59 protein-coding genes and 1 pseudogene (2 of these 60 cut by a window edge) are annotated in these 57,671 nt (G+C 39.0%); 48 read left to right on the forward strand and 12 right to left on the reverse strand.

Annotation, left to right across the window (positions count from 1 at the left end; translation table 11 throughout):
• The 16 genes from gyrA to lepA form a co-directional block, all read left to right on the forward strand.
• Positions 1 to 217 carry the 3' end of a DNA gyrase subunit A gene (gene gyrA, locus HT679_RS01800; protein WP_173212560.1) on the forward strand. It extends 2,252 nt beyond the left edge of the window, so only the last 217 of its 2,469 coding nucleotides appear in the window; its start codon lies beyond the left edge, outside the window; the stop codon is at positions 215 to 217.
• Positions 217 to 960, forward strand: a complete 744-nt coding sequence (srtA, locus tag HT679_RS01805; RefSeq protein ID WP_130886013.1) for a sortase SrtA — start codon at positions 217 to 219, stop codon at positions 958 to 960. Before gyrA ends, srtA begins: the two co-directional genes overlap by 1 nt.
• Before the next feature lie 139 nt (positions 961 to 1,099).
• Positions 1,100 to 1,897 (forward strand): formate/nitrite transporter family protein, encoded by a 798-nt coding sequence (locus HT679_RS01810; protein WP_050090939.1) that lies wholly within the window; start codon positions 1,100 to 1,102, stop codon positions 1,895 to 1,897.
• A gap of 147 nt (positions 1,898 to 2,044) precedes the next feature.
• The gene (locus HT679_RS01815) at positions 2,045 to 3,325 is read left to right on the forward strand and encodes an O-acetylhomoserine aminocarboxypropyltransferase/cysteine synthase family protein (protein WP_173212562.1); all 1,281 of its coding nucleotides are present in this window, start codon (positions 2,045 to 2,047) and stop codon (positions 3,323 to 3,325) included.
• A gap of 95 nt (positions 3,326 to 3,420) precedes the next feature.
• Positions 3,421 to 4,695 carry a DUF2130 domain-containing protein gene (locus HT679_RS01820; RefSeq protein ID WP_112443735.1) on the forward strand — a complete coding sequence of 425 codons (1,275 nt, stop codon included), beginning with the start codon at positions 3,421 to 3,423 and terminating at the stop codon, positions 4,693 to 4,695.
• A gap of 10 nt (positions 4,696 to 4,705) precedes the next feature.
• Positions 4,706 to 5,584, forward strand: coding sequence for a tRNA pseudouridine(55) synthase TruB (truB, locus tag HT679_RS01825; protein WP_049524019.1), 879 nt, complete (start codon positions 4,706 to 4,708; stop codon positions 5,582 to 5,584).
• Between the two features lie 112 nt (positions 5,585 to 5,696).
• Entirely contained in the window at positions 5,697 to 6,335 is a 639-nt protein-coding gene (gene udk, locus HT679_RS01830; RefSeq protein ID WP_001181376.1) for a uridine kinase, read from the forward strand.
• 110 nt (positions 6,336 to 6,445) lie between these two features.
• A complete protein-coding gene (locus tag HT679_RS01835) occupies positions 6,446 to 8,830 on the forward strand; it encodes a GbpC/Spa domain-containing protein (protein WP_173212564.1) in 2,385 nt (794 codons plus the stop codon).
• 240 nt (positions 8,831 to 9,070) lie between these two features.
• The gene (gene xseA, locus HT679_RS01840; protein ID WP_173212566.1) at positions 9,071 to 10,411 is read left to right on the forward strand and encodes an exodeoxyribonuclease VII large subunit; all 1,341 of its coding nucleotides are present in this window, start codon (positions 9,071 to 9,073) and stop codon (positions 10,409 to 10,411) included.
• The gene (locus HT679_RS01845; RefSeq protein ID WP_000043226.1) at positions 10,389 to 10,601 is read left to right on the forward strand and encodes an exodeoxyribonuclease VII small subunit; all 213 of its coding nucleotides are present in this window, start codon (positions 10,389 to 10,391) and stop codon (positions 10,599 to 10,601) included. Before xseA ends, HT679_RS01845 begins: the two co-directional genes overlap by 23 nt.
• A complete protein-coding gene (locus tag HT679_RS01850; RefSeq protein ID WP_173212568.1) occupies positions 10,598 to 11,473 on the forward strand; it encodes a polyprenyl synthetase family protein in 876 nt (291 codons plus the stop codon). Before HT679_RS01845 ends, HT679_RS01850 begins: the two co-directional genes overlap by 4 nt.
• The gene (locus HT679_RS01855) at positions 11,466 to 12,281 is read left to right on the forward strand and encodes a TlyA family RNA methyltransferase (protein ID WP_173212570.1); all 816 of its coding nucleotides are present in this window, start codon (positions 11,466 to 11,468) and stop codon (positions 12,279 to 12,281) included. The genes HT679_RS01850 and HT679_RS01855 overlap by 8 nt, the downstream gene beginning before the upstream one ends.
• On the forward strand, positions 12,274 to 12,705 hold the full coding sequence (locus HT679_RS01860; RefSeq protein WP_020900686.1) for an arginine repressor: 432 nt from the start codon (positions 12,274 to 12,276) through the stop codon (positions 12,703 to 12,705). The genes HT679_RS01855 and HT679_RS01860 overlap by 8 nt, the downstream gene beginning before the upstream one ends.
• Positions 12,706 to 12,711: 6 nt before the next feature.
• Positions 12,712 to 14,379 carry a DNA repair protein RecN gene (recN, locus tag HT679_RS01865; protein ID WP_173212573.1) on the forward strand — a complete coding sequence of 556 codons (1,668 nt, stop codon included), beginning with the start codon at positions 12,712 to 12,714 and terminating at the stop codon, positions 14,377 to 14,379.
• 1 nt (position 14,380) lies between these two features.
• The gene (locus HT679_RS01870) at positions 14,381 to 15,109 is read left to right on the forward strand and encodes a metallophosphoesterase family protein (RefSeq protein ID WP_173212575.1); all 729 of its coding nucleotides are present in this window, start codon (positions 14,381 to 14,383) and stop codon (positions 15,107 to 15,109) included.
• A 78-nt stretch (positions 15,110 to 15,187) separates the two neighbouring features.
• Positions 15,188 to 17,011: a translation elongation factor 4 gene (gene lepA / locus HT679_RS01875; protein WP_138707776.1), complete on the forward strand. Its 1,824-nt coding sequence runs from the start codon at positions 15,188 to 15,190 to the stop codon at positions 17,009 to 17,011.
• Positions 17,012 to 17,091: 80 nt separating this feature from the next.
• Here the strand turns inward: lepA and HT679_RS11235 are convergent, their stop codons facing one another.
• Complete coding sequence (locus tag HT679_RS11235; RefSeq protein ID WP_240149565.1) at positions 17,092 to 17,334, reverse strand: hypothetical protein; 243 nt, start codon at positions 17,332 to 17,334, stop codon at positions 17,092 to 17,094.
• Positions 17,335 to 17,514: 180 nt separating this feature from the next.
• Between HT679_RS11235 and HT679_RS01885 the strand changes: the two genes are divergently transcribed.
• The 14 genes from HT679_RS01885 (at position 17,515) to HT679_RS01950 (ending at position 29,213) form a co-directional block, all read left to right on the forward strand.
• The gene (locus tag HT679_RS01885) at positions 17,515 to 17,991 is read left to right on the forward strand and encodes a PTS sugar transporter subunit IIA (RefSeq protein WP_061771372.1); all 477 of its coding nucleotides are present in this window, start codon (positions 17,515 to 17,517) and stop codon (positions 17,989 to 17,991) included.
• Positions 17,992 to 18,029: 38 nt separating this feature from the next.
• Positions 18,030 to 18,335, forward strand: a complete 306-nt coding sequence (locus tag HT679_RS01890; protein WP_000590550.1) for a PTS sugar transporter subunit IIB — start codon at positions 18,030 to 18,032, stop codon at positions 18,333 to 18,335.
• Between the two features lie 47 nt (positions 18,336 to 18,382).
• Positions 18,383 to 19,858: a PTS galactitol transporter subunit IIC gene (locus tag HT679_RS01895; protein ID WP_173212577.1), complete on the forward strand. Its 1,476-nt coding sequence runs from the start codon at positions 18,383 to 18,385 to the stop codon at positions 19,856 to 19,858.
• 25 nt (positions 19,859 to 19,883) lie between these two features.
• Complete coding sequence (locus HT679_RS01900; RefSeq protein WP_082242418.1) at positions 19,884 to 20,030, forward strand: chlorohydrolase; 147 nt, start codon at positions 19,884 to 19,886, stop codon at positions 20,028 to 20,030.
• A gap of 78 nt (positions 20,031 to 20,108) precedes the next feature.
• Entirely contained in the window at positions 20,109 to 21,005 is an 897-nt protein-coding gene (locus tag HT679_RS01905; protein ID WP_173212579.1) for an aldose 1-epimerase family protein, read from the forward strand.
• 156 nt (positions 21,006 to 21,161) lie between these two features.
• Positions 21,162 to 21,587, forward strand: a complete 426-nt coding sequence (gene lacA, locus HT679_RS01910) for a galactose-6-phosphate isomerase subunit LacA (RefSeq protein WP_000029277.1) — start codon at positions 21,162 to 21,164, stop codon at positions 21,585 to 21,587.
• Between the two features lie 148 nt (positions 21,588 to 21,735).
• Positions 21,736 to 22,251 (forward strand): galactose-6-phosphate isomerase subunit LacB, encoded by a 516-nt coding sequence (lacB, locus tag HT679_RS01915; protein WP_001216913.1) that lies wholly within the window; start codon positions 21,736 to 21,738, stop codon positions 22,249 to 22,251.
• A gap of 10 nt (positions 22,252 to 22,261) precedes the next feature.
• Complete coding sequence (locus HT679_RS01920) at positions 22,262 to 23,191, forward strand: tagatose-6-phosphate kinase (protein ID WP_173212581.1); 930 nt, start codon at positions 22,262 to 22,264, stop codon at positions 23,189 to 23,191.
• A gap of 1 nt (position 23,192) precedes the next feature.
• Positions 23,193 to 24,173 carry a tagatose-bisphosphate aldolase gene (gene lacD, locus HT679_RS01925; protein WP_001229114.1) on the forward strand — a complete coding sequence of 327 codons (981 nt, stop codon included), beginning with the start codon at positions 23,193 to 23,195 and terminating at the stop codon, positions 24,171 to 24,173.
• A 234-nt stretch (positions 24,174 to 24,407) separates the two neighbouring features.
• Positions 24,408 to 25,244 (forward strand): transcription antiterminator, encoded by an 837-nt coding sequence (locus HT679_RS01930; protein WP_138700044.1) that lies wholly within the window; start codon positions 24,408 to 24,410, stop codon positions 25,242 to 25,244.
• Between the two features lie 39 nt (positions 25,245 to 25,283).
• Entirely contained in the window at positions 25,284 to 25,601 is a 318-nt protein-coding gene (locus HT679_RS01935) for a PTS lactose/cellobiose transporter subunit IIA (protein WP_049510514.1), read from the forward strand.
• The gene (locus HT679_RS01940) at positions 25,601 to 27,292 is read left to right on the forward strand and encodes a lactose-specific PTS transporter subunit EIIC (protein ID WP_173212583.1); all 1,692 of its coding nucleotides are present in this window, start codon (positions 25,601 to 25,603) and stop codon (positions 27,290 to 27,292) included. Before HT679_RS01935 ends, HT679_RS01940 begins: the two co-directional genes overlap by 1 nt.
• A gap of 214 nt (positions 27,293 to 27,506) precedes the next feature.
• Positions 27,507 to 28,913 carry a 6-phospho-beta-galactosidase gene (gene lacG / locus HT679_RS01945; RefSeq protein WP_173212585.1) on the forward strand — a complete coding sequence of 469 codons (1,407 nt, stop codon included), beginning with the start codon at positions 27,507 to 27,509 and terminating at the stop codon, positions 28,911 to 28,913.
• Positions 28,914 to 28,955: 42 nt separating this feature from the next.
• Entirely contained in the window at positions 28,956 to 29,213 is a 258-nt protein-coding gene (locus HT679_RS01950) for a DUF3884 family protein (protein ID WP_173212587.1), read from the forward strand.
• A 290-nt stretch (positions 29,214 to 29,503) separates the two neighbouring features.
• Here HT679_RS01950 and HT679_RS01955 read toward each other — a convergent pair whose 3' ends face one another.
• The gene (locus tag HT679_RS01955) at positions 29,504 to 30,265 is read right to left on the reverse strand and encodes a DeoR/GlpR family DNA-binding transcription regulator (protein ID WP_173212589.1); all 762 of its coding nucleotides are present in this window, start codon (positions 30,263 to 30,265) and stop codon (positions 29,504 to 29,506) included.
• Between the two features lie 196 nt (positions 30,266 to 30,461).
• Between HT679_RS01955 and HT679_RS01960 the strand changes: the two genes are divergently transcribed.
• Positions 30,462 to 30,608, forward strand: coding sequence for a hypothetical protein (locus HT679_RS01960; RefSeq protein WP_023933379.1), 147 nt, complete (start codon positions 30,462 to 30,464; stop codon positions 30,606 to 30,608).
• Here the strand turns inward: HT679_RS01960 and nrdF are convergent.
• The 3 genes from nrdF to nrdH form a co-directional block, all read right to left on the reverse strand.
• The gene (gene nrdF, locus HT679_RS01965; RefSeq protein WP_173212591.1) at positions 30,605 to 31,567 is read right to left on the reverse strand and encodes a class 1b ribonucleoside-diphosphate reductase subunit beta; all 963 of its coding nucleotides are present in this window, start codon (positions 31,565 to 31,567) and stop codon (positions 30,605 to 30,607) included. The two genes, HT679_RS01960 and nrdF, sit on opposite strands and share 4 nt — an antisense overlap.
• A gap of 187 nt (positions 31,568 to 31,754) precedes the next feature.
• Positions 31,755 to 33,914 (reverse strand): class 1b ribonucleoside-diphosphate reductase subunit alpha, encoded by a 2,160-nt coding sequence (gene nrdE, locus HT679_RS01970; RefSeq protein ID WP_173212593.1) that lies wholly within the window; start codon positions 33,912 to 33,914, stop codon positions 31,755 to 31,757.
• Between the two features lie 80 nt (positions 33,915 to 33,994).
• Entirely contained in the window at positions 33,995 to 34,213 is a 219-nt protein-coding gene (gene nrdH / locus HT679_RS01975; RefSeq protein WP_000259247.1) for a glutaredoxin-like protein NrdH, read from the reverse strand.
• 350 nt (positions 34,214 to 34,563) lie between these two features.
• Between nrdH and HT679_RS01980 the strand changes: the two genes are divergently transcribed.
• From HT679_RS01980 to HT679_RS01995, 4 genes are all read left to right on the forward strand, one after another.
• Positions 34,564 to 34,827 (forward strand): phosphocarrier protein HPr, encoded by a 264-nt coding sequence (locus tag HT679_RS01980; RefSeq protein WP_000146947.1) that lies wholly within the window; start codon positions 34,564 to 34,566, stop codon positions 34,825 to 34,827.
• 5 nt (positions 34,828 to 34,832) lie between these two features.
• Positions 34,833 to 36,566 (forward strand): phosphoenolpyruvate--protein phosphotransferase, encoded by a 1,734-nt coding sequence (gene ptsP / locus HT679_RS01985; RefSeq protein WP_138704059.1) that lies wholly within the window; start codon positions 34,833 to 34,835, stop codon positions 36,564 to 36,566.
• A 133-nt stretch (positions 36,567 to 36,699) separates the two neighbouring features.
• Positions 36,700 to 37,194 (forward strand): YkgJ family cysteine cluster protein, encoded by a 495-nt coding sequence (locus HT679_RS01990; protein ID WP_000031471.1) that lies wholly within the window; start codon positions 36,700 to 36,702, stop codon positions 37,192 to 37,194.
• Positions 37,195 to 37,250: 56 nt separating this feature from the next.
• Positions 37,251 to 37,790, forward strand: coding sequence for a ClbS/DfsB family four-helix bundle protein (locus HT679_RS01995; protein ID WP_173212595.1), 540 nt, complete (start codon positions 37,251 to 37,253; stop codon positions 37,788 to 37,790).
• Between the two features lie 203 nt (positions 37,791 to 37,993).
• Here the strand turns inward: HT679_RS01995 and dhaQ are convergent, their stop codons facing one another.
• Complete coding sequence (gene dhaQ / locus HT679_RS02000) at positions 37,994 to 38,983, reverse strand: DhaKLM operon coactivator DhaQ (protein WP_166731700.1); 990 nt, start codon at positions 38,981 to 38,983, stop codon at positions 37,994 to 37,996.
• The gene (gene dhaS, locus HT679_RS02005; RefSeq protein WP_112443715.1) at positions 38,980 to 39,510 is read right to left on the reverse strand and encodes a dihydroxyacetone kinase transcriptional activator DhaS; all 531 of its coding nucleotides are present in this window, start codon (positions 39,508 to 39,510) and stop codon (positions 38,980 to 38,982) included. Before dhaS ends, dhaQ begins: the two co-directional genes overlap by 4 nt.
• Positions 39,511 to 39,663: 153 nt before the next feature.
• Between dhaS and dhaK the strand changes: the two genes are divergently transcribed.
• The 13 genes and pseudogenes from dhaK (at position 39,664) to pdrM (ending at position 48,982) form a co-directional block, all read left to right on the forward strand.
• Positions 39,664 to 40,653, forward strand: coding sequence for a dihydroxyacetone kinase subunit DhaK (dhaK, locus tag HT679_RS02010; RefSeq protein ID WP_173212597.1), 990 nt, complete (start codon positions 39,664 to 39,666; stop codon positions 40,651 to 40,653).
• Positions 40,654 to 40,674: 21 nt separating this feature from the next.
• A complete protein-coding gene (gene dhaL, locus HT679_RS02015) occupies positions 40,675 to 41,250 on the forward strand; it encodes a dihydroxyacetone kinase subunit DhaL (RefSeq protein WP_173212600.1) in 576 nt (191 codons plus the stop codon).
• Positions 41,250 to 41,624: a dihydroxyacetone kinase phosphoryl donor subunit DhaM gene (dhaM, locus tag HT679_RS02020; RefSeq protein ID WP_173212602.1), complete on the forward strand. Its 375-nt coding sequence runs from the start codon at positions 41,250 to 41,252 to the stop codon at positions 41,622 to 41,624. The genes dhaL and dhaM overlap by 1 nt, the downstream gene beginning before the upstream one ends.
• 701 nt (positions 41,625 to 42,325) lie before the next feature.
• Positions 42,326 to 43,057, forward strand: a complete 732-nt coding sequence (locus HT679_RS02025; RefSeq protein ID WP_173212605.1) for a hypothetical protein — start codon at positions 42,326 to 42,328, stop codon at positions 43,055 to 43,057.
• A 299-nt stretch (positions 43,058 to 43,356) separates the two neighbouring features.
• On the forward strand, positions 43,357 to 43,548 hold the full coding sequence (locus tag HT679_RS11640; RefSeq protein WP_345890088.1) for a hypothetical protein: 192 nt from the start codon (positions 43,357 to 43,359) through the stop codon (positions 43,546 to 43,548).
• A 30-nt stretch (positions 43,549 to 43,578) separates the two neighbouring features.
• Complete coding sequence (locus HT679_RS11240; protein ID WP_240149566.1) at positions 43,579 to 43,791, forward strand: hypothetical protein; 213 nt, start codon at positions 43,579 to 43,581, stop codon at positions 43,789 to 43,791.
• 48 nt (positions 43,792 to 43,839) lie between these two features.
• Positions 43,840 to 44,058, forward strand: a complete 219-nt coding sequence (locus HT679_RS02030) for a hypothetical protein (protein ID WP_173212672.1) — start codon at positions 43,840 to 43,842, stop codon at positions 44,056 to 44,058.
• A gap of 124 nt (positions 44,059 to 44,182) precedes the next feature.
• Positions 44,183 to 44,875 (forward strand): annotated as a pseudogene (locus tag HT679_RS02035) (YjjG family noncanonical pyrimidine nucleotidase).
• Between the two features lie 61 nt (positions 44,876 to 44,936).
• Positions 44,937 to 45,590: a uracil-DNA glycosylase gene (locus tag HT679_RS02040; protein ID WP_173212607.1), complete on the forward strand. Its 654-nt coding sequence runs from the start codon at positions 44,937 to 44,939 to the stop codon at positions 45,588 to 45,590.
• 9 nt (positions 45,591 to 45,599) lie between these two features.
• The gene (locus HT679_RS02045) at positions 45,600 to 46,064 is read left to right on the forward strand and encodes an 8-oxo-dGTP diphosphatase (protein ID WP_173212609.1); all 465 of its coding nucleotides are present in this window, start codon (positions 45,600 to 45,602) and stop codon (positions 46,062 to 46,064) included.
• A 12-nt stretch (positions 46,065 to 46,076) separates the two neighbouring features.
• Positions 46,077 to 47,345, forward strand: a complete 1,269-nt coding sequence (locus HT679_RS02050; RefSeq protein WP_173212611.1) for a dihydroorotase — start codon at positions 46,077 to 46,079, stop codon at positions 47,343 to 47,345.
• Positions 47,346 to 47,358: 13 nt separating this feature from the next.
• Positions 47,359 to 47,619: a hypothetical protein gene (locus tag HT679_RS02055; protein WP_001863992.1), complete on the forward strand. Its 261-nt coding sequence runs from the start codon at positions 47,359 to 47,361 to the stop codon at positions 47,617 to 47,619.
• Between the two features lie 10 nt (positions 47,620 to 47,629).
• Positions 47,630 to 48,982, forward strand: a complete 1,353-nt coding sequence (pdrM, locus tag HT679_RS02060) for a sodium-coupled multidrug efflux MATE transporter PdrM (protein WP_173212613.1) — start codon at positions 47,630 to 47,632, stop codon at positions 48,980 to 48,982.
• Between the two features lie 202 nt (positions 48,983 to 49,184).
• On the opposite strand, the gene xerS is transcribed toward pdrM, so the two are convergent.
• The 5 genes from xerS to HT679_RS02085 form a co-directional block, all read right to left on the reverse strand.
• Complete coding sequence (xerS, locus tag HT679_RS02065) at positions 49,185 to 50,255, reverse strand: tyrosine recombinase XerS (protein ID WP_173212615.1); 1,071 nt, start codon at positions 50,253 to 50,255, stop codon at positions 49,185 to 49,187.
• 935 nt (positions 50,256 to 51,190) lie between these two features.
• Positions 51,191 to 52,741 carry a ClC family H(+)/Cl(-) exchange transporter gene (locus HT679_RS02070; protein ID WP_173212618.1) on the reverse strand — a complete coding sequence of 517 codons (1,551 nt, stop codon included), beginning with the start codon at positions 52,739 to 52,741 and terminating at the stop codon, positions 51,191 to 51,193.
• Positions 52,742 to 52,756: 15 nt separating this feature from the next.
• Positions 52,757 to 53,536, reverse strand: a complete 780-nt coding sequence (locus HT679_RS02075; protein WP_173212620.1) for a ribonuclease HII — start codon at positions 53,534 to 53,536, stop codon at positions 52,757 to 52,759.
• Positions 53,523 to 54,374, reverse strand: coding sequence for a ribosome biogenesis GTPase YlqF (gene ylqF / locus HT679_RS02080; protein WP_173212622.1), 852 nt, complete (start codon positions 54,372 to 54,374; stop codon positions 53,523 to 53,525). Before ylqF ends, HT679_RS02075 begins: the two co-directional genes overlap by 14 nt.
• A gap of 253 nt (positions 54,375 to 54,627) precedes the next feature.
• Positions 54,628 to 57,671, reverse strand: the 3' portion of a protein-coding gene (locus tag HT679_RS02085) for an SIALI-17 repeat-containing surface protein (RefSeq protein WP_173212624.1). Its footprint extends 2,548 nt past the window's final position; only the last 3,044 of its 5,592 coding nucleotides appear in the window; its start codon lies beyond the right edge, outside the window — the gene reads right to left on this strand; the stop codon is at positions 54,628 to 54,630.

Here is a 57,671-nt window from a genome sequence, read left to right on the forward strand (position 1 = left end):
TATGACTGTTCAAGGGGATGAGGATTTGATGATTATCACTGATACAGGTGTCATGATTCGAACCAATCTTGCCAATATTTCACAAACAGGACGCGCAACTATGGGAGTTAAAGTAATGCGCCTGGATCAAGATGCTCAGATAGTGACCTTCACAACGGTTGCAGCGGCAGAAAAAGAAGAAGTTGGGACAGAAAATGAAACAGAAGGTGAAGCATAATGTCTCAAAAAAATAATAAAAAGAAAAATAAACGAAAAAATCTGCTGACAAATATCCTAGCAGGATTTCTGATAGTACTGTCACTGGCTTTGATTTTTAATGCGCAAATTCGAAATATTTTCATGGTCTGGAATACCAATAAGTATCAAGTTAGCCAGGTATCAAAAGAAAAAATAGAAGAAAATCAGGATACAGAAGGAAATTTTGATTTTGATTCGGTCAAAGCGATCTCTTCGGAAGCTGTTCTAGCTTCTCAATGGGATGCTCAAAAATTACCAGTTATTGGGGGAATTGCAATTCCTGAATTGGAAATGAATTTGCCGATTTTTAAAGGACTTGATAATGTTAATCTCTTCTACGGCGCTGGTACAATGAAACGCGAGCAAGTAATGGGAGAAGGAAATTATAGTCTAGCTAGTCACCATATCTTTGGTGTTGATAATGCTAATAAAATGTTATTTTCTCCTTTAGATAATGCTAAAAATGGTATGAAAATTTATCTAACTGATAAAAATAAAGTTTATACCTATGAAATCCGTGAAGTCAAACGTGTGACACCGGATCGTGTTGATGAGGTTGATGATAGAGATGGGGTCAATGAAATCACATTAGTAACCTGTGAAGACCTTGCTGCTACAGAACGTATTATTGTAAAAGGCGATTTGAAAGAAACAAAAGATTATTCACAAACATCTGATGAAATCCTAACAGCTTTCAATCAACCATATAAACAATTTTATTAATACAAATCAGTGAAATCCAGAATTTCACTGATTTTTTTAAGATTTTCATAAAAATAAACTTTTATGAAACACAGAAAACGCTTCCTTAATTCTAAAGTTTGTGATATAATTATCAAGAAAAAAGATTTAGGAGTTTATTATGGTTTCTTCAGAATTTATCTCAAAGATTGAATTTGCTTGCAAGAAGAAAGAGAGTCTTTATAGTCAAAGCAAATTTAAGTATGCTATTCGTTCTATGTTCGCAGGTGCATTTTTAACCTTCAGTACTGCTGCTGGTGCAGTTGGGGCTGACTTGATTAATAAAATTGCACCAGGTAGTGGACGTTTCCTCTTCCCATTTGTCTTTGCTTGGGGATTGGCTTACATTGTTTTCTTGAATGCTGAGCTGGTAACTTCAAATATGATGTTTTTGACAGCTGGTAGTTTCTTGAAAAAAATCTCTTGGAGAAAAACAGCTGAGATTTTACTTTACTGTACCTTGTTCAACCTTATCGGAGCCTTGATAGCAGGGTGGGGCTTTGCCCACTCGGCAGCCTATGCGAATCTGACACACGATAGTTTCATCTCAGGTGTTGTTGAGATGAAGTTAGGCCGCTCAAATGAATTGGTCTTGCTTGAGGCGATTTTGGCAAATATTTTCGTAAATATTGCGATTCTTTCATTTGTTTTGGTCAAAGATGGTGGTGCCAAACTTTGGCTTGTTTTGTCAGCTATTTACATGTTTGTATTCTTAACAAACGAGCACATTGCGGCGAACTTTGCTTCTTTCGCGATTGTAAAATTCAGTGTTGCTGCGGATTCAATTGCTAACTTCGGTGTTGGAAATATGCTTCGTCACTGGGGTGTAACCTTCATCGGAAACTTTATCGGAGGAGGCCTCTTGATGGGTCTTCCATATGCCTTCCTCAATAAAAACGAAGATACTTATGTAGATTAAGAAAATGAGCACGATTTAGTCGTGCTTTTTTCATTTTCAAAATAAGGTAATAGCTATTTCTTATATCAAAATATAGAAAACTGATATTTGTAAACTATAACTTAAGGTGCTACAATGTCCTTAATAAAACTATTTGGAGGTCGTTTTATGACTCGTGATTTTAAATTTGAAACCTTACAATTGCATGCTGGGCAAGTAGTTGATCCAGCAACTAAGTCTCGTGCAGTGCCGATTTATCAAACAACATCTTTTGTTTTTGATGACACGCAGGAAGGTGCCGATTTGTTTGCCTTGAGAAAACCAGGGAACATCTATACTCGTATTACCAATCCTACAACGGCTGCTTTTGAAGAAAGAATTGCAGCTCTCGAAGGTGGTGTCGGAGCTCTTGCAACAGCATCAGGTATGGCAGCAGTGACTTATACGATTTTGGCACTTGCTCATGCTGGTGACCATGTTGTAGCAGCATCAACTATTTACGGTGGAACCCTCAATCTCTTGAAAGAAACCCTTCCTCGTTATGGGATCACAACAACCTTTGTCGATGTGGATAATTTGGAGGAAGTGGAAGCAGCTATCAAAGACAATACCAAGCTTGTTCTGATTGAAACCTTGGGCAACCCCTTGATTAACATTCCAGACCTGGAAAAATTGGCTGAGATTGCGCATAAACATCAGATTCCACTTGTTTCTGACAATACCTTTGCTACACCTTATTTGATTAACGTCTTCTCTCACGGCGTAGATATTGCCATTCATTCTGCGACTAAGTTTATCGGTGGGCATGGTACGACTATTGGAGGAGTGATTGTCGATAGTGGTCGTTTTGACTGGGCGGCTTCAGGAAAATTCCCTCAATTTGTTGAGGAAGACCCAAGCTACCACAATTTGAGCTATACTCGTGATGTGGGTGCAGCAGCCTTTATTATCGCTGTCCGTGTTCAATTGCTTCGTGATACAGGTGCAGCCTTGTCACCATTCAATGCTTTCCTCTTGCTACAAGGACTTGAAACCCTTTCACTTCGTGTGGAACGCCATGTTCAAAATGCTGAGAAAATTGTTGATTTTCTTGTCAACCATCCTAAGGTAGAAAAAGTAAATTATCCAAAACTTGCAGATAGTCCTTATCATGCCTTGGCTGAGAAATACTTGCCAAAAGGTGTGGGCTCAATCTTTACCTTCCATGTCAAAGGTGGGGAGGCAGAAGCACGCAAGGTAATTGATCATTTAGAAATCTTTTCTGACCTTGCAAATGTGGCAGATGCTAAATCGCTTGTTGTCCATCCAGCAACAACCACTCACGGTCAATTGTCAGAAAAAGACCTAGAAGCAGCCGGTGTCACACCAAACCAAATTCGCTTGTCTATCGGACTTGAAAATGTAGAGGATTTGATTGAGGACTTGCGCTTGGCCTTGGAAAAAATTTAAAGTAAAAGAAGATAAACAGTGGGTTTCGACTCGCTGTTTTTGATTTTTCCTCAGGCATGATATAATGGTTACAGAAGTCTAGAAAGAGGAACGTTATGAACGAAATCAAATGTCCCAACTGTGGGGAAGTCTTTACAGTAAATGAAAGTCAGTATGCCGAACTTCTGTCTCAAGTGAGAACAGCAGAGTTTGATAAGGAATTGCACGACCGGATGAAGCAGGAACTGGCTTTGGCTGAGCAAAAGGCCATGAATGAGCAACAGTCTAAACTAGCTCAAAAAGACCAAGAAATTGCGCAATTACAGAGTCAAATCCAAAACTTTGATACAGAGAAAGAACTGGCCAAGAAAGAAGTTGAACAGACAAGCCATGAGGCCTTATTGGCTAAGGACAAGGAAGTACAAGCTTTGGAAAACCAATTGGCTACCTTGCGTTTGGAGCATGAAAATCAACTACAAAAGACCCTTTCTGACCTAGAAAAAGAACGAGATCAGGTCAAAAACCAGCTTCTCTTACAAGAAAAAGAAAATGAGCTTTCTCTTGCTTCTGTTAAACAAAACTATGAAGCACAGCTCAAAGCAGCAAGTGAACAAGTCGAGTTTTATAAGAATTTTAAGGCTCAACAATCTACAAAAGCGATTGGGGAAAGCCTAGAACAGTATGCAGAGAGTGAGTTTAACAAGGTCCGTAGTTTTGCCTTTCCAAATGCTTACTTTGAGAAGGATAACAAGGTTTCTGCGCGTGGTTCTAAAGGAGACTTTATCTTCCGTGAATGTGATGAAAATGGAGTAGAGATTATCTCCATCATGTTTGAGATGAAAAATGAAGCGGACGGAACAGAGAAGAAGCATAAGAATGCAGATTTTTATAAGGAATTGGACAAGGACCGTCGGGAGAAGAACTGTGAGTATGCGGTTTTGGTGACCATGCTTGAGGCTGATAATGATTACTTTAACACAGGGATTGTTGATGTCAGCCACGAGTATGAAAAGATGTATGTGGTTCGTCCTCAATTCTTTATCCAGTTGATTGGGCTCTTGCGAAATGCGGCGCTTAATTCCCTAAAATACAAGCAGGAGTTGGCCTTGGTTCGGGAGCAAAATATTGACATAACTCATTTTGAGGAGGACTTGGATGCCTTTAAGTTAGCTTTTGCTAAAAACTATAATTCAGCTTCGACCAACTTTGGTAAAGCTATTGATGAAATCGACAAGGCCATCAAACGCATGGAAGAGGTTAAGAAGTTCCTAACCACATCCGAAAACCAACTCCGTCTAGCTAACAACAAATTGGAAGATGTCTCTGTTAAAAAATTGACCCGAAAAAATCCAACAATGAAAGCGAAGTTTGAAGCGCTGAAGGGGGAGTGAGAAAGCAAAAATGAACGGTATTATCAACTTAAAAAAAGAAGCGGGGATGACCTCGCATGATGCGGTTTTTAAACTGCGTAAGATTTTGGGAACCAAGAAAATTGGTCATGGTGGGACCTTGGATCCGGATGTGGTGGGTGTTTTGCCCATTGCAGTTGGCAAGGCGACCCGCATGGTCGAGTTTATGCAGGACGAGGGTAAGGTCTATGAGGGAGAAATCACTCTCGGCTATTCCACGACGACCGAGGATGCTAGTGGGGAAGTGGTCGCAGAGACACCTGTTTTGTCGCCCTTGGATGAAAAGTTTGTCGATGAAGCGATTACGAATCTGACTGGGCCTATTACCCAAATTCCTCCTATGTATTCGGCTGTCAAGGTCAATGGTCGCAAGCTCTATGAGTATGCGCGTGCTGATCAGGAAGTGGAGCGTCCAGAACGTCAGGTAACTATTTATCAATTTGAACGGACAAGTTCGATTTCTTATGATGGCCATCTTGCACGATTCACTTTTCGTGTGAAATGTAGCAAGGGAACCTATATTCGTACCTTATCGGTTGACTTGGGAGAGAAGCTTGGTTATGCGGCTCATATGTCACATCTGACTCGAACTAGTGCAGCTGGTTTGCAACTAGAAGATGCTCTTACCTTGGAAGAAATTGCTAGAAAAGTGGAGGTTGGGCAGCTGGACTTTCTACATCCTCTAGAGATTGGAACAGGCGACCTTGTTAAAGTTTTCTTAACTCCAGAAGAGGCTACAGAAGTGCGCTTTGGTCGTTTTATTGAGCTCGACCAAACGGACAAAGAACTAGCTGCCTTTGAAGGCGATACATTGCTAGCCATTCTAGAAAAACGAGACAATCTCTACAAGCCAAGGAAGGTTTTTAGCTAGTCTAACTGGGGTGTATGGATTGAAAATGTTTCCCTTAGACTATCCAAATCAGACTATAAATTTTGTAAAAAATGTGATAGAATAGACGACGGATAAAAAAACGGAGGATAGCATGCAAAATAGACCAATCATTATCGGAGTGACAGGTGGTTCTGGTGGGGGAAAAACCAGTGTTTCAAGAGCCATTTTATCGCATTTTCCAGATGAAAAGATTTCCATGATTGAGCATGATTCATACTACAAGGATCAGTCTCACTTGACCTTTGAAGAGCGTGTCAAAACCAACTATGACCATCCTTTTGCCTTTGATACAGACTTGATGATCGAGCAGATTAAGGAATTGTTGGCAGGGCGTCCGGTGGACATCCCGACTTATGACTATACAGAACATACACGGAGTAGCAAGACCTATCGTCAGGAGCCTCAAGATGTCTTTATCGTTGAGGGGATTTTGGTTTTGGAGGACAAGCGTCTGCGCGATTTGATGGATATCAAGATTTTTGTGGATACGGATGATGATGTGCGCATTATTCGTCGTATCAAGCGCGATATGGAAGAACGTGGCCGCAGCCTTGATAGCGTTATTGACCAGTACTTAGGTGTAGTTAAACCAATGTACCACCAGTTTATCGAACCAACCAAGCGTTATGCTGATATCGTCATTCCTGAAGGGGTCAGCAATACAGTTGCTATTGACCTGTTGACGACCAAAATTGCAAAGATTTTGGAAGAAGCTCGAAATAGTAAATAAACAGATGAATTAGATTTAAGTAAATTTATTGTATATGTATTAAGTTTGGAATATAAATAATCAAAAGAAACTAAGTTTTCTCTAAATCGTTCTAAGAAAGAGTGAGTAATATGAACAAAAACTCAGTAAAATTTGGATTAGCAAGCGCATGCTTAACTTCTGCTATCTTATTTGGGGTGCATACAGTTGAAGCTTCTGACCAATCTTCAAACATTCAACAAAACGAGTTTGATAGTTATGGCAAGGATTTAACTACGTATAAGGCAGAAACAACAAAATATGAATTAGATAAGAAAGCATATGAAGCAGAACTTAAAGCCTACAATGAAAGTGTGGCTAAATATGAAGCGGACAAGGCTGAGTACGATAAGGCGAAGGATGAATATGACAAAGCGTTAGTTGCAAACAAAGAGACACTTACAAAATACGAAAGTGACCTTTCGGAATACAATAAACAAAAAGCTGAGGCGGACAGGGTAAAAGCTGAATACGAAAAACTTAAAGCTGAGTGGGATGCTAAAAAAGCACAATATGAAAAAGATAAAGCGGCCTATGACAAAGCTCAAACTGACTATAATATGGCCAAAGCTGATTATGACGCTAAACTTGCAACATACAATACAAAACTTGCAGAATACAATAAACAAGTTAAATCTAATGAAGCTGCTGATAAAATTGAAAACGATAAACGTAGAGCAGAATATAACGAAAAATTGAAAAAATTCGAAGAAGAATCGAAGAAACCAGGTCGTTTTGCAAGCGAAGAAAAAAACTATTTGATTTTCGTTAAAGAACCAAATGCTAAAATCAGCATAGAAGTTAAAGATACTGGTGATACTGGTGCTTTAGCAATGTTGAAATATACTCAGAAAGACGGAAGTTTTTGGAAACTAAATCATAAAAAGTTGAGTAGCGACCAATTATCAGATGAAGCATTAGCCAAAAATAATTTGACAGATAAGATCATCAAACGATGGGATGAAACAGTAACAGGTTATCGAGAATACGGCAAAGACCCACATATCACCACATATCCTGTCATTGCCAAAAAAGATAGACCGTTTACCGTGACTTACACAAACTTAGAGAACACCACATACGATAAGAAAAAAGTCACACGTATTGATTATGAATACACTGTCTTAGAGACTGGTAGTTCTGTTGATACAATGCAAATTTCTCCTGCCTACGATCCAACTATTTCAGTATCAATCTATGGTGATTTCAGAAAACATGGATATAGTACAAGAGTTCGTATGAAACCAACTCTATATCTTGAAGATGGAACGAAAGTGATTCCAACAAAAGAAAAACCAGTTATGTTTGCAGTGAGTTCTATGAATACAGGATGGCATGGTTATAGTGACAATTCGTATTATTTCGCAGACAATAAGGATATGTTTAAGGAATTCTATGGGAAATCAGGAGTTTATGACGAATACTTAAATGACGAATTTAAGAAACTGTATAACGTAGACCTCGAAACAGCATCAAAACCCGGCGGATTATTGAGTGACCCTGCTAAACGTCAAGAGTGGAATACAAAAAAAGCAGAATTGAAAACAGCATACGTAAAAGATGAAGAAGAGTACAAAAAAGATGGTTTCAAAAAAGTCAAAGATTATATGACTAACAAATATGGATCCAATGTGAATACATGGCCTAGTACCTATCGTGAAATTGTGTATGCTATTCATAATGCTTCATTTATCAAATTGAATGAATCTTTTGTCTATAAACATGATGATGGATTTTATGCCGATAAAACATTAGATGAAATTAACAGTGGAAACCCGGTATGGGATAACCAAGAATCACCTTACAAATACAAAGGTGCAGGTGTTATAAAAGTGTCAGAAGATGGCTTCTATTTGGAATTTGGTGCAACCGTCCCATTCACTCAATTATTCGGAATCAACACGGCTATTGTTGACGAATATATTGATGTGAAACCGAAACTAGAATTGGTTGAAACACCAAAACCAACGCCACCAACGAAACCAGTTGAACCAAAACAACCAGAACTTAAAGAACCAACACCATTAGGAGTTGCTCCAAAAGAACCAAACAAGTTCGATAAAGAAAAACCAGTGAAACCTGACTTGAAAGAACCAAAAGCTCCAACCCCACCGGTTAAGCCTGACTTGAAAGAACCAACGCCACCAACGAGACCAGTGGAGCCACCAAAAGTGGAGAAACCAGTAAAACCTGTTGAACCACCAAAAGTGGAGAAACCAGTAAAACCAGTGGAACCGCCAAAAGAGGAGACACCAGCAAAACCAGTGGAACCGCCAAAAGTGGAGAAACCAACAGAACCGGTTGAGCCACCAAAAATGGTGAAACCAACAAAACAAGTTGAGCCACCAAAAGAGGAAAAACCAACATTGCCACGTACGGGGAGTGCGTCGGACATGAGTATGACTGTGGTTGGGTTATTAACAACTTTAGCATCATTCTTTGTGTTTACTAAACGTAAAGATGAAAGTAACAAATAGTTATCAAGGTTTTGTCGAAAAGATTTAAGCAGAAGGCAAAAAGTTCACTTTTAAAATATCAAAAAAACGAGTATATCCGTAATGGGAGATACTCGTTTTCTTATGCCATAAGCTGTCAGATATTTGTTGTAAACCTATTATTTATTTTTCCCTCATAATGGTACATAAATGGAGATTTTTAGGCATATTTTTGGTATAATAATACCCATGAAAGAGCAAGAAAATGAGTAGTAGGTGGAGATGGAAAAGTATTTATCGGTAACAACTTTGACCAAGTATCTGAAAATGAAATTCGATAAAGACCCTTACTTGGAACGGGTCTATTTAACTGGTCAAGTTTCCAACTTTCGTAAACGACCTACTCACCAATATTTCTCCCTAAAAGATGACCATGCAGTTATTCAAGCGACCATCTGGTCTGGGATTTATCAGAAATTAGGCTTCGATCTGGAAGAAGGAATGAAGATCAATGTGATTGGGCGTGTGCAGGTCTATGAACCGAGTGGTAGCTACTCCATCATCATTGAAAAGGCTGAGCCTGATGGAGTTGGGGCGCTTGCGATTCAGTTTGAACAACTCAAGAAAAAATTGACAGAAGAAGGCCTGTTTAAAGAACGCTTCAAGCAACCTCTGCCCCAATTTTCTAAGAGAATTGGGGTAGTAACCAGTCGCAGTGGAGCCGTTATTCGAGATATTATCACGACCGTCAGCAGGCGCTTTCCAGGTGTCGACATTCTTCTCTATCCGACCAAGGTGCAAGGAGATGGAGCAGCAGAGGAAATAGCACGGAATATTGTGCGTGCTAATGAACGGGACGATTTGGATTTGCTGATTATTGGTCGTGGCGGAGGTTCTATTGAGGATTTATGGGCCTTTAACGAAGAAATTGTGGTACGAGCTATTTTTGAGTCTCGTTTGCCAGTTATTTCTAGTGTGGGGCATGAGACGGATGTGACCTTGGCAGATTTTGTGGCAGATAGACGGGCTGCGACACCTACTGCTGCAGCTGAACTGGCAACACCTGTGACCAAGTTGGATCTATTAGCTCATTTGCAAAATCAGGAAAAACGGATGGCAACAGCAGTCCGAAATGTCCTATCTAAAAAACAAGAAGCTTTGAAAAAATGCAGTCAGTCTGTTATCTTTAGACAGCCAGAGCGCTTGTATGACGGTTATTTGCAACGATTTGATCAACTGCAACTGCGCTTAAAACAAAGTTTGCGAACACGGATTTCTGATAACAAACAGATAGTCCAAGCAAGGACGCATCAATTGGTACAATTATCACCTGTTACCAAAATCCAGCGTTATCAAGACCGTCTAGGTCAGTTGGACAAGCTCCTACGTAGCCAAATGGCGCTGATTTATGATGCTAAGGTTGCTGAAGTCAAGCGACTTTCAGAAGCCCTGCTGATGTTGGATACCAGTCGAATCGTGGCGCGTGGTTATGCTATTGTCAAAAAAGAAGAGTCCGTTGTAGATTCGGTTGAGAATTTAAAGAAAACAGACCAAGTGACGCTTTTGATGCGAGATGGTCAAGTAGAATTAGAGGTTAAAGATGTCAAAACAAAAGAAATTTGAGGAAAATCTAGCTGAACTGGAGACCATTGTCCAAAGTTTGGAAAATGGTGAAATTGCTCTGGAAGATGCGATTGCTGCCTTTCAAAAGGGGATGGTCTTGTCAAAAGAACTCCAAGCGACGCTGGACAAGGCTGAAAAGACCTTGGTCAAGGTCATGCAAGAAGACGGAACAGAAAGTGATTTTGAATGAAGAAGCAAGAAAAATTAGCTCTTGTCGAGTCGGCTTTGGAAGACTTTTATGGAGACCAGCAGTTTGCCTCTAGTTTGCGAGAGTCTGTTCTCTATTCCATTCATGCTGGTGGCAAGCGTATTCGACCCTTTCTCTTGTTAGAAGTTTTGGAAGCCTTGCATATTGCCATCAAAACTGCTCACGCACAGGTAGCTGCGGCCTTGGAAATGATTCATACAGGGAGCTTGATTCATGATGATCTTCCAGCTATGGACGATGATGATTACCGTCGGGGACACTTGACCAACCACAAGAAATTTGGCGAAGCAATGGCAATTTTGGCTGGAGATGCTTTATTCCTAGATCCTTACGCCTTGATAGCGCAGGCAGATTTGCCAAGTCAGATCAAGGTGGACTTGATTGCCAACTTATCGCTTGCTTCAGGAAGTCTGGGCATGGTAGCAGGCCAGGTTTTGGACATGGAGGGTGAACACCAGCACCTGTCTTTGGAAGAACTCCAGACTATCCATGCTAATAAGACTGGAAAACTACTAGCTTATCCCTTCCAAGCTGCAGCCATTATAGCTGAATTGGCACCTGAGATGCAGGCAAAACTGAAAACTGTTGGGGAATTGATTGGACTTGCTTTTCAAGTTCGAGATGATGTACTGGATGTGACTGCCAGTTTTGAGGAAATCGGTAAGACACCACAAAAGGACTTGCAGGCAGAAAAGTCAACCTATCCTGCCTTGTTGGGTTTGGAAGAGGCCATTGCCTTTTGTAACCAAACCTTGGATCAAGCCAATGCCAAATTAGACGACATTGCCCAGCAGGTTCCCTTTGAAACAGAATCAATTGTAAGTGTAGTAGAAAGTTTGAGAATCAATGGCTAAGGAAAGAGTAGATGTACTAGCTTATAAACAGGGCTTGTTTGAAACGAGAGAGCAGGCCAAACGTGGTGTAATGGCTGGCCTAGTCGTAGCAGTCCTGAATGGAGAACGGTTTGACAAGCCAGGAGAGAAAATTCCAGATGACACCGAGCTAAAACTCAAGGGTGTGAAACTCAAGTATGTCAGCCGTGGTGGCTTGAAATTAGAAAAGGCCTTGCAGGTCTTTGATTTGTCAGTGGATGGAGCTACAACAATTGATATCGGTGCCTCTACTGGAGGCTTTACCGATGTCATGTTACAAAATGGTGCTGAGTTAGTTTATGCAGTCGATGTTGGTACCAATCAGTTGGCTTGGAAATTACGCCAAGACCCACGGGTTGTCAGCATGGAGCAGTTCAATTTCCGCTATGCTGAAAAGACTGATTTCGAGCAGGAACCGAGCTTTGCCAGTATTGATGTGAGTTTTATTTCCCTCAGTCTGATTCTGCCAGCCTTGCACCGAGTGTTAGCCGATCAAGGTCAGGTTGTGGCTTTGGTTAAGCCTCAGTTTGAGGCAGGACGTAAGCAGATTGGGAAAAATGGAATTATTCGCGATGCCAAGGTTCATCAGAATGTCCTTGAATCTGTCACAGCTATGGCAGTAGAGGAAGGCTTTTCAGTCCTTGGATTGGACTTTTCTCCCATCCAAGGTGGGCATGGAAATATTGAGTTTTTAGCGTATTTGAAAAAAGAAGAGTCAGCAAGCAATCAGGTTCTTGCTGAGATTGAAGAAGTAGTAGAGAGGGCGCATAGTCAATTTAAAAATGAATAAAAAAGAGAGACTTGAAAAAATTAGACGATTTGTGACAGATTATCAAATCGGTACGCAAGAAGAAATCGTAGAACATTTGAAAGAAGCAGGCATCACTGCCACTCAGGCGACGGTATCCCGAGATATCAAAGAGCTAGGTATTGTCAAAATTCCTTTGAGAGACAACACCTATGTCTATGAATTGCCAAAATCAATCGTAAAAAGTTTGCAACTGGCTGAAGACAATATCGAATCGGCTGAATTGATGGATAAGATGATCAATCTCCAAGTTATTCCAGGAAATACAGCCTTTGTAAAAGCTCAGTTAATCGAGACATTTGCTGACAAGATTTTTAGCTGTTTAGCTGATGATAGCTCGATTTTAGTCATTGCCAGAAGTGAAAGTCTAGCTGAGGAAATCTTTGAACAAGTAAAAAATTGGTAGGTCTATATGTTACTTGAAATTTCGATAAAAAACTTTGCCATTATTGAGGCTATTTCCCTCCATTTTGAGAAGGGAATGACAGTCCTGACTGGTGAAACGGGTGCAGGGAAGTCGATTATCATTGATGCCATGAATATGATGTTGGGAGCTCGTGCGACGACAGATGTTATTCGTCATGGTGCACCAAAGGCAGAGATTGAGGGACTTTTCTCAGTTGAAAATAGTCGCCTTTTACAGGAAATTTTTGATGAGCAAGGTTTGGACATGAGTGATGAGATTATCATCCGTCGGGAAATCTTGCAAAATGGTCGGAGTATTAGTCGTGTCAATGGCCAGATGGTCAATCTGTCTGTTTTGCGTGCTATTGGGCAACATCTTGTGGATATACATGGTCAGCATGACCAAGAAGAGTTAATGCGTCCTCAACTGCACATCCAGATGTTGGATGAATTTGGCGACGTAGCTTTTTGGGACTTAAAAGAAACCTATCAAACGAGTTTTGATGCCTACCGTAAAATGCGTAAGCAGGTTCTGGAAGTCAAGAAAAACCAACAGGAACACAAGGCTCGTATTGAAATGTTGGAATTTCAAATGGCAGAGATTGAGGCAGCAAACTTGCAAGCTGGAGAAGATCTGGCTCTCAATCAAGAGCGTGATAAACTTCTCAATCATAAAAATATTGCGGATACGCTGACCAATGCCTACAGTATGTTGGACAATGAAGAGTTCTCGAGTCTGGCTAATGTTCGTTCGGCCATGAATGATATGGAAAGTGTCGAAGAGTACGACCCGGAATATCGTGAAATTTCAAGCTCACTATCTGAGACCTACTATGTCTTAGAAGACATTAGCAAACGTCTGGAAGCTATCATTGAGGACCTTGATTTTGACGGCAATCGTCTTATGCAGGTTGAGAATCGTTTGGACCTCCTTCATACCATTACCCGTAAGTATGGTGGGACTGTAGACGATGTTTTGCTTTATTTTGCCAAGATTACGGAAGAATACAATCTCTTGACAGGCAATAATCTTTCGTCTGAGGACATGGAAACCGAGCTCAAGAAATTGGAAGTTAATCTTGTCGATTTGGCAGGCCAGCTTGCATCTGCTCGTCATGATTTGGCCCAGCAGCTCGAAACTGAGATTAAACAAGAACTGCAAGACCTCTATATGGAAAAAGCCCAGTTTCAGGTTCGTTTTAGCAAGGGCAAATTCAGTCGTGAGGGAAATGAAATGGTCGAGTTTTACATTTCAACCAACCCTGGTGAAGATTTTAAACCCTTGGTCAAGGTTGCATCTGGTGGGGAATTATCCCGTCTTATGCTAGCTATTAAGTCTGCCTTTTCACGTAAAGAAGGCAAGACTAGCATTGTCTTTGATGAGGTGGATACGGGAGTTTCAGGTCGTGTAGCCCAAGCTATTGCGCAGAAGATTCACAAGATTGGTCAGCATGGTCAGGTACTGGCTATTTCTCATTTGCCACAAGTGATTGCGATTGCGGATTATCAATTCTTTATTGAGAAGATTAGCAATGAGCATTCAACCGTTTCAACTGTTCGTCTCTTGACGGTTGAAGAGCGAGTGGAGGAAGTTGCCAAGATGTTGGCAGGTGATGATGTGACGGAAGCAGCTCTGACGCAAGCCAGAGAATTGTTGAGAAACAGGGAGAAATAAGATGACAGATTATTATGTAATTGGAGATGTTCATGGAAAAGCTGGAATGCTAGAAGACCTTCTCAAAACATGGGATGGTCAGACCCAGTTGCTCTTTCTAGGGGATTTGATTGACCGCGGTGAAGATAGTCGCCGTGTCCTTGAAATGGTTAAGGACTTGGTTGATAATCAAGGTGCTATCTGTTTGTCAGGAAACCACGAGTATATGTTTTTGACTTGGCTCGATGACCCAGAAGAAAGCTATGACCATTATCGTCGCAATGGTGGAGATACAACCATTAACTCTATCCTAGGTCGTCCCTTGGATGCACCAGTTGATGGGGTCGAGGATGCCAAGCGTGTTGCTACTGAAGCAGCAGACTTGGTCGAATTTATTCGTCAAATGCCTTTTGTGGTAGAGACAGATAAGTATATCTTTGTTCACGCAGGTATTGATTTAACATTGGATGACTGGCATGAAACTACAGATTATAAAAAAGTCTGGCTTAGAAAACCATTCCACGAAGCAGAAAATCATACTGGAAAAATCATTGTCTTTGGTCACACACCAGTTTATGGTTTGTTAAAGCAAGAGCGTGGTACAGCTGAGCTTTGGACTACAGAAGATGGCAAGATTGGAATGGATGGAGGAGCTGTTTATGGTGGTGTCCTTCACGGGATTGTCTTTACAGAACAAGGAATGACAGAACATCACTTTATCGAAAATGACGGCTTTGTCGCTGAAGATTAGTACTCCTAGCAGGGTATGGTCTTGTCAAAATGTCAAAAACAATTTATAATAAATAGATACCCTGAAAGGAAGAGAATCATGAACTTAGAAGAATTGAAAAAACGACAGGAGAAGATCCGTAACTTCTCTATTATCGCCCATATTGACCACGGAAAATCAACTCTAGCAGACCGCATTTTGGAAAAGACAGAGACAGTTTCAAGCCGTGAAATGCAGGCCCAACTTTTGGATAGTATGGATTTAGAGCGGGAACGTGGGATTACCATTAAGTTAAATGCCATCGAGCTCAATTACACTGCAAAAAATGGGGAAACTTATATTTTTCACTTGATTGATACACCAGGACACGTTGACTTTACCTATGAAGTTTCACGTTCGCTAGCTGCCTGTGAGGGAGCGATTTTGGTAGTTGATGCTGCTCAAGGAATTGAGGCTCAAACCCTTGCCAACGTTTATCTAGCCTTGGACAATGATTTGGAAATCATGCCAGTCATTAACAAAATTGACCTGCCAGCTGCAGATCCAGAGCGCGTGCGTACAGAGATTGAAGATGTGATTGGTTTGGATGCCAGTGAAGCAGTTTTGGCTTCTGCCAAGGCTGGTATTGGTATCGAGGAAATCCTTGAGCAAATCGTGGAAAAAGTGCCAGCGCCAACAGGTGATGTGACGGCACCTCTTAAGGCTTTGATTTTCGACTCGGTTTACGATGCTTACCGTGGGGTTATCCTCCAAGTTCGTGTCATGGATGGAGTGGTCAAACCTGGTGATAAGATTCAGCTCATGAGCAATGGTAAGACTTTTGATGTTACGGAAGTCGGTATTTTCACACCCAAAGCAGTTGGTCGTGATTTTCTTGCTACTGGTGATGTTGGTTATATTGCGGCGTCTATTAAGACGGTTCAGGATACTCGTGTGGGTGATACCGTTACCTTGGCAACCAATCCTGCAGCTGAGCCATTACATGGTTACAAGCAGATGAATCCCATGGTCTTTGCGGGTCTATATCCTATCGAGTCAAACAAGTACAATGACCTACGTGAAGCCCTTGAAAAATTGCAACTGAATGATGCTAGTCTCCAATTTGAACCAGAAACATCTCAGGCACTTGGATTTGGTTTCCGTTGTGGTTTCCTTGGACTTCTTCATATGGATGTTATTCAAGAACGTTTAGAGCGTGAGTTCAACATCGACCTCATCATGACAGCTCCGTCTGTTATCTATAAAGTCAATCTGACAGACGGTGAGTCTATGGATGTGTCCAACCCGTCTGAATTCCCAGACCCAACTAAGATTGCGACCATTGAGGAACCTTATGTTAAGGCGCAAATCATGGTACCACAGGAGTTTGTCGGGGCAGTAATGGAATTAGCTCAGCGTAAGCGTGGGGACTTTGTGACTATGGATTATATCGATGATAACCGTGTCAATGTTATCTATCAAATTCCACTGGCTGAAATCGTCTTTGACTTCTTTGATAAGCTTAAGTCTTCGACACGTGGTTATGCAAGTTTTGACTACGAATTGTCAGAATATCGCCCATCTAAGCTGGTCAAAATGGATATCCTTCTCAACGGAGACAAGGTGGATGCCCTTAGCTTTATCGTTCACAAGGATTTTGCCTACGAACGTGGGAAACTTATCGTTGATAAGCTCAAGAAAATCATCCCTCGTCAACAATTTGAAGTTCCAATCCAAGCAGCTATTGGACACAAGATTGTGGCTCGTACTGATATTAAGGCCCTTCGTAAAAACGTACTTGCTAAATGTTACGGTGGTGACGTTTCTCGTAAACGTAAACTCCTTGAAAAACAAAAAGCTGGTAAGAAACGTATGAAAGCTATCGGATCAGTAGAAGTTCCGCAAGAAGCCTTCCTCAGCGTTTTGAGCATGGATGAAGAATAAGTTATCAGAAATGCATTTCCTTCTTCATAGAAAATTTATATAAGAATCAATCGTAAAGCAGGCTTAGATGGCCTGCTTTTTTAGTTTTTATACTCTTCGAAACTCTCTTCAAACCACGTCAGCGTCACCTTACTGTAGATATGATAACTGACTTCGTCAGTCTTATCTACAACCTCAAAAGCATGTTTTGAGCTGACTTCATCAGTTTCATCTACAACCTCAAAACCATGTTTTGAGCTGACTTCGTCAGTTTTATCTGCAACCTCAAAGCTGTGTTTTGAGCAACCTGCGGCTAGCTTCCTAGTTTGCTCTCTGATTTTCATTGAGTATTAGAACAGAAAAAATGCTTGGAGTATTTGTTTGTGTGTTTATTTTTATATAACAAACTATAAACACAACAAAAATATAAAAAAAGAGACAAAAATCAACAGAAAACTATTGACAACGATTTCATATAGTGTTATACTTATGGCATAAAGTTAATGGAAAGAAGGGAAAACCTTATGGGATTAGAGCATTTCTTTGACAAAAACCTTGTGTTTTGCTTAGAAGCGAATAATCAAGAACATCTCTTTGATCAGGTTGCAACTTTATTGGAAGAACGAGAAATCGTGACTCCAACCTATCGTGAAGCCTTGATTACGCGTGAAAAGTCATTTCCAACTGGCTTAGATATGGAATTTTTGGGTAAGGATTTGCCGAATGTGGCTATTCCTCACACAGATATTGTTCATAATCTGGCTGAAAAAGTTGTGGTCGTTCGATTAGAAAAACCAGTGACTTTCCACAATATGATTGCGCCGGATAAGGAAGTAGAAGTATCTTTACTCTTCTTTATCATTAATAACTCAAGTTCAAGTCAAACGAATATTCTTGCTCAGTTGATGGACTTCTTCACAGGAAATGGTCATCTTGAAGACCTATCAAAAATTTCTGAACCAGAAGCCCTCTATGCTTATATCGCTGAAGCAATCGCTTAATCTTGTCTATTAAAAATATTAAATCGGAGGAGATCCATATGATTAAAATTCTTGCTGCCTGCGGTGCAGGTGTTAACTCAAGCCACCAAATTAAAAGTGCTCTTGAAGAAGAACTTTCAAACCGTGGCTACGATGTTCACTGTGATGCAGTTATGGTCAAAGACGTTAACGAAGACCTTATCAAAGGTTATGACATCTTCACACCAATTGCTGCGACAGACCTTGGTTTTGACCCAGGTATTCCAGTTATCGAAGCTGGACCAATCTTATTCCGTATCCCAGCTATGAGTGCTCCAGTATATGATAATATTGAAGCAGCTATCAAAGAACACGGGTTAAGCTAATTTTAATTTGTTAACATTCATATAACATAAAAAAGGGAGGAACTGTTATGGATGCAATCTTTGGGCTAATCAAAGAATTTTTCACACCTATCTTAGATATGGGTGGACCTGTCATCATGTTAATCATTTTGACATTATTGGCTTTACTTTTTGGAGTGAAATTCTCCAAAGCGCTTGAAGGTGGTATCAAACTTGCCATCGCTCTTACTGGTATCGGAGCTATCATCGGTATGCTAAATGGTGCTTTCTCAGCGTCGCTTGCAAAATTCGTTGAAAATACTGGTATCCAATTGAGTATCACTGACGTTGGTTGGGCACCACTTGCTACAATCACTTGGGGTTCTGCTTGGACACTTTACTTCTTGCTCATCATGTTGATTGTCAACATAGTGATGCTAGCTATGAAGAAAACAGATACACTTGACGTTGATATCTTTGATATCTGGCACTTGTCTATCACAGGTCTTTTGATTAAATGGTATGCTGACAACAATGGTGTGAGCCAAGGGGTTTCACTCTTGATTGCTACAGCAGCTATTGTACTTGTTGGGGTTCTTAAAATCATCAACTCTGATTTGATGAAACCTACATTTGATGACCTTCTTAATGCACCAAGTTCATCTCCAATGACTTCAACTCACATGAACTACATGATGAACCCAGTTATCATGGTTTTGGATAAGATTTTTGAAAAATTCTTCCCAGGTCTTGATAAATACGACTTTGACGCCGCAAAATTGAACAAGAAAATCGGTTTCTGGGGTTCTAAATTCTTTATCGGTTTCATCCTTGGTATCGTTATCGGTATTATGGGAACTCCACATCCAATTGCAGGTGTTGAAGATGCAGATAAATGGCGTCTAGTTATTAAAGGATGGTTGTCTCTTGGTTTGACTGCCGGTGTATCTTTGGAACTCTTCTCACTTATCGGTTCTTGGTTCATCGCAGCAGTAGAACCACTTTCACAAGGTATTACAAACGTTGCTACTAAACGTCTTCAAGGACGTAAATTCAACATCGGTCTTGACTGGCCATTCATCGCTGGTCGTGCTGAAATTTGGGCTTGTGCTAACGTACTTGCACCAATCATGTTGGTTGAAGCAGTACTTCTTTCAAAAGTCGGAAATGGTATCTTGCCACTTGCAGGTATCATTGCTATGGGTGTTACTCCAGCTCTCTTGGTTGTAACTCGTGGTAAATTGCTCCGTATGATCATCTTCGGAACACTCTTGTTGCCACTCTTCCTTCTTTCAGGTACACTTATTGCACCATTTGCAACAGAACTTGCTAAAGGTGTAGGTGCTTTCCCAGCAGGTGTGAGTGAAACTCAATTGATTACTCACTCAACTCTTGAAGGACCAATCGAAAAACTTCTTGGTTGGACAATTGGTAACACTACAACTGGTGATATCAAAGCAATCCTTGGTGCTGTAGTCTTCCTTGTATTCTATATCGGTATCTTTGCTTGGTACAGAAAACAAATGATCAAACGTAACGAAGAGTACGCAGCAAAAGCAAAATAATGCGCTCCTATAAAATGTAAGCTCAATGAAAATCAAAGAGCAAACTAGAAAGCGAGTCGCAGGTTGCTCAAAATACAGTTTTGAGGTTGTAGATAAGACTGACGAAGTCAGTGACCATATCTACGGCAAGGCGACGCTGACGAAGTTTGAATTGGATTTTCGCAGAGTGTAAATTGTTGAAACTAGGTTGTCATACCATTAGGAGTGACAGCCTAGTTTTTTATAAACTATCAAGAAATTGGAGAAAATAATGGTAATTGAATTAAAATCAGAACAATTAAGAGTTCAATTTAACAGTTTTGGTGGGGCTCTTTCTTCTATAAAAGATGCTGAGGGACTTGAGTATTTGTGGCAAGGGGATGCTACTTATTGGAGTGGACAAGCTCCTGTTCTCTTTCCTATTTGTGGTTCATTGAGAGAGGATACAGCCGTCTATATAGATGAGAAGGGTCAGGAAAGCAAAGGAAAGATTCCTCGTCATGGTCTGGTCCGCAAGAAAGAATTTGAATTAGTTGAACAGACAGATAAGAGTGTAACTTTTGCAATTGAAGACGATGAGAATAGCTATCAAAACTATCCTTATCATTTCCGCCTAGAAATCACTTATAGCCTTACTGGCAAGACAGTACGAACTCAATACAAAATAATTAATAAAGAAACTAGCAAGGTCATGCCTTACTTTATTGGTGGACATCCAGGATTTAATTGTCCTCTGCTTGATGATGAGGTCTATGAAGATTACTATTTAGAGTTTGAGAAAGAAGAGACTTGCTCTGTTCCACGTCCTTTCCCAGAAACAGGGATGCTTGACTTTCAAGATAGAAGTCCATGGTTAGAGAATCAAAAAGAATTAGACCTAAGCCATGATCTTTTCAGCACAGATGCAGTGACTTTGGATGAATTGCAATCTCGAACAATTGCCCTTCGTTCTCGTAAACATGATAAGGGATTGAAAGTGCACTTTGCAGAGTTTCCAAACCTCATCATCTGGTCAACTTTGAACAAGGGACCTTTCATTGCCTTTGAACCATGGTCTGGCTTGTCAACATCCCTTGAAGAAGGAGATCATTTAGAAGATAAGAAGAATGTTCGTCTCTTAGAAGCCAATCAGGTTGAAGAATTAGGTTTTGAGATAGAAGTTTTATAAAAAAGTAAAAAATAAATAACAAAAACAAACACAAACTGTTGACTTTTTCAAACAATAGTAGTATATTATGTTTGTGAGGACTAATTGACTGTTTTTTAAAGACAGCCAATACACTGCTGGAATCCAGCATAGAAAAAATAAAAAGGAGTATACAATATGTCTATTGTTATCGGTGCAGATGCTGCAGGTTTGAGATTGAAAGAAGTTGTGAAAGACTTCTTAGAAAAAGAAAATTTCCACGTTGTGGATGTTACAGCTGAAGGTCAAGACTTTGTTGATGTGACTCTCGCTGTTGCTGCAGAAGTGAACAAAGAAGAACAAAACCTTGGTATCGTGATTGATGCTTACGGTGCTGGTCCATTTATGGTCGCAACAAAAATCAAAGGAATGGTTGCTGCAGAAGTTTCTGACGAACGTTCAGCTTATATGACTCGTGGCCACAACAACTCACGTATGATCACTATGGGTGCACAACTTGTTGGTGACGAATTGGCTAAAAACATCGCTAAAGGATTTGTTAACGGTAAATACGATGGTGGACGTCACCAAATTCGGGTCGACATGTTGAACAAAATGTGCTAATACTCTTCAAAAATCAAGATAATCTGTCGTCAGCTCACTTTAGCTAACCTCAGTTATGCTCGCAGCTCGCTTCCTAAGCTAATCTTGATTTTTCTTGAGTAAGGATAAATGATATTAGATTTATATAATTAATCGGAGGGAATAACTAATGAGAATTGCAATTGGATGTGACCACATCGTAACAGATGAAAAAATGGCGGTTTCAGAATTTTTGAAATCAAAAGGATATGAAGTCATCGACTTTGGTACCTATGACCACACACGTACTCACTACCCAATCTTTGGTAAAAAAGTTGGTGAAGCTGTAACTAGCGGTCAAGCTGATCTTGGAGTATGTATCTGTGGTACTGGTGTTGGTATCAACAACGCTGTAAATAAAGTTCCAGGTGTCCGTTCTGCCTTGGTTCGTGATATGACAACAGCCCTTTATGCTAAAGAACAATTGAACGCTAACGTTATCGGCTTTGGTGGTAAGATTACTGGTGAATTGCTCATGTGCGATATCATCGAAGCTTTCATCCATGCTGAATACAAACCATCTGAAGAAAACAAAAAATTGATTGCGAAAATTGAACACGTTGAAAGTCACAATGCTCAACAAACAGACGCAAACTTCTTCACTGAATTCCTTGAAAAATGGGATCGTGGAGAATACCACGACTAAGAGGTGACTTATGATTTTAACAGTCACAATGAACCCATCCATTGATATTTCCTATCCCTTGGATGAGTTGAAGATTGATACTGTCAATCGTGTGGTGGATGTAACCAAAACGGCTGGTGGTAAGGGACTCAATGTTACCCGAGTACTTTCAGAATTTGGAGATTCTGTTCTTGCTACTGGTTTAGTTGGTGGTAAACTTGGTGAGTTTTTGGTTGAACATATCGATGATCAAGTAAAGAAAGATTTCTTTTCTATTCAGGGAGAAACTCGTAACTGTATCGCTATTCTTCACGGAGACAACCAAACAGAAGTTCTTGAAAAAGGACCTGAAGTTCTTGAACAAGAAGGTCAAGACTTTTTGGAACATTTCAAAAATCTTCTGGAGTCAGTTGAAGTAGTAGCTATCTCAGGTAGTTTACCAGCTGGCCTTCCAGTTGACTACTATGCGAGCTTGGTAGAACTTGCTAATCAAGCTGGCAAGCCTGTAGTCTTGGACTGCTCTGGTGCAGCACTTCAGGCGGTTCTGGAATCATCACATAAACCAACAGTCATCAAACCAAATAATGAGGAATTATCTCAGCTTCTTGGAAGAGAAGTTTCTGAGGATTTGGATGAATTAAAAGAAGTACTTCAAGAACCTTTGTTTGCAGGGATTGAATGGATTATCGTTTCACTTGGTGCCAATGGTGCTTTTTCCAAACACGGCAACACTTTCTACAAGGTAGATATTCCTAGAATTCAGGTAGTCAACCCTGTTGGCTCTGGAGACTCTACTGTAGCAGGAATTTCTTCAGGACTACTTCATAAAGAATCGGATGCAGTATTACTCATCAAGGCAAATGTCCTTGGTATGCTCAATGCTCAAGAAAAAATGACTGGTCATGTCAACATGGCCAACTATCAAGCTCTATATGATCAATTAATAGTAAAAGAGGTATAAAATGGCTTTAACAGAACAAAAACGTGCACGCTTAGAAAAACTTTCTGATGAAAATGGTATCATCTCAGCTCTTGCATTTGACCAACGTGGTGCTTTGAAACGCCTCATGGCTCAACACCAAACAGAAGAACCAACTGTGGCTCAAATGGAAGAACTGAAAGTTTTGGTAGCAGATGAATTGACTAAATACGCTTCATCTATGCTTCTTGACCCTGAGTATGGACTTCCAGCAACTAAAGCTCTTGATGAAAAAGCTGGTCTCCTTCTTGCTTATGAAAAAACAGGTTATGATACAACAAGCACAAAACGCTTGCCTGACTGCTTGGATGTTTGGTCTGCAAAACGTATTAAAGAAGAAGGTGCAGATGCAGTTAAATTCTTGCTTTACTATGATGTAGATAGCTCAGACGAACTCAACCAAGAAAAACAGGCTTACATCGAACGTATCGGTTCTGAGTGTGTGGCTGAAGATATTCCATTCTTCCTTGAAATCCTTGCTTACGATGAAAAAATTGCGGACGCAGGTTCTGTAGAATACGCTAAAGTAAAACCACACAAAGTTATCGGTGCTATGAAAGTCTTCTCAGACCCACGCTTTAACATTGATGTCTTGAAAGTTGAAGTTCCTGTTAACATTAAATATGTTGAAGGATTCGCTGAAGGTGAAGTAGTTTATACACGTGAAGAAGCAGCAGCCTTCTTCAAAGCACAAGATGAAGCAACTAACTTGCCATATATCTACTTGAGTGCTGGTGTATCAGCTAAACTTTTCCAAGATACCCTTGTATTTGCCCATGAATCAGGTGCAAACTTTAATGGAGTTCTTTGTGGCCGTGCTACATGGGCTGGATCAGTTGAAGCTTACATCAAAGATGGTGAAGCAGCAGCTCGCGAATGGCTTCGCACAACTGGTTTTGAAAACATTGACGAACTCAACAAAGTTCTTCAAACAACAGCGACTTCATGGAAAGAACGCGTGTAAGAAAGTCCTTCGAGGTTAGGAACATGAAACTAAAAAATTTTTAAAAAAAGTTGTATGTAAAGGTTTACAAAATAACTTACTTGTGCTATACTTAAATCACAAGTTAATACAAGGTGAGTGTTACTGAGTAATATTAGGCATGATCACAGGTGAATTAGGAATCGGATGATTTTCTAGTTCATTTGTGGTCATTTTTTGTACTCATATACCTTTAAGATATAAAAGGAGGTTGACATGTATCGAATTCTAAATCCAATGAATCACAATGTCTCGCTTGTCAGAAATGATAAGGGAGAAGAGGTGATTGTAATTGGTAAGGGGATTGCATTTGGAAAGAAGAAGGGAGATTTGATTGCTGAAAATCAGGTTGAGAAAATCTTTCGGATGAAGACCGAAGAGTCCAGAGAAAACTTTATGGCTCTCCTCAAAGATGTTCCGCTTGATTTTATCACAGTGACTTATGAAATCATTGATAAGCTATCAAAGAAATATCATTATCCGATTCAAGAGTATCTCTACGTAACCTTGACAGATCATATTTACTGTTCTTACCAAGCTCTAGCACAAGGAAGGTACAAGGATAGTAATCTGCCAGATATTTCTGCTAAGTATCCTGTCGCTTTTCAAATCGCAAATGAAGCTTTTGAAATTTACCGTCAGAAGCTAGCAGATCATTTTCCTGAGGATGAAATTATTCGGATTGCTTATCATTTCATCAATGCCGAAGGCGAGAATGAAGTCCAAGTGGTTGAGTCGATTGATAAGAGGAAAGAAATTCTCAGGAATGTTGAAGAAGTTCTAAAGGAATATGCAATTCAGCGAACCAAAGAGAATAACCATTTCTATGATCGCTTTATGATTCATTTGAATTATTTCTTGGATTATTTAGACAGATCTAGAGATGATAACCAATCACTTCTGGATATGGAAGACCATATTAAACAATCCTATCCAAAAGCGTTCGAGATTGGTTCCAAGATCTATGATGTGATTACGCAACATACGGGTCTTGATTTGTATAAAAGTGAACGAGTTTATCTAGTTCTACATATCCAACGTTTATTGTCATAAAAATTATTTAACACTATATTATATAAGGAGAATTCTATCATGAATAGAGAAGAAGTAACATTGTTAGGTTTTGAAATCGTAGCCTATGCTGGCGATGCTCGTTCAAAACTATTGGAAGCCTTGAAGGCTGCTGAAGCTGGTGATTTTGCGAAAGCGGACAGATTAGTTGAGGAAGCTGGTAGCTGTATTGCTGAGGCTCACCACGCGCAAACAAGTCTATTGACTAAGGAAGCTTCTGGTGAGGACTTAGCGTATAGTGTGACCATGATGCATGGCCAAGACCACTTGATGACAACTATTTTGTTAAAAGATTTGATGCACCATTTAATTGAACTGTACAAGAGAGGAGTTAAATAATGAATAAACTAATTGCATTTATTGAGAAAGGAAAGCCTTTCTTTGAGAAACTATCTCGTAATATCTATCTTCGTGCTATTCGTGATGGTTTCATTGCAGGTATGCCTGTTATTCTCTTCTCAAGTATCTTTATCTTAATTGCCTTTGTACCAAACTCATGGGGCTTTAAATGGTCTGATGAAGTTGTAGCTTTTCTGATGAAACCTTATAGCTATTCTATGGGTATTCTGGCTCTCTTGGTAGCTGGTACAACAGCTAAATCTTTAACTGACTCAGTCAATCGAAGCATGGAGAAAACCAATCAAATCAACTATATGTCAACATTGTTGGCAGCAATTGTTGGTTTGTTGATGTTGGCAGCTGATCCTATCGAAAATGGTCTAGCTACTGGATTCTTGGGGACAAAAGGTTTGCTTTCAGCCTTCCTTGCTGCATTTATCACAGTAAACATCTATAAAGTTTGTGTGAAGAATAATGTGACAATTCGTATGCCTGACGAAGTTCCACCAAATATCTCACAAGTCTTTAAAGATGTGATTCCATTCACTCTCTCAGTTGTTTCACTTTATGCTCTTGATTTACTAGCTCGTCATTTTGTTGGTTCTAGTGTGGCAGAATCAATCGGTAAATTCTTTGCTCCATTATTCTCTGCAGCTGATGGCTATCTAGGTATTACCATTATCTTTGGTGCCTTTGCCTTCTTCTGGTTTGTTGGGATTCATGGTCCATCTATCGTTGAGCCTGCTATCGCAGCAATTACCTATGCTAATGCAGAAGTCAACTTGAACCTTCTCCAACAAGGTATGCACGCTGACAAGATTCTTACTTCTGGTACACAAATGTTTATTGTTACCATGGGTGGTACTGGTGCGACACTGGTTGTTCCATTCATGTTCATGTGGTTAACAAAATCTAAACGTAACCGTGCAATCGGACGTGCTTCAGTAGTTCCAACCTTCTTCGGTGTAAATGAACCAATCTTGTTTGGTGCACCACTTGTATTGAACCCAATCTTCTTCATTCCATTTATCTTTGCTCCAATCGCAAACGTATGGATTTTCAAATTCTTTATTGAAACTCTTGGAATGAACTCATTCACTGCTAATCTACCATGGACAACTCCAGCTCCACTAGGTCTAGTTCTTGGAACTAACTTCCAAGTGCTATCATTCATTCTTGCTGCCCTTCTAATCGTGGTTGACGTTGTCATTTACTATCCATTCCTTAAGGTCTATGATGAACAAATTCTTGAAGAAGAACGTTCAGGTAAGTCTAATGATGAATTGAAAGAAAAAGTTGCTGCAAACTTCAACACTGCAAAAGCGGATGCTATTCTTGAAAAAGCGGGTGTCGATGCAGCACAAAATACCATCACTGAAGAAACAAATGTCCTCGTTCTCTGTGCTGGTGGAGGTACAAGTGGACTCCTTGCAAATGCTTTGAATAAGGCAGCAGCAGAATACAATGTCCCTGTGAAAGCAGCAGCAGGTGGCTATGGTGCTCACCGTGAAATGTTACCAGAGTTTGATTTGGTTATCCTTGCCCCTCAGGTTGCTTCAAACTTTGAAGACATGAAAGCAGAAACAGATAAGCTCGGTATTAAACTTGCGAAAACAGAAGGCGCTCAATACATCAAATTAACTCGTGATGGAAAAGGTGCTCTAGCATTTGTACAAGCTCAATTCGATTAACGATAGGGACTGTGAAACAGTCTCCTATCGTTACGGAAATCGCTATGGCGAATTTCCTAATCGCCTTGTTAATTCGTCGGTAAAAAGATATCGTTTTTACCTCCTCATGTCACAATTCGGTGACTTGGTACAAGAAGTGAGATGGAGAAGGATGGCTCACTGACTCCTCTCCTCTCACTTTTACTTTATTTAAATCAAGAAAAAGGTGAAAAAAATGACAAAAACACTTCCAAAAGACTTTATTTTTGGTGGCGCAACAGCTGCTTATCAAGCAGAAGGTGCTACACATACTGATGGAAAAGGACCAGTTGCGTGGGATAAATATCTTGAAGATAACTACTGGTACACTGCAGAACCAGCTAGTGATTTTTACAATCGATACCCAGTTGACCTCAAGTTGGCAGAAGAGTATGGTGTCAATGGCATTCGAATTTCTATTGCCTGGTCACGTATTTTCCCGACTGGTTATGGTGAAGTAAATGCTAAAGGTGTTGAGTTTTATCATAATTTATTTGCAGAGTGTCACAAACGTCACGTTGAGCCCTTTGTAACTCTTCACCACTTTGACACACCAGAAGCTCTTCACTCAAATGGCGACTTCTTAAACCGTGAAAACATTGAACACTTTGTAGACTACGCAGCCTTCTGTTTTGAAGAATTTCCAGAAGTAAACTATTGGACAACCTTTAATGAAATTGGACCAATCGGTGATGGTCAATACTTGGTTGGGAAATTCCCTCCAGGTATCCAGTACGACCTTGCCAAAGTCTTCCAATCGCACCACAATATGATGGTGTCTCATGCGCGTGCAGTCAAGCTATATAAAGATAAAGGTTATAAAGGTGAAATTGGGGTTGTTCATGCTCTGCCTACTAAGTATCCTCTAGATCCTGAAAATCCTGCAGATGTTATTGCGGCAGAGTTGGAGGACATTATCCATAACAAATTTATCTTGGATGCAACTTATCTGGGTCACTACTCTGAAAAGAGCCTGGCAGGGGTAGAGGCTATCTTGGCTGCCAATGGTGGTAGCTTGGATCTTCGTGAAGAAGATTTCACAGCATTAGAAGCTGCAAAAGACTTGAACGACTTCCTTGGAATCAATTACTATATGAGTGACTGGATGGAAGCCTTTGATGGCGAAACTGAAATCATTCATAATGGTAAGGGTGAGAAAGGAAGCTCTAAATACCAAATCAAAGGTGTTGGTCGTCGTGTAGCTCCTGATTATGTGCCACGTACGGATTGGGATTGGATTATCTACCCTCAAGGTTTGTATGACCAAATCATGCGTGTGAAGAAAGATTATCCCAACTACAAGAAGATTTACATCACTGAAAATGGTCTTGGCTATAAAGATGAGTTCGTTGATAACACTGTTTACGATGATGGACGTATTGATTATGTGAAGCAACACTTGGAGGTTTTATCTGATGCGATTGCAGATGGAGCTAATGTAAAAGGTTACTTCATCTGGTCATTGATGGATGTCTTCTCATGGTCAAATGGGTATGAGAAACGTTACGGTCTCTTCTATGTAGACTTTGAAACTCAAGAACGTTATCCTAAGAAATCAGCTCACTGGTACAAGAAAGTAGCGGAAACTCAGATTATAGACTAGTAGATTTAGTCATTAGATATAGAATTTTAGTGAGGCAAAAAGATGTTCAAAGATTTTATTCAATCAATTTATGAAAAAGTTTATATTATCAATTTTGATAAATGTTCTCAAATACCGTGTTTGACGAATGAAGAACTGAAAAGCCTTGGGAAATGGTATGTCTCGACCGGTAAAGAATGGATTTGTCATTCAGATTATGAGCTGGAAGAATTTAAAAATATCTTTTTAAATTTTATCAATCCTGAAGAATGGGATACTATCTCCTTTGATTCAGATTTTATGCCGTTTCAACAATCATAACCAATTTCCAAAAAAGTTAAATCTTATATTTAGTACGCTGCAAAACTTTTATCTAATCACGTTGCTTATACTCAATGAAAATCAAAGAGCAACTTTAAACTAGAAATCAAGTCGCAGGTTTCTCAATGCATAGCTTTGAGGTTGCAGATAAAGCAATTGGGCAAAAAGTCTTTGATACAGAAAAACGCATAATATCAAGTGTTGAAACCTTGATACTATGCGTTTTATTGTGGGAAGATTTACTTCATTTACTTCTGAAATTGAGTTGTTACCCAGAATCTTTCAGTTTATTAAGGCTTGATGACTTTAGTAAGTTTAGATAGTTCAAAAAGGATTGAATCACTTAGTTTAGAATCTGAAACAATAGTATCAAGATTTGATACATTATAAAAAGTATAAAAATCAAACTTATTGAACTTACTATGATCTGCGAGTAAATATTTTTTATTAGAATTATTTAAAGCGATGCGTTGAGCCTCTCCCTCTTCCTCGCTAAAAGTAGCTAGAGCTCCGTTTTGAATACCATTACAGCTAACGAAAGCTTTAGAAAATTGGAGATTAGAGAGATTTTGTAGGGTCAATGTGCCAACAAAAGCACCTGTAATATCGCGATAATTTCCACCTATCAAAATCAAATCTGTTAATTTTCGTTCGCTTAAAATCAGAAAAACAGGTAGACTGTTGGTCACGACGCGGATATTGTCAATAGGCAACTCACGCGCAAAAAATTCTAATGTTGTTCCTGGTCCAATAAAAATAGTTTCTCTTTCTTCTACTAGACTGCCTGCAAAACGGGCTATTTCTTGTTTTTCTTCCGTTTGGAGGGCTTGTTTTTCAATATTTGATCGCTCATTAGTCAAAAGGGAGTTGGTTCGAAGTTTTTCAGCTCCACCATGCACACGAATCAGCAAATCTTTATCAGCTAATTCCTGTAAATAGCGCCTTGCAGTCATATCTGAAACGGCTATTTCGTCCATAATCTGTTTAACCGTTATGGTTCCTTTACTATTTACTATCTCTAAAATTTTGGTTAATTTTTCTTGTTTGAGCATATTATCACCTCGTTTCCTACTACTATCTTACCATAAACTAGCTCATCATTCAAATACAAAAACAACAAAATAAAACAAAAACAAAAACAAAAATATCGAGGTTTATTTTCAAAACTTTCGATATTTTTATTAAGTTATTATTTTGTTGTTTCTAGTTTACTTTTTGATAGTTAAGAGTGGTGGAGAATTATACTCAATGAAAATCAAAGAGCAAACTAGGAAGCTAGCCGTAGGTTGCTCAAAACACAGTTTTGAGGTTGTAGATAAGACTGACGAAGTCAGTGAGCATATCTACGGCAAGGCGAAGCTGACGTGGTTTGAAGAGATTTTCGAAGAGTATTAGTCTAAACCGTAGTTATAGTCATCGTCTTGCATGGCTTCAACTTCGCCAAGAAGGTAACCATTTCCGACTTGAGAGAAGAAGTCATGGTTGGAAGTTCCTGTTGAAATACCGTTCATAACGATTGGGTTCACATCTTCAGCTGAATCTGGGAAAAGTGGATCTTGTCCCATGTTCATGAGAGCTTTATTGGCATTGTAGCGAAGGAAGGTTTTAACCTCTTCAGTCCAACCAACACCGTCATAAAGACTCTCTGTGTAGCCTTCTTCATTTTCATAAAGAGTATAGAGTAGGTCGTACATCCACTCTTTGAGTTTTTCTTGCTCTTCTTCAGGCAATTCATTGAAACCAAGTTGGAATTTGTAACCAATGTAGGTTCCGTGAACAGACTCGTCACGAATAATCAATTTAATGATTTCTGCAACGTTGGCAAGTTTGTTGTTACCGAGATAGTAGAGGGGAGTGAAGAAACCAGAGTAGAAGAGGAAGGTTTCGAGGAAGACGCTGGCAACTTTCTTTTCAAGTGGGCTGCCGTTTAGGTAGATTTCGTTGACAATCTCAGCCTTCTTTTGTAGGTAAGGATTGGTATTGGTCCATTCGAAAATTTTTTCAATCTCAGCCTTAGTATTCAAGGTAGAAAAGATTGATGAGTAAGATTTAGCGTGGACAGATTCCATAAATTGGATGTTATTGAAAACAGCTTCCTCATGTGGTGTACGGATGTCTGCGCGAAGGGCTTGAACCCCAGTTTCAGATTGCATAGTGTCAAGAAGGGTTAAACCACCAAAAACTTTTCCGACCAAGTCTTTCTCTTTGTTAGATAGCTTTCTCCAGTCATCCAAGTCGTTTGATAAGGGAATACGTGTATCGAGCCAAAATTGCTCCGTCAGTTTTTCCCAAGTTGATTTGTCGATGACATCTTCGATAGCATTCCAGTTAATGGCTTTGTAGTAAGTTTCCATTTGAAATCTCTTTCTGTGTTTAGTATTGCGAACTCACAATTATTTCTATTTTACCATAATTCTATAGGAGTATCGCACAAAAAGTCGGAAGCCCGACTTTTAAAATGTTACATAAATTATGTTATGACCTAGTAGATTTGATTTTATCAGTGCTGCTTAGGGAAAAATAGTGTTTCTATGCTAGAAACTAAATCACACAGCTTTCACACTGGTTGGCACCGACTTCTCCACCATCATCTGTAAAGGTACGGACGTAGTAGATAGACTTGATACCCTTGTTAAAGGCATAGTTACGAAGGATAGACAAGTCACGTGTTGTTTGTTTGTTTTCTTTCTTCCATTCGTAAAGACCTTTTGGAATGTCACTACGCATGAAGAGGGTGAGCGAAAGTCCTTGATCCACGTGCTCTGTCGCAGCAGCGTAAACATCAATCACTTTACGCATATCCATGTCGTAGGCAGAAGTGTAGTAAGGAATGGTTTCTGTTGACAATCCAGCAGCAGGGTAGTAGATTTTCCCGATTTTCTTTTCTTGACGTTCTTCGATACGTTGCGTAATCGGATGGATAGAAGCAGAAACGTCATTGATGTAACTGATAGAACCATTTGGAGCAACAGCAAGGCGGTTTTGGTGGTAAAGACCATCTGCTTGAACCTTGTCGCGAAGTTCAGCCCAGTCAGCAACACTTGGGATAAAGACATCTTTGAAGAGTTCTTTAACATGTTCTGATTTTGGAACAAACTCGCCTGTAATATACTTGTCGAAGTAGCTTCCGTTAGCATAGTCTGATTTTTCAAAATTGTGGAAGGTGATACCACGTTCACGCGCGATATTGTTTGACTCAACCAAAGTCCAGTAGTTCATAAGCATAAAGTAGATGCTTGTAAATTCAACAGACTCAGGTGAACCATATTCAATCAGTTGTTGGGCAAGGTAGCTGTGAAGTCCCATAGCACCAAGACCAAAGGTGTGGGCTTGGCTATTTCCATGGTCAATCGTAGGTACAGCCACAATGTGTGAACTATCTGTAACGAAAGTTAAAGCACGAACCATAGCACGGATAGAACGACCAAAGTCAGGTGAAGTCATCATGTTAACCACGTTGGTTGAACCAAGGTTACATGAAACATCTGTTCCCATTTGAAGGAATTCTTGAGCATCGTTGATCAAGCTTGGTTCTTGAACCTGAAGAATCTCAGAACACAAGTTGCTCATGATAATCTTACCATCAACAGGATTTGCACGGTTAGCCGTATCAATGTTGACGACATAAGGGTAGCCAGACTCTTGTTGTAATTTAGAGATTTCAGTTTCCAAATCACGCGCCTTGATTTTTGTCTTGCGAATATTTGGATTTGCGACCAATTCATCGTATTTTTCAGTAATGTCGATGTAGTTGAATGGCACACCGTATTCTTTTTCTACAGAGTAAGGGCTGAAGAGGTACATTTCTTCATTTTTACGAGCCAATTCGTAGAATTTATCTGGTACTACAACACCAAGTGATAGGGTTTTGACACGAACTTTTTCATCAGCATTTTCTTTCTTAGTTGAAAGGAAGGCGATGATATCTGGGTGAAAGACATTGAGGTAAACAACACCGGCACCTTGACGTTGACCCAATTGGTTAGAGTAAGAGAAGCTGTCTTCGAAGAGTTTCATGACTGGTACGACACCAGAAGCTGCTCCTTCGTAGCCTTTGATAGGTGCACCAGCTTCACGAAGGTTGCTGAGGGTAATTCCCACACCACCACCAATACGTGAAAGTTGAAGAGCTGAGTTGATAGAACGTCCGATAGAGTTCATATCATCCGTCACTTGGATTAGGAAACAAGATACCAACTCCCCACGACGAGCACGTCCAGCATTGAGGAAAGAAGGAGTAGCAGGTTGGTAGCGTTGGTGGATGATTTCATTGGCAATATCGATTGCAACAGCTTCATTCCCATCAGCGAAATAAAGGGCGTTAAAGAAGACACGGTCTTCCATACTTTCAAGATAATATTCACCGTCATTAGTCTTTAAGGCATATTGATTGTAAAATTTATAAGCTGCCATGAATGACTTGAATTGGAAGTTTTGGTCTTTGATAAATTGAGCCAATTCTTCCAAGAACTCTGGACGGTATTTCTTGATAAAAGCTGTTTCGATGTAGTTGTGTTCAATGAGGTAGTTGATTTTATCAGTAATTGAATCAAAAACCATAGTGTTTGGAACGACATTTTCGTTAAAGAAGGCATCCAAGGCTTCCTTATCTTTATGAAGCATGATTTGTCCATTAACAGGACGGTTGATTTCGTTATTGAGACGGAAGTAAGTCACGTCCTCAAGATGTTTTAATCCCATAAAATTTCCCTTATCTAATTACAAAAGAAAGGCCTCTAAGTTCGCCCTAGAAGCAGTTTCTTCTGGATGATGTACTAAGATTATGCTAATTGTTTCAGTTTTCCTGGTTGGAAACCTGAAAAGACTTCAGTTGGTGTTTGGATAACAGGAGCTGCGCTAAAACCGAGCTCTTTAACTTGATCGATATACTCAGGTTGCTCATCAAGATTGATTTCACGATAAGAGACATTATTACTGTCCAAGAAACGCTTGGTCATTTTACATTGGACACAATTGTTTTTAGAATAAACGGTTACCATTGTGTAACTCCTCTTCAAAATTTAATACTATCTTAGTATATCAGAAAATAAAATTTTGTCAATGATTTGAACTAAATATAGTGGTCAATTTTTCTACTTAAGCTCACAAAACACAATATGTAGTGTTTGCTTTATAAAACAGCAATGATTATCGTATAAATCGTTTTTAAAGAAACTATATCCTGTGTTTTGTTATCTAGGATAGAAGATTTTCAGCAAGTTATCTGAAAAGAAATTGAAGGAAAATCCAGAAAATGCTTGAAAAAAATCCTAGAAGATGGTATAATACCAAATTGTAAGGGTTATCACATATAACTCAAAAAAAGAAAGAACAAAAGGAGAGTCAAACTATGGCTTCTAAAGATTTCCACGTAGTGGCAGAAACAGGTATTCACGCACGTCCAGCAACATTGTTGGTACAAACTGCTAGCAAATTTGCTTCAGATATCACTCTTGAGTACAAAGGTAAATCAGTTAACCTTAAATCAATTATGGGTGTTATGAGTCTTGGTGTTGGCCAAGGTGCTGATGTAACTATCTCAGCTGAAGGTGCAGATGCAGATGACGCTATCGCTGCAATCTCAGAAACAATGGAAAAAGAAGGATTGGCATAAGGGAAATGACAGAAATGCTTAAAGGAATCGCAGCATCTGACGGTGTTGCAGTTGCAAAAGCATATCTACTCGTTCAACCGGATTTGTCATTCGAGACTATTTCAGTCGAAGATACAAACGCAGAAGAGGCTCGTTTGGATGTTGCTCTTGAAGCTTCTCAAAACGAGCTTTCTCTTATCCGCGAGAAAGCTGTAGGTACGCTTGGTGAAGAAGCAGCTCAAGTTTTTGACGCTCATTTGATGGTTCTTTCTGACCCAGAATTGATTGGTCAGATTAAAGAAACAATTCGTGCTAAGAAAGTCAATGCAGAAGCAGGTCTTAAAGAAGTGACTGACATGTTCATCACTATCTTTGAAGGCATGGAAGACAACCCATACATGCAAGAACGTGCAGCGGATATCCGCGACGTGACAAAACGTGTATTGGCAAACCTTCTTGGTAAGAAATTGCCAAACCCAGCTTCTATCAATGAAGAAGTAATCGTGATTGCACATGACTTGACACCATCTGATACAGCTCAATTGGACAAAAACTTTGTAAAAGCTTTTGTAACAAACATCGGTGGACGTACAAGCCACTCAGCTATCATGGCACGTACACTTGAAATTGCAGCTGTATTGGGAACAAATAACATCACTGAAGTAGTGAAAGACAGTGATATCCTTGCCGTTAACGGAATTACTGGTGAAGTGATTATCAACCCAACAGATGAACAAGCGGCAGAATTTAAAGCAGCTGGTGAAGCTTATGCTAAACAAAAAGCTGAATGGGCACTTTTGAAAGATGCTCAAACAGTGACTGCTGACGGTAAACATTTCGAGTTGGCTGCTAACATCGGTACTCCAAAAGACGTTGAAGGTGTTAACAACAACGGTGCAGAAGCTGTTGGACTTTACCGTACAGAGTTCTTGTATATGGATTCTCAAGACTTCCCAACAGAAGATGAGCAGTATGAAGCATACAAGGCTGTTCTTGAGGGAATGAATGGTAAACCAGTGGTTGTTCGTACAATGGATATTGGTGGAGATAAGGAACTTCCTTACTTCGATATGCCACACGAAATGAACCCATTCCTTGGATTCCGTGCCCTTCGTATCTCTATTTCTGAAACTGGAGATGCAATGTTCCGTACACAAATCCGTGCCCTTCTTCGTGCTTCTGTTCATGGTCAATTGCGTATCATGTTCCCAATGGTTGCCCTTTTGAAAGAATTCCGTGCAGCTAAAGCAGTTTATGAAGAAGAAAAAGCAAACCTTCTTGCTGAAGGTGTTGCAGTTGCGGATGACATCCAAGTTGGTATCATGATTGAAATCCCTGCAGCAGCAATGCTTGCAGATCAATTTGCAAAAGAAGTAGACTTCATGTCGATTGGTACAAACGACTTGATTCAATACTCAATGGCAGCAGACCGTATGAACGAGCAAGTTTCATACCTTTACCAACCATATAACCCATCAATCCTTCGCTTGATCAACAACGTTATCAAGGCAGCTCACGCTGAAGGTAAATGGGCTGGTATGTGTGGTGAGATGGCTGGTGACCAAAAAGCTGTTCCACTTCTTGTCGGAATGGGCTTGGATGAGTTCTCTATGTCAGCAACATCTGTACTTCGTACACGTAGCTTGATGAAGAAATTGGATACTGCTAAGATGGAAGAGTACGCTAACCGTGCCCTTACAGAGTGTTCAACAATGGAAGAAGTTCTTGAACTTCAAAAAGAATACGTTAACTTTGATTAATGTCATTAACCTTGTAACCTAGTTGCAAGGTTTTTTGATACATTCGGGAATAGTATAGTCTTGTAAAGTCCACTTTTCAATGAGTCAGAGGCATGATATAATAGGGGGAAACAAATAGAATAAGAGAGAAACCATGTCTAAAGAAATTGATATTGAGTACTACCACCAGCTAGCCTTACAAAAGCAGAAGGAGCACCGTAAAGTTTTAGCCAATTTAAAGAAAAAGCCACCAAAAAATCTAGATAAGATAGCCCAGCAGATTCACGAGGAAGTCTTTGCGGAGATTGATTGTACGGCCTGTGCCAACTGTTGCAAGACATTGGGACCTGACTTCAAGGAAGCAGACATCACTCGTATTGCTAAGTACTTTAAGATGAAATTACCGGCCTTTGAAGCTGAATTTCTGCAGGTGGATGAAGATGGGGATAAGGTTTTCAAATCCATGCCCTGTCCCTTTTTAGGAGGAGATAATCTCTGTTCCATCTATGACGTTCGTCCAAAGGCCTGTCGAGAGTTCCCCCATACAGATCGCAAAAAGATCCATCAAATCAACCATTTGACGATTAAGAATACTTTGACCTGTCCAGCAGCCTATCTCTTTGTTGAGAAATTAAAGGATAAGTTATAGAGATTTAAAGGATAAAAAATTTCTAATAATAACTAGTAATATGAAGGGAGAACTCTGTGCCTAGACCGAAAACAAAAGAGGAGCTAATGCTGGCCTCTAAGGAAAATTATGAAAAGCTTAACCTCTTCATCTCTCAATTAAGTGAAGATGAGCTACAGACTCCATTTGATTTTTCAAGAGACCTAAAGAAAAAAGAAGCTCACTGGAAAAGGGATAAAAATCTGCGGGATGTCTTGATCCATCTTTATGAATGGCATCAGTTACTTTTGACTTGGGTACATTCTAATCAAAAAGGTCACGAAAGACCTTTTCTCCCTGAACCTTATAATTGGAAAACTTATGGAGAAATGAATGTCGCTTTTTGGAAGAAGCACCAGAAAACGTCCTTAGAAGAAGCGACTAGACTCTTGGAACAATCACATAAAGAAGTTTTAGAGTTGATAGAAGTTTTTAGCAATGACGAACTCTTTGCCAAAGGTATCTATCAGTGGACGGGAGGGACAAGTCTAGGTTCCTACTTTGTCAGTAGCACTTCCAGTCACTATGATTGGGCTCTGAAAAAACTCAAAGCTCATCGGAAGAATTGTAAGGGATAGATGGACTGTTTGAAATAGAAAGAATGAATTTTTTTAAACGTAATACTCTTCGAAAATCAAATTCAAACTGCGTCAACGTCGCCTTGCCGTACTCAAGTACAGCCTGCGGCTAGTTTCCTAGTTTGCTTTTTGATTTTCATTGAGTATAAGATAAAAGCAAAGGGCTATCAAGTGATGTAGCCCTTTTGAGTTATACAAGCAAATTACCATGCAAAAGCTGTCGTTGGAGCATTGAGCGCTTCTAACCACTGTTTATTTTTTACAGGGCAAAGAGTTACGGATATACCTGCCATATCTAGACTGGTCATAAATGTTCCTGATTTTATAAAAGTAATAGTGACTCCTTCAATTTCTAAGAGTTGAAGGAGATCATTGATAAATATGCCCATTTCTAAGTTGCTGGTAGTGCCTAGATTATTTACAAGCAATATAAATTGATCACCCTTTTTCCAATGATAGTGCAATCTTAATTTACTTATAATTTCATTTGCAAGGATTTCCGATGATTGGAATGGGACGATACGATAGCCTTCTTCGCCATGTATCCCAATACCATAAGAAATATTTCCTTCTTCCAAGTTAAATAGTGGAAGGGTGGTTTGAGGGAGACTAGCCGATTTCGTTGCAAAGCCAATTGTTGCGATTTCGGGAGCAAGTTCATGACCTAAATCAGTTAGTTGCTCTATTTCGGCACCATTTTGAGCTGCATATCCTAGAACTTTATGAAGTAAAATTGTCCCTGCAAGCCCTCTTCCTCTAATTTGAAATCTATTGTGAGGTTCAATTGAAATATCGTCGTGTGCGAGACTATAGCTGACTTTAATTCCTTCTTGTCTAGCAGTATTAATGGCCCAGCTAAATTCTTTGATGTCTGCTTCGAAATTTTTTACAATGATGAAGACACCGTGACCATTGTTTAAAAAACGAATGGACTCTAAGATTTCAGTTCTTGTAGGTGGAGTAAATAATTGGCCATAGATAGCAGCAGTAAGCATTCCTTCTCCCACATATCCAATATGCGCAGGTTCGTGACCGGAACCCCCACCCGCCAATATTGGAACCTGATGAGGATTGCGATTTTTTTGATAGACTAGTGGTAAGGTAGGGTGTTTTTCTAATTCAGGATGACTGCTGACAGTTGCCGAAATGTAACTTGAAATAATTTTCTGTTTATGATTTGAAATAAATGTCATTGTGGTCTCTTTCCAATAATTGTCATGATTAGAAAGTCTGGTTGTGGAACTGGACTTTTTTTATTGACGTAAGCCTTCACGATTTCTGCTAGAGCATGTGAATGATAGTCTAACAAAAAACAAGTATAAGCAGATGAATCGCTATCAATCTGACCGTATTCTCTTAAAATTTTTGATACAAGCAAGCGACAGTAGCTGATAAAGTGGTCATAGAAGTTATTTTGCCCTTGAATATCAAAAAGTTGAATATAAAAGTCACGCTCTTGTTCGAAATAAAAAAATAATTCTTGTAATAGCTTTTGGCCTGAAATGAAGTCCAAGTTATTGGTGATATACTCGGTTAAGTCATTTTCAAATATCCAGTCTAGTAGTTCATATTTGTCAAGAAAGTGATTATAAAAGGTCTGTCTACGAATGCCAGCTGATTCCATGATATCTACAATAGAGATTTTATCAAATTCTCTAGTAGCTAATAGGTCTCTAAATGCCTTGGCAATCCGTTTTTTTGTAATGAGTGATGATGCCATAGGAAACCTTTCTTTTACTTACTTCATTTTACCAAAAAAATGTTTTAAACGGGTTTAAAAGGGGACAAATATTAGAATCTGTCCCTTATCATCCAGCAATAAAAAATATATAATGAAAGCGAAAACAAAGGTAGATGCCGAAAGGAGTTTCTCATGAAAAAAATTATAAATGAACCGACACAAGTTGTTGATGAAATGTTGCAGGGATTGTCATTCATGCATGATGACTTGGTTCAACGCTTAGATGGTTTTGATGTCATCGTTAGAAAGGCAGAAAAGACAGGAAAAGTTGGTCTCATTTCAGGTGGAGGTTCAGGACATGAACCAAGTCATGCTGGATTTGTAGGAGATGGAATGTTGTCTGCTGCCATTTGTGGAGCAGTCTTTACTTCACCTACTCCAGACCAAATTTTAGAAGCCGTTAAGGCGGCTGATGAAGGTGCTGGAGTTTTCATGGTCATCAAGAACTATTCTGGTGACATTATGAACTTTGAAATTGCACAAGAACTTGCTGAAATGGAAGGTATTGATGTAGCAAGCGTTGTAGTCGATGATGATATTGCTGTTGAAAATAGTCTCTATACCCAAGGGCGTCGAGGTGTTGCAGGTACTATATTAGTCCATAAAATTTTGGGTAATGCGGCTCGTTCTGGTAAATCATTATCTGAAATGAAGGACTTGGCCGACAAACTTGTCTTAGAAATTAAAACAATTGGGCTGGCCCTGTCTGGAGCAACTGTTCCTGAAGTTGGGAAACCAGGATTTGTTCTAGAAGATGATGAATTTGAATATGGTGTTGGTATTCACGGTGAACCCGGATATAAAAAAGAGAAAATGCAACCTTCTGCACAATTGGCGTTAGAATTGGTTGAAAAACTATCTGAAGGTTTCCAACTTAAGGCTGGTGAACGCTATGGCCTTCTCATCAATGGTTTGGGAAGCACCCCTCTTATGGAGCAATATGTATTTGCAAATGATGTGGCTAAATTACTCCATGAAAAAGGTGTTGAGTTGGCATTTAAGAAAATTGGAAATTATATGACATCAATTGATATGGCTGGCCTGTCATTAACATTGATTCGATTGGCAGATGATGAGTGGTTGGATGCTCTAAATGAACCTGTTATTACACCAGCTTGGTAAAACTCAAGGAGGAAATGTCGTATGAATGCTGAACAAGCTCTTGAATGGATGAAGCTTTTTAATGAAAAGATTCAAGAACAGAAAGATTACCTTAGTGAGCTAGACACCCCTATAGGAGATGGAGACCACGGTGGAAATATGGCGCGTGGCATGGCTGCAGTTATGGAAAACTTAGAAGGAAAGCAATTTGAGACTAACAGTGATGTGTTTAAACTTGTCTCAATGCAATTACTGAGTAAGGTAGGCGGTGCTTCTGGTCCTCTGTATGGCTCTGCTTTTATGGGCATGGCCAAGGCTGATTCAAATTCGAAAATAGAGGAAATCTTACAAAGTGGTTTGGATATGATTGTCAAACGTGGGAAAGCAGAAGTTGGAGAAAAGACAATGGTTGATGTTTGGACTCCTGTTATTGCTGCCTTGTCTGATAGCCAATTGACTCAAGAGGTTATTGATCAGGTGGTGAATGCTACCAAAGATTTACTTGCAACTAAAGGAAGGGCATCTTATGTAGGAGAACGTTCTCTTGGACATATTGATCCTGGATCATTCTCATCAGGATTACTCTTTACTGCTCTTTTAGAAACTGGGGTGGTTTAATGGGAAGTATTGGTCTTGTTATGGTTTCACATTCCAAATACATTGCAGAAGGTATTGTTGAACTGATTAGTGAAGTAGCTAAAGATGTTCCGATTACTTATGTAGGAGGGACCGAAGATGGAGGAATTGGAACAAGTTTTGATCAAGTAGATAGGGTTGTTTCCGAAAATCCAGCAGATACCTTATTAGCCTTTTTTGACCTAGGTTCTGCTAAAATGAACTTAGAAATGGTGGCTGATTTCAGTGATAAAAGTATCGTCATCAATAGGGTTCCGATTGTAGAAGGTGCCTATACTGCAGCTGCTCTTCTTCAGGCTGGTGCAGAACTGTCAGTTATTCAAACACAGTTGTCGGAGCTTGAAATCAATAAATAAGGAATTTTACTATAACTCTTTTTATAGGTGGGCTGTTGATTATCTCAACTATCAAAGTTTAATACTCAATGAAAATTAAAGAGCAAACTAGGAAGCTAGCCACAGGCTGTACTTGAGTACGGCAAGGTGAAGCTGACGTGGTTTGAATTTGATTTTCGAAGAGTATAAGTAAATAATTTCAAAATCAGAAAAGGATTGCTTTGTGCAGTTCCTTTTTATTTTAACAGGAGTAAAGCTATAGTGTTTCTAAATTGTGAATCAATCAAAACTGATTGTGATGGGACTATTCTAGCTTTAGAATTCTTCAAAAATTAAAATTTAAGGCAATCAATTGCTTAGAAGAGTACGAAAACATTTAGTTTATAGTAATTCTAGGTCTAGAATTGCATAGATATTTATGAAGTCAGGGTGTTCGATAGATAGGATTGTTCTATTCAGGACGATTTTTACTAACAATCTTCTAGGATAGCAGTTTGCCAATGAATTTTGTTGAAAGCTTCCTTGTTTTATGGTAGTCTAAAGTAAGAGAAAGTCTTATCATTATATTTGTATCTTTAATCTGACTTGGTTTAGGTCTAGAAGAGGGATAGATTTTTGGATACTGCAAATAACAATTATATTTTCACTTGCAAAATATGACTTGTTTGAAAGAGAATGTAAACTAAAAATGGATTCCCTTTACATATTATAGGAGTAGGTAGATGAGTAATCTAGAGTCAATTCGTAAAGCGCATATCATCGTGTGGGGTGCCTATCTATTTTTATCATTAAGGGCGCCGCTAATGAACAGCACAGAGTATTTCTTGCTTATTTTTTTAGCGTTTCTCTATTCGATAGTATCGCTCCCTATATATTCAGTGAAAAATAAAATAGTATCTATCTGTCTAGCCATAAATTCGATTCTGTTAATGAGTTTCCCGATTTTAATCAATAAATATTTCCCAGGAAAGGTTTCTACTTATATCGTATTAATCAGTATTTTTATCCTGGAGTTTTTAATCTTTAATAAAATTGGTAAAGATTTTGATACTAGATTAGCTAGTGAGTATAGGAAAATCAGTCAGTTTAAAAGTAAGATGTCTCAATCTCCTCGGATAAAATATTTAGAGATTTCTAGTTTTATATTAACTATATTTCCATTTATTCTTCATGGTACAGTTGCTAATCGTGTATTGACTCTTATCTTTTTGATAAAAATTTGTGTAGATACTACGATAAAGATTCTATTAAACAGAATCTTTAAGACAAGTAAGGTAATGAAAAGGAGGATATTTTCTCTTTTTGTACTAGATTTGATTGTCTATATATTTTTAGGCTATGTTTTAGCAATGCAAAAAGATGGATACCTATTTTCAATTCTACTAATTTTTTCTAATTTCTCACTTCCCTTTATCAGAGAAAAAGAGTATGAATTATTTAAAAATAAGAAGTGAGATAGATATGGTTAAATCTTAGTTCTCTTTAAAATCAAATCAGGTAGAGAAAGGATATCTTATCTAGGTAACAAAGTACTATAAACAAAGTTGACGATTACCTGTTAGGAAACTATCCTAACCATGCAACGTTAAAGAGGAGAAATCTTATGAAACTCGTATCACCAAATAATTATGTTGCTATTGAGTAAGAAGAGATGTGTCTCTTAATGAAGTATCATCTCTACACAAGGGATTGCTTTCTTTTTGGAGAAACGTTGCACTGAATGGAGCACTTACTTATTTTATGAGGATAGAAGATGATTCGACTAAGTGATAAAGTTAGACTAATATTTGCTCTTTTAGGAGTAAGTTCCATATTGGTTAGTATGTATCTTATACCTTTTATTAAAACTGAGAATAAATTTTGGGAAATACTTTTATTTATATTAGGTGTATTGCTAGTTGGAATTGCGTTACTAAGTCATAAAAAAATTAAATTTTGGAAATAGCGTTAGTGAGAAGGACAGGATAATAGTATTATGATGGTTGTTTTAATTTTGATGGTTCTGGTATTTCTGTATTATGTAATTACAGAGTATTTTCAGAATAGTTATATTGACTGTATACTATTTCTAACATTGCTGATTTCTCATTTGATATGGGATTACTATTTTTTACCCATTGAAGTCTTAGTAGCATTAAGTGGAGTAAATTTGTTGTCAAGATTATTCAAAAAAATGAGAAGTCAATAGATTTGTTAGTGGATTATAAAGATGAAAGGTAAAATTGGGATATTTAAAATGAAACATTTTATTGCTGGTATTGGAGAGATAAAATTAGCTTTCTACATCTTATATGTTTTGCTAGGTCTAGCACCTTTATTTCACACTTACATAATAAATGCTGAAATAGGGGTAGGAAAATTAGCCTTAACTATTATAGGGGTAGTCTCCGTATTTATTTTAACTATTGCTCGAATTTATAGAAGATTTTTCTATAATAAAAATAAACTTGACTAGAATAGTATGGATTAGTTAATCAATTGGAACGATTATTCTTTGTGATACTATACCACTTTTAAGTTTTTACATTAAACAACTGGCTGAAGTGAAAGTTGTTTATCTTAGAAAGGAAAACCTCAAATTGTCCTACAAATTTCTACTTTTCGACCTTGACCACACTTTGCTTGATTTTGATGATGCTGAAGATGTGGCTTTGACGCAACTTCTAAAAGAAGAAGGGGTTACAGATATTCAGGCTTATAAAGACTATTATGTTCCTATGAACAAGGCTCTCTGGAAGGACTTAGAGCAAAAGAAAATCAGTAAACAAGAGCTGGTTAACACGCGCTTTTCTCGTTTATTTTCTCATTTTGGATAGGAAAAAGATGGTAGTTTTCTAGCCCAACGTTACCAATTTTACCTCGCACAACAGGGACAAACGATTTCAGGAGCTCATGAACTCTTAGACAACCTCATCGAGCGAGATTATGAGCTATATGCTGCGACAAATGGCATTACAGCCATTCAGACAGGGCGCTTGGCTCAATCTGGTCTGGCACTTTATTTCAATCAAGTCTTTATCTCTGAACAATTGCAAACACAAAAGCCAGATGCTCTCTTTTATGAAAAAATTGGCCAACAGATTGCAGGTTTTATCAAAGAAAAGACGCTGATGATTGGAGATTCCCTAACCGCCGACATTCAAGGTGGCAATAATGCGGGGATTGACACTATCTGGTACAACCCTCATCGCGTTGAAAATCACACACAAGCCCAGCCGACTTACGAAGTCCATTCTTACCAAGGCTTGCTGGATTATTTAGATAAACTGTAAAAAGTGGTTTAGATAGCCACTTTTTGCTATAATAGAGGCAGTAAAAATGAAGGAGTTGGCTATGGAACACTCGTCTTGGCATGATTTGATTAAGGGACAATTACCTAAGGGTTATTTTGGTAAAATCAATCAGTTTATGGAGCGTGTATATTCTCAGGGGACTATTTATCCACCCAAGGAAAAGGTTTTTCAGGCTCTCTTGACAACACCACTTGAAGACGTTAAGGTGGTGATTCTGGGACAGGATCCCTATCACGGGCCAGGTCAAGCGCAGGGCTTGAGTTTTTCTGTACCTGACTCTATTCCAGCTCCACCATCCTTGCAAAATATCTTGAAAGAATTGTCAGATGATATCGGGGTCAAGAAATCTCATGATTTGACAGCGTGGGCTGAGCAAGGAGTCTTGCTTCTTAATGCTTGTTTGACGGTTCCTGCTGGACAGGCCAATGGTCATGCTGGTCAGATATGGGAGCCTTTTACTGATGCTGTGATTCAGGTGGTCAATCAACTAAATAGACCAGTCGTTTTTGTACTCTGGGGAGCTTATGCACGCAAGAAGAAGGCCTTGGTTACCAATCCTCATCACTTGATTATCGAATCAGCCCATCCCAGTCCGTTATCTGTTTACAGAGGATTTTGGGGTTCCAAGCCTTTTTCCAAGGCAAATACATTCTTAAAAGAGACAGGACAAGAGCCAATCGATTGGCTTAGATAAGGAGAAAATATGCCTCAGTTAGCGACGATTTGCTACATTGATAACGGGAAAGAACTGCTTATGCTCCACCGTAATAAGAAACCCAATGATGTCCATGAAGGGAAATGGATTGGTGTGGGTGGTAAGCTAGAGCGAGGAGAGACCCCTCAGGAGTGCGCGGCGCGTGAAATCCTCGAAGAAACAGGGCTCAAAGCCAAGCCAGTTCTAAAAGGTGTCATCACTTTTCCTGAATTTACGCCAGATTTAGACTGGTACACCTATGTTTTTAAGGTGACAGAGTTTGAGGGCGATTTGATTGACTGCAACGAGGGAACGTTAGAATGGGTTCCCTATAAAGAGGTTTTGAGTAAGCCGACTTGGGAAGGTGACCATACCTTTGTTGGGTGGCTTTTAGAAGATAAACCCTTCTTTTCAGCCAAGTTTGTTTATGATGGGGATAAATTGTTGGATACCCAAGTTGATTTCTATGAATAAAGGAGAAAGCAGATGCTACTAATCAAAAATGGTCGTGTAATGGATCCTAAGTCTGGTTTGGATCAAGTGTGTGATGTCTTAGTTCAAGATGGGAAAATTGTCGAAATTGAGTCTGAGATTACGGAAAAAGGAGCAGAAATCATAGATGCTAGTGGTCTAGTAGTTGCTCCTGGCTTGGTCGATATTCATGTTCATTTCCGTGAACCCGGTCAAACCCACAAGGAAGATATTCATACTGGTGCCCTAGCAGCTGCTGCAGGTGGTTTTACAACTGTCGTCATGATGGCTAATACTAGTCCAACCATTTCAGACGTAGAAACCTTGCAAGAAGTTCTCCAGTCAGCTACCAAGGAAAAGATTCATGTTAAGACGGTTGCGACCATTACTAAAAACTTTAATGGTCAAGATTTGACTGACTTTAAAGCACTCTTAGAAGCAGGTGCGGTTGGTTTCTCTGATGACGGTATTCCACTTGAAAGTAGTAAAGTTGTCAAGGAAGCCATGGAAGAAGCCAAAAAGCTTAATACCTTTATTAGTCTCCATGAGGAAGATCCAGGTTTGAACGGTGTTCTTGGCTTTAATGAAAATATTGCTAAAGAACATTTCCATATCTGTGGTGCAACTGGGGTAGCTGAGTATGCTATGATGGCGCGTGATGTCATGATTGCCTATGCAACAAAGGCTCATGTTCATATCCAACATTTGTCGAAGGAAGAAAGTGTTAAAGTAGTGGAGTTTGCTCAAGGACTAGGTGCGCAAGTCACAGCAGAAGTAGCGCCACAGCATTTTTCTAAGACCGAAGCGCTCCTTTTGACACAAGGAAGCAATGCCAAAATGAATCCACCTCTTCGTTTGGAATCAGACCGCTGTGCCGTTATTGAAGGACTCAAATCTGGCGTTATCTCAGTTATTGCGACAGACCACGCGCCTCACCATGCGGATGAAAAAAATGTTGAGGATATTACCAAAGCGCCATCTGGTATGACTGGCTTAGAAACATCCCTGTCTCTCGGCTTGACCTATTTGGTCAAAGCCGGTGAGTTAAGTTTGATGGAATTACTCGAAAAGATGACCTACAACCCAGCCAAGCTTTACAACTTTGAAGCAGGTTACTTGGCTGAGAATGGTCCAGCGGACATCACTATTTTTGATGCTAAGGCTGACCGCCTTGTGGACTCCCATTTTGCTTCGAAAGCAGCCAATTCACCATTCATCGGTGAAACCTTAAAAGGGCAGGTTAAATATACCATCTGTAAGGGACAAATCGTCTATCAAGCTTGATAGGAGTTGGAATATGAATTATTTTCGAAAACGTAGGGAGAGACAAGCAAAATCTAATAGCGGAATTTACTGTCCCGCATCTAATCGTTCTAAAATTCAATATGAAACTAAAGAAAAAGCTGACCATGCGGTTCAATATGATAATGGAGGTTTAGTTAGAAGCTATTATTGTCGTACATGTGCGTGTTGGCATACTACTTCAAAATCTAATAACCCTCCGCTAAGTTTGAAAAACTATGGTCTGAAACTCTTTGGTTTAGATAAATCAGAATAGAAAGAGAAGTATGTATAAGACAAAGTGTTTACGAGAGAAGTTAGTATTATTTTTAAAGATATTTTTCCCAATCCTGATCTACCAATTTGCCAATTATTCTGCCTCTTTTGTTGACACTGCAATGACAGGTCAATACAATACTATGGACTTGGCTGGTGTGTCTATGGCAACCAGTATCTGGAATCCTTTCTTTACATTCCTAACAGGCATTGTGTCAGCCCTGGTGCCCATCATTGGTCACCATCTTGGACGAGGAAAAAAGGAAGAAGTTGCATCTGATTTTTACCAGTTCATCTATTTGTCCTTGGGCCTATCTGTGGTCTTGCTGGGGATGGTACTTTTCTTGGCACCACCAATCTTGAATCATATCGGACTAGAAGCACCAGTGGCGGCAGTAGCGGTTCGCTATCTTTGGTTTTTATCTATCGGAATTATCCCTTTGTTGCTCTTTAGTGTCATTCGTTCCTTGCTGGATTCGCTGGGGTTGACCAAACTGTCTATGTACCTCATGCTTTTGTTACTTCCTCTCAATAGTGGATTTAACTATCTCTTGATTTACGGTGCCTTTGGAGTTCCAGAGCTGGGAGGTGCTGGTGCTGGTTTAGGTACTTCCTTGGCTTATTGGGTTTTGCTTGGAATTTCTGTTCTGGTTTTATTTAAACAGGAGAAGCTCAAAGCCTTACACCTTGAGAAACGTATTCCGCTTAATATGGATAAAATCAAGGAAGGAGTTCGCTTAGGTCTGCCTATTGGGGGAACTGTCTTTGCGGAAGTAGCTATCTTTTCTGTGGTTGGCTTGATTATGGCTAAGTTCTCGTCCTTGATTATCGCTAGTCACCAGTCAGCTATGAACTTTTCAAGTCTTATGTACGCCTTTCCTATGAGTATCTCATCGGCTATGGCTATTGTCGTTTCCTATGAAGTGGGAGCCAAGCGATTTGATGATGCGAAAACCTATATTGGTCTAGGAAGAGGGACAGCCCTTATTTTTGCGGCCTTCACCTTATCTTTCCTTTACATTTTTAGGGGAAATGTGGCCAGTCTTTATGGGAACGACCCAGAATTTATCGATTTGACAGCTCGCTTTTTAACTTATAGCCTTTTCTTTCAGTTAGCAGATACCTTTGCAGCACCGCTTCAGGGAATTTTACGGGGTTATAAGGATACCGTTATTCCTTTTTACCTTGGTTTGGTTGGTTACTGGGGGGTGACACTCCCAGTAGCTATGGTATTCGACTCTCTAACAGATTTTGGAGCTTATTCTTACTGGATTGGTTTGATTATTAGTCTAATCGTGAGCGGGGTTCTCTACCGTTGGCGTCTAACTGTGATTATGAAGAGATTTGAATCCAGAAAAGCTTGATTTTTAGAATTCCTATAAGCAAAAATATCCTTCCTTATCTGCATTATTTTAATTAGTAGTAGGTAGACGAGAACTTCAAAAATATAGAAACAATTGATATTCCACGTTACTTTACTGGTATCAGATATAAAGAAAAAGAAGTTGCTTATTTTAGCAGCTTCTTTTTTTGATAAATATTTTACATAAGTTATATTACGTAAAATCATAAACTATCCAAGGCATTTTTTTGTTCATCATTGACGATATGGGTATAGAGGTCAGTGACTTGTGTGCTGGCATGTCCTAGTTGGTGGCTGACCAAAACTTGCGATTTAGTGGCATCATAGAGTCTAGTTGCTAGCGTATGGCGCAGTTTATGGGGTGTTACACGGACTTTAAAATCCTCTGAGTATTTAGCAACCATTTTCTCAACGCTGGAAGCGTCAATACGATTGGGGACACCTCGATAGAGTGTCAAAAAGAGAGCTGTGTCTGTCTTTTCCGTTTTATAGCGTTGATTTCGAATGGCGAGATAATTTTCTAGATAAGGTTTGGCAAAGGCAGCGACATTGACAGAGTCACGTTTGCCACCTTTTCTAGTGACATCGATAACCATCATTTTTAGATTGAGATCTCTTAGATCCAGATTAACAGCTTCAGATAAGCGGACACCAGACGCCAAGAGAAGGGCAATAATGGCCAAATCACGTTCTTTATTTTTGTTGAATGATGAGAGAGCTCGATTAGAGAGCTGTTGTGGGTACTCTTGGTCAATATAAGTTAGAAAACCTTCTGTTTCATCACCTAGAAAGAGCTTTTGCTTGATGTTTTCAGCTCTAGCAGCAAGTGTCTCTTTCTTTTTCTTAGTTGAAACTTTCTTCATTACATTACGATAGAAATAAGGTTCGCCCTGGTCGTTTTCAACCTCCTCAGTCAGATACTTGTAAAGACTAGAAAGTGCTGACAAAGTCCGATTGATGGTTGTCTGAGAAACACCTTGTTTGGTTGTATTAGCATTCAGCAAGGGACGTTCACGTAGATAAAGGATAAAGGATTCCATGTCTTTCTTAGACATATTTTCCAAAACTGATAAAGGAATATCGGACATTTTATCATCGTTTGAAATACCAGACTCCAAAACCCAGCTGAAAAATCGATCGTATTCCTTGAGGTATTCGTACAGGGTTGTGAAACTATAGGGGACAGCAAGCTTAGATTGGTAGTATTCCAGAACATACCAGGGCATGATTTGTTTTAGTTTATCGATTCGTTCCAGTAAAATCTCACGTTTCATGATTTTCTCCATAAATAAGTCTACTAGTAGTATAGCATAGACTTGCATGTTTTTCAAGAAAATTATAGTTTTTCGGAAAGATGTTATAGAGTTTTTAAAAAAGACTTAGACCTGAGTAAAACAGATCTAAGTCAGCTAAATAACTAATACTCTTCGAAAATTAAATTCAAACCACGTCAGCGTCGCCTTACTGTACTCAAGTACAAAGTACAGCCTGCGGCTAGCTTCCTAGTTTGCTTTTTGATTTTTATTGAGTATAAAAAACTTTTTCGTCCAAAATTGCCTAAAATATACCTTATTAAAGTGAAAACTAAAAATTTTTCAATTGTATATAATCCAAAATTTATTTTTTAAAATAAAATATTTTTTAGGAAGTAACTAAGACAATTTACATAAAAAATAAAGTACATTGATTGTAAAATGTACTTTATGCTTCTAATTCAGTTTTATCAATGGTTTAAGTTTAGTTAATTCAATTGTACATAAACTTTTAGTTTTACGGATCTAAATCTTTGCAGTTTCTATTGTGAATCATTAGCTAGTGCTTTTTCTAGTTTCCAAATACTAAACCAGAATGAAATAGTCAACAGAATAAGGAAAATAATAAAAATCTCACCCACTAAACTTCTGTTCATACTACATAACTGAAGAGCTATATAAGGAGCTATGAGATACAAAATGCATTGTATAATTGCTATCGTTTTCTTTTTCATGATTTTAATCTTACTGTACAGATTTGATACAGTAAACTCCTTTCTAGCTTTATGCTTTATCATTTCTAACTTAATTATAGTCTTATTTTCAACAAAGTTCGATTACTTGATGTTAAACATCTTGTTAGTAAAGAATAACCGATCTCATTACTGAGAATCGGTTTTCTATTATATTAAATTAAGAAGTTTATTTTTTACATAACATAAATTATGTAAAAATCACTACAACAACAAATCTTTGACTTTTCCAATTTCACTTTTTGGAATAACCAGGTGAATCATATCTCCGAGAAACATTCTAGTTGAGCCGTTAACTGTTTGGCTCTTACCATTATGCACTTGGGTAGTGATGAGGACGTTGTGTGGTAAGTTGAGTTCATGAACTTGTTTCCCAGCAATTTTATCAGAAACTGGTATTTCGATAAGTGTAACTTCTCCTTCGCTGGATACTTCTTCTGGAAGCATTTTTTCCAGCATGGCTTCATAGACTGGTGCACCTTTGAGTAGGTCCATAATGATGTAGGAGACCAAGGTTACTAAACCAAGTGGCATGAGGTTGCGAATATCTCCTACCATCTCAGTTACCAGAATCATAGCAGTTAAGGGAGCTTTTGATATAGCTCCAAAATAGCCACTCATTCCTAGAATGATAAATATAGGGAATTGCTCTTGACTGACAAGTCCAAGATTGACACAGATAACACCAACTAAGGCACCAAGTAAGGAACCAAGCGCCAAAATTGGTAGGAAAATTCCTCCTGGAAGACCACTTCCATAACTAATCATGCTCCAGATAAAGCGAATTAAAAAGTAAGCTAATAGAACTTGAAAACTAAAATCTTGCTCAGTTAGGGAAAGTACCAGCTGATTTCCACCACCAAGGATGTGGGGTAAAAAAATTCCGACTGGTATGATGAGAATAAAAGCAAGAATTGGATAATAAGCTCTATCCAAATGGATTTTTTGACCAAGCCAGTCATAAACTCGACCGACATTTAATACAGCTTTCTCATAGAGAAAACCGGAAAGTCCTAGAAAAATCCCCATAACCAAGTAAATCCAATACTGATCTAAGGTCATGAGAGGGATATTATCTGGCATATCCAGTACGGGCGTTAGGCCAAATATGAGTAAAGAAACAAAGTTTGCTACAATGCTGGCTGCTAGAGTGGAAACCCAGAAAAAGCGTGAAAAGTGATGATAGACTTCTTCTACCACAAAGAGAAGTCCAGCAATCGGAGCATTAAAGGCAGCGGCTAAACCTGCTGCAGCTCCACTGGCAATCAAGGAACGTTCCTCTACTGGACTGGATTTGAGCCACTTGGCAATTCCTTTGCCACCAACTGCTCCCAGTTGGATACTTGGCCCTTCACGCCCCAGCATGAGTCCGCTGGCAATAGCTAGAATTCCTAGAATATATTTTTTCCAGAGAACACCCCACCAGTTGAGGGTCATGAGACCTTTCAGTTCGGCTTCGACTTGCGGAATTCCTGAGCCTTTGATATCTTTTTCTGACCGTGTCAGTTTGGCACTGAGCCAGCAAATGACTAGATAAAACAGGGCGATAATAAATAAATGAACAAATAAGTGCCCTTGATCTTGATAAAGTCCTTGTATCAGGTGGAAGCCCTTTTCAATTAAGAAACGAAAGGATCCGACGATAATTCCAACGACGAGGCCGACAATGATTCCTCGACCAACTTGGGATAGGATAGTGCTGGATGCAAAGGCGAATTCTTTCTTAGAACGGACTATTTCCGACTGTTCCTCCATGGTATCTCCTTTCAATTAACTTTCTTTTTTACCTAAAACCAGTGATTTAACGGGTTCAAAGCTGGTTCGGTGAATTGGGGTAACTCCTAGTTTTTCGAGTCCTTCTAGGTGTTTAGCAGTTCCATAACCTGCATTAGTAGCAAAATCATAGCCAGGAAACTGCTGATCATATTCCTTCATCAATTCATCACGTGTCACCTTGGCTACTATAGAAGCTGCTGCGATCGAGAGGGAATTGGCATCTCCTTTGATGATGGAGGTTTGTGAAATTGGTAAATCCAGTTTCATGGCATCTATCAAAAGGTGCTCAGGTTGAGGACTGAGCTGAGAGATTGCTTCCTGCATGGCCAGTTTGGTTGCTTCATAGATATTGACTTGGTCGATGACCTGATTATCCATGATACCAATGCCAATTGACAAGGCTTGGTCTTGAACTGCTTGGAAAATCTCCAGATGTTTCTTTTTAGGAATTTTCTTGCTGTCGTTGAGACCTCTAATCTTACAATTTTTAGGTAAAATAACGGCAGCAGCGACTACAGGACCAGCCAGAGGACCACGGCCGACCTCATCAACACCAGCAATTAAGGTCAGTCCTTTCTTGTAAAGTTCTTTTTCATAAGAAAGCATGGATTCCAAACGAAGATCCTCATCTAATTCAGCCTGAATGGCTTTTTTACGCTTGCTGATTTCCTTTTGAACTCCAGAACGATTATCATTTTCGAGTTCTAAAAAAATAGGGTTATCTAAGTCCTTGACCGTAGCAAGGAGTTCTTTGATTTCTTTAATCGTCGCCATCGATGTCTTCCAATGTATCTAAGGTATAGTTACCGAGTTTGCCATCACGGACTTCCTTCACGAAGAGACTGTAAAAGCGGTCATAGTCATCACGGAAACCTAGGGCACGGGTCATGTCCATAATAATAACAGGCGCTTCTTCTTCAATTTTCATTTGCTTGAAGCGTTCGGCCAGCATTTCTGGATAATGTTCTTTGAAATAATTGAGGCCAAAAATAGTTACCTCATCCATAGGAAGCAACTGGTCTTTGATAGCTCCAGTCAAGGCCAACTTAAGAGCTACAGTTTCATCCTCAAACTTAGGCCAAAGAATCCCCGGTGTATCCAGGATTTCCAAGTCTTTATTGGTTTTGAGCCATTGTTGCCCCTTGGTCACACCTGGTTTGTTTCCGACAACAGCAATTTTCTTACCAGCCAAACGGTTCATAAGCGTTGATTTACCAGCATTTGGAATCCCAATAATCATGGTACGCAAGGTTTCAATTTTAATCCCACGTTCTCTCTGGCGAGCAATCTTATCAGCCATGAGTTTTTTAGCAGCATCAGTTACAACTTTTACGGTTACTTGCTCTTTAGAGTTGATAGCTAGCGTCTGGATTCCTTGTGATTCAAAATATTGACGCCATTCCTTGGTCATTGCTGGATCGGCCAAGTCGGCCTTGTTTAAAATCAAAAGTTTTGGTTTGTCACCAACAATCTTGGTCAACATAGGATTTTGACTAGATAGTGGTAAACGTGCATCCACCAAAATCGTCACAAAATCAACAAATTTTAAATTTTCCTGCACCTGTCGACGCGCCTTAGACATGTGACCAGGAAACCATTGAATAGTAGCCATTGAGTTTTTTTCCTTTCGTAGCAAGGGTTTAGAGACCCTATTTTATTTTACTATAGTTTGAACATAAAGAGTTCTCAAATGAATGATGTTCAAACAGTTTTTTATTTTATGACATAGAAATCTACCTTATATTATATCATGCCTTCTTTATTTTGTCCGATGATAGCCTTTCAAGTACCCTATATAGAAAAAAGCCATCAAATGATGACTTTTCAGAGGGAGCAAAAAACTGCCCTCTTTATATTTTAAACATTTAAATGTCTTCTTTAAACAGTTGGTTAAAGAAACCGTCTGTGTTTTTAAGAAGGGCTTTGAAGACCTTAGATTTAAGAGCAACAGTGTGAGAGAAGTCATCTGGTTTCTTCAAATCTTCTTCAACTGCTTTAACAAAGATATCCTTCAATTGTGTATAGTTGGTAATTTGTTTACCGTCAATTTCAATAGCAGTAAATCCTTGTTCTGCTTTAGCTTTAACATCGTGATACCAATGTCTCTTCCACTCTTCAAGTGTCTTGAACTTGTCTCCAGAAACTTTCTTAATAATGAAATCATCACCTAATCTACCCTGGTTTTGTTTATCAGCTTCACCTTGATATTTGCTAGATACATAACTAGTGAAACCTTTGTCATATCCATAATAACCCCACATACGGAAGGCATTATGTTTGAATGATAATGAACCTGGGGCACCTTTACTTGTATTACCACCATAAATACCAGCCATCATTTGAACATTAACATATGCTGAATTAGGCCTAAAGTCCTCTGGTCGGAATATACCATTACCTGGATTATTATGTTTGGTCATAAAGTTATTATCAACCAAATCATCGATACTTGCTAATGATTTAGCTTTCTCTCCATCATTTAGGTCACGAACTTTATCCCATTGGTGTGGAGCGGTTAATTTATTTAAACCATCAACATGTCTATCGACTCTGTCAATTTTCTTAAACCACTTGCTATTGTTACCATTTAATCGTGGAAGTACGGCGTCTGCTTCTACATGATCTAGCATCATCAGTGCTTCATTATAGTTTTTCATATATCGATCGATGTCTTCACGAGTTTGTAACTTGTCAGGATTATAATTGTACCATTGGTCACCATCATTTTCACGATGATAAGCCATGTTCAAACCTAAAGCACCATATTCACCATTAGTTGTTGATTTATCAGGTGTTTGCAACATACCTTGCGCATAGGCTTCGACGTCTGTACCTTGACGATGCTTATGACCACCGAAGTAAAGCATTCTATCGTTTACGTGTGTTGTTTCGTGAGTAAATGCTGAAATGCCAAACTGACTAATCATATCAGTTACCATGAAATAAACTTGGTCATTAGGGTTAGGATTAGGGAATATTGACGCCATAGCTCCCATATACCAGTTGGTATCATGGAATTTCCAAGTTGGTCCATATAATTCACGAATAGGTGCAATTGGTTTATTATTCTTATCATAACCCATACGATTTATGCCTTTTATACCGCTATAGTTTTGGTTATCCCATACAGGTGTTGGAACCATATTTTGACTCTTAAGTAATCTATCACGAACATTAGATAATGATAAACGTGACCAGAAGTCAAGGTAAGTTTGTTGTGCATGTGCAACCTTATCAATTTCTTTTTTGAATTCATTTCTAGTTTCTTCTGTATGTTTACCATATTTCTCAAATGAACTATAAGCCATCGTATTGTATGTTGAAATTAAGAACATATGAGCATTCTTAAGCGTTAATAAAGGCAAAATCATACGTCCATGAACACCGTTATCTAAACCATCGAACACACGATGACGTTTATCTTTCAACTCTGTATTTGTTGTCTTAGGTTCTGAAACATAAACATTTTTAGCAGAATGGATAAACCAATCGTTAATATCTTTATCCTCAGTGAACAAACGCATGTTGTATTCTAAGAAGTTACGCAAATTACCTTTACCAGTATTACCTGCGATGATTTCACGGTAAGCATCCTGAGTCCGATCCCCTTTCAAGTTCTTTTCACTTGAACCGATGTTGATGAGTCTGTCAATAACACTTGGTGTTTTACCATAAAAATCAGGTTTGAACATCAAGATGTTTTTTATACTCATGTCACCGTATTTGATATCATAGTAACGATTGAGATAAGTCAGAGCCATCATGATTTTAGCTTTATTGGTTTCCACTTTCTTGAGAAGTGATTTTATCGCAGCTTCATCACCATTTAATTGATGGTCTTCATTTTCGACCAAGGCTTTGACTAACTTATCTAGATTTTGCTTCACTTCGGAAAAGCTTTCTTCTAAGTATAGATCTTTAATATAACCATTCTTACGTTCATCCGTATTCTCTGCAGGTTTATCACGTCTACTCATTAAATCTCTTACTTCTTGTGAAATCAATTCCACACTTGATAATTGAGATTTAACATCAGCAATCAATTTATCACGATTTTTATCAACCATGTTTGGTGTATAAACAACATCTCCAAGACCAGATACGCTATATTCACGCACTTGTTGGACTTTAGAATCCTTGAGTGTGACCCCCATTTCTTCTTTTGTACCATCTGCATAGTGAACCATAATCTTATCAATATCTGATAAGTCAGTTACAAACTGTCCGTCTTTCATACCCGTAACAGAAAGGACTTCTTTCTTAGCTAAGTTTGAATCTTCTGCAAGTTTGTTACCTTGTTTGACAATCCATTCTTTGTTGTAGAACGGTTGAAGTTTTTCAATGTTACGATATGCTAAATCACGTTCGGCTTTGTAATCTTGAGTTGATTTGTATTCCTCTGATTTTGGTGTTGTAAGGTTAAGCGTATCTTCAGGAAGAGTACTAATTTCAAATCCACTAGCTGTTATATTGTACCCTTTAATTTTCTTATTAGCTTCTTCTAAACTAATTTCTTTAACACGTTTAGAACGTTGATATGAAGAGGCTCCTGTACTCATATCACGAACAACGAAATCATTTTCAAGTCTATTACCTGAGAAGTAACCACCTTCGTCATCTATATTTCTTGAACCATAGAAGATCTCACCTTTAGAAACTTTCACCATTGATACGTTATCTTCAATTTGCCCTAATACCCAGTTAGAACTGATAAACCCACCAACATCAACTGGATTATCAATGTCAATTGTACCTTTAGCAACTGAATGACGAACAGAGCCCTCTTTTCCTACAGTGAAATTATCCATACCATTATCAGATTTCGCAACAAGTCCAGCAGCTCTAGCTCGTTTACCTGTGATTGTTACATCAGCATATGCTCTATCTAAGTTACCTTTCCAAATTTCAC

This window comes from Streptococcus sp. 4886 (assembly GCF_013276485.1).
GTDB lineage: Bacteria > Bacillota > Bacilli > Lactobacillales > Streptococcaceae > Streptococcus.

Excerpts from the sequence above, each read along its gene's own strand:
- HT679_RS01950 (WP_173212587.1), top strand. The coding sequence starts at position 28,956 with ATGTTCAAAGATTTTATTCAATCAATTTATGAAAAAGTTTATATTATC.
- HT679_RS01960 (WP_023933379.1), top strand. The coding sequence starts at position 30,462 with ATGAAAATCAAAGAGCAAACTAGGAAGCTAGCCGTAGGTTGCTCAAAA.
- dhaL (WP_173212600.1), top strand. The coding sequence starts at position 40,675 with ATGAATGCTGAACAAGCTCTTGAATGGATGAAGCTTTTTAATGAAAAG.
- HT679_RS01990 (WP_000031471.1), top strand. The coding sequence starts at position 36,700 with ATGTCTAAAGAAATTGATATTGAGTACTACCACCAGCTAGCCTTACAA.
- HT679_RS01900 (WP_082242418.1), top strand. The coding sequence starts at position 19,884 with ATGAAAATCAAAGAGCAAACTAGAAAGCGAGTCGCAGGTTGCTCAAAA.
- HT679_RS02050 (WP_173212611.1), top strand. The coding sequence starts at position 46,077 with ATGCTACTAATCAAAAATGGTCGTGTAATGGATCCTAAGTCTGGTTTG.
- lepA (WP_138707776.1), top strand. The coding sequence starts at position 15,188 with ATGAACTTAGAAGAATTGAAAAAACGACAGGAGAAGATCCGTAACTTC.
- ylqF (WP_173212622.1), bottom strand. The coding sequence starts at position 54,374 with ATGGCTACTATTCAATGGTTTCCTGGTCACATGTCTAAGGCGCGTCGA.
- HT679_RS02045 (WP_173212609.1), top strand. The coding sequence starts at position 45,600 with ATGCCTCAGTTAGCGACGATTTGCTACATTGATAACGGGAAAGAACTG.
- HT679_RS01820 (WP_112443735.1), top strand. The coding sequence starts at position 3,421 with ATGAACGAAATCAAATGTCCCAACTGTGGGGAAGTCTTTACAGTAAAT.
- dhaQ (WP_166731700.1), bottom strand. The coding sequence starts at position 38,983 with ATGACATTTATTTCAAATCATAAACAGAAAATTATTTCAAGTTACATT.
- dhaM (WP_173212602.1), top strand. The coding sequence starts at position 41,250 with ATGGGAAGTATTGGTCTTGTTATGGTTTCACATTCCAAATACATTGCA.
- HT679_RS01890 (WP_000590550.1), top strand. The coding sequence starts at position 18,030 with ATGATTAAAATTCTTGCTGCCTGCGGTGCAGGTGTTAACTCAAGCCAC.
- HT679_RS02030 (WP_173212672.1), top strand. The coding sequence starts at position 43,840 with ATGAAACATTTTATTGCTGGTATTGGAGAGATAAAATTAGCTTTCTAC.
- HT679_RS01895 (WP_173212577.1), top strand. The coding sequence starts at position 18,383 with ATGGATGCAATCTTTGGGCTAATCAAAGAATTTTTCACACCTATCTTA.
- dhaK (WP_173212597.1), top strand. The coding sequence starts at position 39,664 with ATGAAAAAAATTATAAATGAACCGACACAAGTTGTTGATGAAATGTTG.
- HT679_RS01860 (WP_020900686.1), top strand. The coding sequence starts at position 12,274 with ATGAATAAAAAAGAGAGACTTGAAAAAATTAGACGATTTGTGACAGAT.
- nrdE (WP_173212593.1), bottom strand. The coding sequence starts at position 33,914 with ATGGGATTAAAACATCTTGAGGACGTGACTTACTTCCGTCTCAATAAC.
- HT679_RS01920 (WP_173212581.1), top strand. The coding sequence starts at position 22,262 with ATGATTTTAACAGTCACAATGAACCCATCCATTGATATTTCCTATCCC.
- HT679_RS01835 (WP_173212564.1), top strand. The coding sequence starts at position 6,446 with ATGAACAAAAACTCAGTAAAATTTGGATTAGCAAGCGCATGCTTAACT.
- HT679_RS11640 (WP_345890088.1), top strand. The coding sequence starts at position 43,357 with ATGATTCGACTAAGTGATAAAGTTAGACTAATATTTGCTCTTTTAGGA.
- HT679_RS01870 (WP_173212575.1), top strand. The coding sequence starts at position 14,381 with ATGACAGATTATTATGTAATTGGAGATGTTCATGGAAAAGCTGGAATG.
- HT679_RS01980 (WP_000146947.1), top strand. The coding sequence starts at position 34,564 with ATGGCTTCTAAAGATTTCCACGTAGTGGCAGAAACAGGTATTCACGCA.
- udk (WP_001181376.1), top strand. The coding sequence starts at position 5,697 with ATGCAAAATAGACCAATCATTATCGGAGTGACAGGTGGTTCTGGTGGG.
- lacB (WP_001216913.1), top strand. The coding sequence starts at position 21,736 with ATGAGAATTGCAATTGGATGTGACCACATCGTAACAGATGAAAAAATG.
- nrdF (WP_173212591.1), bottom strand. The coding sequence starts at position 31,567 with ATGGAAACTTACTACAAAGCCATTAACTGGAATGCTATCGAAGATGTC.
- HT679_RS01850 (WP_173212568.1), top strand. The coding sequence starts at position 10,598 with ATGAAGAAGCAAGAAAAATTAGCTCTTGTCGAGTCGGCTTTGGAAGAC.
- HT679_RS01940 (WP_173212583.1), top strand. The coding sequence starts at position 25,601 with ATGAATAAACTAATTGCATTTATTGAGAAAGGAAAGCCTTTCTTTGAG.
- dhaS (WP_112443715.1), bottom strand. The coding sequence starts at position 39,510 with ATGGCATCATCACTCATTACAAAAAAACGGATTGCCAAGGCATTTAGA.
- HT679_RS01955 (WP_173212589.1), bottom strand. The coding sequence starts at position 30,265 with ATGCTCAAACAAGAAAAATTAACCAAAATTTTAGAGATAGTAAATAGT.
- HT679_RS01935 (WP_049510514.1), top strand. The coding sequence starts at position 25,284 with ATGAATAGAGAAGAAGTAACATTGTTAGGTTTTGAAATCGTAGCCTAT.
- HT679_RS01930 (WP_138700044.1), top strand. The coding sequence starts at position 24,408 with ATGTATCGAATTCTAAATCCAATGAATCACAATGTCTCGCTTGTCAGA.
- lacD (WP_001229114.1), top strand. The coding sequence starts at position 23,193 with ATGGCTTTAACAGAACAAAAACGTGCACGCTTAGAAAAACTTTCTGAT.
- srtA (WP_130886013.1), top strand. The coding sequence starts at position 217 with ATGTCTCAAAAAAATAATAAAAAGAAAAATAAACGAAAAAATCTGCTG.
- HT679_RS11235 (WP_240149565.1), bottom strand. The coding sequence starts at position 17,334 with ATGAAAATCAGAGAGCAAACTAGGAAGCTAGCCGCAGGTTGCTCAAAA.
- HT679_RS01885 (WP_061771372.1), top strand. The coding sequence starts at position 17,515 with ATGGGATTAGAGCATTTCTTTGACAAAAACCTTGTGTTTTGCTTAGAA.
- HT679_RS02055 (WP_001863992.1), top strand. The coding sequence starts at position 47,359 with ATGAATTATTTTCGAAAACGTAGGGAGAGACAAGCAAAATCTAATAGC.
- xseA (WP_173212566.1), top strand. The coding sequence starts at position 9,071 with ATGGAAAAGTATTTATCGGTAACAACTTTGACCAAGTATCTGAAAATG.
- HT679_RS01855 (WP_173212570.1), top strand. The coding sequence starts at position 11,466 with ATGGCTAAGGAAAGAGTAGATGTACTAGCTTATAAACAGGGCTTGTTT.
- lacA (WP_000029277.1), top strand. The coding sequence starts at position 21,162 with ATGTCTATTGTTATCGGTGCAGATGCTGCAGGTTTGAGATTGAAAGAA.
- HT679_RS01845 (WP_000043226.1), top strand. The coding sequence starts at position 10,389 with ATGTCAAAACAAAAGAAATTTGAGGAAAATCTAGCTGAACTGGAGACC.
- xerS (WP_173212615.1), bottom strand. The coding sequence starts at position 50,255 with ATGAAACGTGAGATTTTACTGGAACGAATCGATAAACTAAAACAAATC.
- HT679_RS01815 (WP_173212562.1), top strand. The coding sequence starts at position 2,045 with ATGACTCGTGATTTTAAATTTGAAACCTTACAATTGCATGCTGGGCAA.
- HT679_RS02075 (WP_173212620.1), bottom strand. The coding sequence starts at position 53,536 with ATGGCGACGATTAAAGAAATCAAAGAACTCCTTGCTACGGTCAAGGAC.
- ptsP (WP_138704059.1), top strand. The coding sequence starts at position 34,833 with ATGACAGAAATGCTTAAAGGAATCGCAGCATCTGACGGTGTTGCAGTT.
- HT679_RS02070 (WP_173212618.1), bottom strand. The coding sequence starts at position 52,741 with ATGGAGGAACAGTCGGAAATAGTCCGTTCTAAGAAAGAATTCGCCTTT.
- pdrM (WP_173212613.1), top strand. The coding sequence starts at position 47,630 with ATGTATAAGACAAAGTGTTTACGAGAGAAGTTAGTATTATTTTTAAAG.
- nrdH (WP_000259247.1), bottom strand. The coding sequence starts at position 34,213 with ATGGTAACCGTTTATTCTAAAAACAATTGTGTCCAATGTAAAATGACC.
- HT679_RS01810 (WP_050090939.1), top strand. The coding sequence starts at position 1,100 with ATGGTTTCTTCAGAATTTATCTCAAAGATTGAATTTGCTTGCAAGAAG.
- HT679_RS02040 (WP_173212607.1), top strand. The coding sequence starts at position 44,937 with ATGGAACACTCGTCTTGGCATGATTTGATTAAGGGACAATTACCTAAG.
- truB (WP_049524019.1), top strand. The coding sequence starts at position 4,706 with ATGAACGGTATTATCAACTTAAAAAAAGAAGCGGGGATGACCTCGCAT.
- recN (WP_173212573.1), top strand. The coding sequence starts at position 12,712 with ATGTTACTTGAAATTTCGATAAAAAACTTTGCCATTATTGAGGCTATT.
- HT679_RS02025 (WP_173212605.1), top strand. The coding sequence starts at position 42,326 with ATGAGTAATCTAGAGTCAATTCGTAAAGCGCATATCATCGTGTGGGGT.
- HT679_RS11240 (WP_240149566.1), top strand. The coding sequence starts at position 43,579 with ATGATGGTTGTTTTAATTTTGATGGTTCTGGTATTTCTGTATTATGTA.
- HT679_RS01905 (WP_173212579.1), top strand. The coding sequence starts at position 20,109 with ATGGTAATTGAATTAAAATCAGAACAATTAAGAGTTCAATTTAACAGT.
- lacG (WP_173212585.1), top strand. The coding sequence starts at position 27,507 with ATGACAAAAACACTTCCAAAAGACTTTATTTTTGGTGGCGCAACAGCT.